At 64.6% G+C, this 52,478-nt stretch carries 69 protein-coding genes and 1 pseudogene (1 of these 70 running past the window's edge); 20 read left to right on the forward strand and 50 right to left on the reverse strand.

Going from position 1 to position 52,478, the window contains the following annotated elements:
- Positions 1-868 precede the first annotated feature (868 nt).
- Positions 869-1,735, forward strand: coding sequence for a hypothetical protein (locus QX126_RS30200; protein ID WP_315785887.1), 867 nt, complete (start codon positions 869-871; stop codon positions 1,733-1,735).
- A gap of 217 nt (positions 1,736-1,952) precedes the next feature.
- Complete coding sequence (locus tag QX126_RS30205; RefSeq protein WP_315713008.1) at positions 1,953-2,228, forward strand: hypothetical protein; 276 nt, start codon at positions 1,953-1,955, stop codon at positions 2,226-2,228.
- 95 nt (positions 2,229-2,323) lie between these two features.
- Here QX126_RS30205 and QX126_RS30210 read toward each other — a convergent pair whose 3' ends face one another.
- Positions 2,324-3,298 carry a quinone oxidoreductase gene (locus QX126_RS30210; protein ID WP_315785888.1) on the reverse strand — a complete coding sequence of 325 codons (975 nt, stop codon included), beginning with the start codon at positions 3,296-3,298 and terminating at the stop codon, positions 2,324-2,326.
- Between the two features lie 213 nt (positions 3,299-3,511).
- Here QX126_RS30210 and QX126_RS30215 point away from each other — a divergent pair, with 213 nt between their 5' ends.
- The 3 genes from QX126_RS30215 (at position 3,512) to QX126_RS30225 (ending at position 5,801) form a co-directional block, all read left to right on the forward strand.
- Complete coding sequence (locus tag QX126_RS30215; protein ID WP_315756174.1) at positions 3,512-3,772, forward strand: hypothetical protein; 261 nt, start codon at positions 3,512-3,514, stop codon at positions 3,770-3,772.
- Between the two features lie 195 nt (positions 3,773-3,967).
- Positions 3,968-4,291 carry a multidrug efflux SMR transporter gene (locus QX126_RS30220; protein ID WP_315741019.1) on the forward strand — a complete coding sequence of 108 codons (324 nt, stop codon included), beginning with the start codon at positions 3,968-3,970 and terminating at the stop codon, positions 4,289-4,291.
- A gap of 1,288 nt (positions 4,292-5,579) precedes the next feature.
- Complete coding sequence (locus tag QX126_RS30225) at positions 5,580-5,801, forward strand: hypothetical protein (RefSeq protein WP_315741029.1); 222 nt, start codon at positions 5,580-5,582, stop codon at positions 5,799-5,801.
- Positions 5,802-5,847: 46 nt separating this feature from the next.
- Here the strand turns inward: QX126_RS30225 and QX126_RS30230 are convergent, their stop codons facing one another.
- The 9 genes from QX126_RS30230 to phnG are packed head-to-tail and all read right to left on the reverse strand — an operon-like array spanning position 5,848 to position 12,807.
- Complete coding sequence (locus tag QX126_RS30230) at positions 5,848-6,459, reverse strand: pyridoxamine 5'-phosphate oxidase family protein (protein ID WP_315785889.1); 612 nt, start codon at positions 6,457-6,459, stop codon at positions 5,848-5,850.
- Positions 6,437-7,078 carry a phosphonate metabolism protein/1,5-bisphosphokinase (PRPP-forming) PhnN gene (phnN, locus tag QX126_RS30235; protein ID WP_315785890.1) on the reverse strand — a complete coding sequence of 214 codons (642 nt, stop codon included), beginning with the start codon at positions 7,076-7,078 and terminating at the stop codon, positions 6,437-6,439. Before phnN ends, QX126_RS30230 begins: the two co-directional genes overlap by 23 nt.
- The gene (locus QX126_RS30240) at positions 7,075-8,232 is read right to left on the reverse strand and encodes an alpha-D-ribose 1-methylphosphonate 5-triphosphate diphosphatase (protein WP_315756178.1); all 1,158 of its coding nucleotides are present in this window, start codon (positions 8,230-8,232) and stop codon (positions 7,075-7,077) included. Before QX126_RS30240 ends, phnN begins: the two co-directional genes overlap by 4 nt.
- 15 nt (positions 8,233-8,247) lie before the next feature.
- On the reverse strand, positions 8,248-8,946 hold the full coding sequence (gene phnL, locus QX126_RS30245; protein WP_315785892.1) for a phosphonate C-P lyase system protein PhnL: 699 nt from the start codon (positions 8,944-8,946) through the stop codon (positions 8,248-8,250).
- Between the two features lie 19 nt (positions 8,947-8,965).
- Positions 8,966-9,760 (reverse strand): phosphonate C-P lyase system protein PhnK, encoded by a 795-nt coding sequence (gene phnK, locus QX126_RS30250; RefSeq protein ID WP_315756180.1) that lies wholly within the window; start codon positions 9,758-9,760, stop codon positions 8,966-8,968.
- A complete protein-coding gene (locus tag QX126_RS30255; RefSeq protein WP_315785894.1) occupies positions 9,753-10,637 on the reverse strand; it encodes an alpha-D-ribose 1-methylphosphonate 5-phosphate C-P-lyase PhnJ in 885 nt (294 codons plus the stop codon). The genes phnK and QX126_RS30255 overlap by 8 nt, the downstream gene beginning before the upstream one ends.
- Positions 10,634-11,737 carry a carbon-phosphorus lyase complex subunit PhnI gene (locus tag QX126_RS30260; RefSeq protein ID WP_315785898.1) on the reverse strand — a complete coding sequence of 368 codons (1,104 nt, stop codon included), beginning with the start codon at positions 11,735-11,737 and terminating at the stop codon, positions 10,634-10,636. The genes QX126_RS30255 and QX126_RS30260 overlap by 4 nt, the downstream gene beginning before the upstream one ends.
- Before the next feature lie 3 nt (positions 11,738-11,740).
- Positions 11,741-12,352, reverse strand: coding sequence for a phosphonate C-P lyase system protein PhnH (gene phnH / locus QX126_RS30265; protein WP_315785900.1), 612 nt, complete (start codon positions 12,350-12,352; stop codon positions 11,741-11,743).
- Positions 12,352-12,807, reverse strand: a complete 456-nt coding sequence (gene phnG / locus QX126_RS30270) for a phosphonate C-P lyase system protein PhnG (RefSeq protein WP_315785980.1) — start codon at positions 12,805-12,807, stop codon at positions 12,352-12,354. Before phnG ends, phnH begins: the two co-directional genes overlap by 1 nt.
- A gap of 118 nt (positions 12,808-12,925) precedes the next feature.
- On the opposite strand from phnG, the gene phnF reads away from it, so the two are divergent.
- Complete coding sequence (gene phnF / locus QX126_RS30275) at positions 12,926-13,651, forward strand: phosphonate metabolism transcriptional regulator PhnF (RefSeq protein WP_315785902.1); 726 nt, start codon at positions 12,926-12,928, stop codon at positions 13,649-13,651.
- A gap of 36 nt (positions 13,652-13,687) precedes the next feature.
- On the opposite strand, the gene QX126_RS30280 is transcribed toward phnF, so the two are convergent.
- The 9 genes from QX126_RS30280 to phnC all read right to left on the reverse strand — a co-directional run bounded on the left by QX126_RS30280 (position 13,688) and on the right by phnC (position 22,064).
- Positions 13,688-14,530: a phosphodiesterase gene (locus tag QX126_RS30280; RefSeq protein ID WP_315785904.1), complete on the reverse strand. Its 843-nt coding sequence runs from the start codon at positions 14,528-14,530 to the stop codon at positions 13,688-13,690.
- Positions 14,527-15,588, reverse strand: coding sequence for an ABC transporter ATP-binding protein (locus tag QX126_RS30285; protein WP_315785983.1), 1,062 nt, complete (start codon positions 15,586-15,588; stop codon positions 14,527-14,529). The genes QX126_RS30280 and QX126_RS30285 overlap by 4 nt, the downstream gene beginning before the upstream one ends.
- A gap of 5 nt (positions 15,589-15,593) precedes the next feature.
- Positions 15,594-16,379 (reverse strand): ABC transporter permease, encoded by a 786-nt coding sequence (locus QX126_RS30290; protein WP_315785906.1) that lies wholly within the window; start codon positions 16,377-16,379, stop codon positions 15,594-15,596.
- A 4-nt stretch (positions 16,380-16,383) separates the two neighbouring features.
- Positions 16,384-17,199 carry an ABC transporter permease gene (locus QX126_RS30295; RefSeq protein ID WP_315785908.1) on the reverse strand — a complete coding sequence of 272 codons (816 nt, stop codon included), beginning with the start codon at positions 17,197-17,199 and terminating at the stop codon, positions 16,384-16,386.
- A gap of 52 nt (positions 17,200-17,251) precedes the next feature.
- Positions 17,252-18,259, reverse strand: coding sequence for an ABC transporter substrate-binding protein (locus tag QX126_RS30300; RefSeq protein ID WP_315785910.1), 1,008 nt, complete (start codon positions 18,257-18,259; stop codon positions 17,252-17,254).
- Between the two features lie 158 nt (positions 18,260-18,417).
- Positions 18,418-19,266: a phosphonate ABC transporter, permease protein PhnE gene (phnE, locus tag QX126_RS30305; RefSeq protein ID WP_315756190.1), complete on the reverse strand. Its 849-nt coding sequence runs from the start codon at positions 19,264-19,266 to the stop codon at positions 18,418-18,420.
- Positions 19,263-20,147, reverse strand: coding sequence for a phosphonate ABC transporter, permease protein PhnE (phnE, locus tag QX126_RS30310; RefSeq protein ID WP_315785912.1), 885 nt, complete (start codon positions 20,145-20,147; stop codon positions 19,263-19,265). Before phnE (QX126_RS30310) ends, phnE (QX126_RS30305) begins: the two co-directional genes overlap by 4 nt.
- Positions 20,148-20,242: 95 nt before the next feature.
- A complete protein-coding gene (gene phnD / locus QX126_RS30315; RefSeq protein ID WP_315741002.1) occupies positions 20,243-21,175 on the reverse strand; it encodes a phosphonate ABC transporter substrate-binding protein in 933 nt (310 codons plus the stop codon).
- A gap of 79 nt (positions 21,176-21,254) precedes the next feature.
- Entirely contained in the window at positions 21,255-22,064 is an 810-nt protein-coding gene (gene phnC / locus QX126_RS30320) for a phosphonate ABC transporter ATP-binding protein (RefSeq protein ID WP_315741001.1), read from the reverse strand.
- 181 nt (positions 22,065-22,245) lie between these two features.
- Here phnC and QX126_RS30325 point away from each other — a divergent pair, with 181 nt between their 5' ends.
- The 3 genes from QX126_RS30325 to QX126_RS30335 are packed head-to-tail and all read left to right on the forward strand — an operon-like array spanning position 22,246 to position 24,806.
- Entirely contained in the window at positions 22,246-22,908 is a 663-nt protein-coding gene (locus QX126_RS30325) for a chloramphenicol acetyltransferase (RefSeq protein WP_315741000.1), read from the forward strand.
- On the forward strand, positions 22,905-24,089 hold the full coding sequence (locus tag QX126_RS30330; RefSeq protein WP_315785914.1) for an alpha-D-ribose 1-methylphosphonate 5-triphosphate diphosphatase: 1,185 nt from the start codon (positions 22,905-22,907) through the stop codon (positions 24,087-24,089). The genes QX126_RS30325 and QX126_RS30330 overlap by 4 nt, the downstream gene beginning before the upstream one ends.
- Positions 24,090-24,095: 6 nt before the next feature.
- The gene (locus tag QX126_RS30335) at positions 24,096-24,806 is read left to right on the forward strand and encodes a DUF1045 domain-containing protein (RefSeq protein WP_315785916.1); all 711 of its coding nucleotides are present in this window, start codon (positions 24,096-24,098) and stop codon (positions 24,804-24,806) included.
- A 5-nt stretch (positions 24,807-24,811) separates the two neighbouring features.
- Here QX126_RS30335 and QX126_RS30340 read toward each other — a convergent pair.
- Positions 24,812-24,979, reverse strand: a pseudogene (locus QX126_RS30340) (mechanosensitive ion channel family protein); the annotation flags it as partial.
- Between the two features lie 795 nt (positions 24,980-25,774).
- Here QX126_RS30340 and QX126_RS30345 point away from each other — a divergent pair.
- The 4 genes from QX126_RS30345 (at position 25,775) to QX126_RS30360 (ending at position 30,747) form a co-directional block, all read left to right on the forward strand.
- On the forward strand, positions 25,775-26,329 hold the full coding sequence (locus QX126_RS30345) for a peroxiredoxin (RefSeq protein ID WP_315713058.1): 555 nt from the start codon (positions 25,775-25,777) through the stop codon (positions 26,327-26,329).
- A gap of 2 nt (positions 26,330-26,331) precedes the next feature.
- Positions 26,332-26,877: a carboxymuconolactone decarboxylase family protein gene (locus QX126_RS30350; RefSeq protein WP_315740997.1), complete on the forward strand. Its 546-nt coding sequence runs from the start codon at positions 26,332-26,334 to the stop codon at positions 26,875-26,877.
- A 503-nt stretch (positions 26,878-27,380) separates the two neighbouring features.
- A complete protein-coding gene (locus QX126_RS30355; RefSeq protein WP_315740996.1) occupies positions 27,381-28,298 on the forward strand; it encodes a sel1 repeat family protein in 918 nt (305 codons plus the stop codon).
- Positions 28,299-28,401: 103 nt separating this feature from the next.
- Entirely contained in the window at positions 28,402-30,747 is a 2,346-nt protein-coding gene (locus tag QX126_RS30360) for an ABC transporter substrate-binding protein (protein WP_315785917.1), read from the forward strand.
- A gap of 13 nt (positions 30,748-30,760) precedes the next feature.
- On the opposite strand, the gene modD is transcribed toward QX126_RS30360, so the two are convergent.
- On the reverse strand, positions 30,761-31,636 hold the full coding sequence (gene modD / locus QX126_RS30365) for a ModD protein (RefSeq protein WP_315785919.1): 876 nt from the start codon (positions 31,634-31,636) through the stop codon (positions 30,761-30,763).
- A 73-nt stretch (positions 31,637-31,709) separates the two neighbouring features.
- Here modD and QX126_RS30370 point away from each other — a divergent pair, with 73 nt between their 5' ends.
- On the forward strand, positions 31,710-32,273 hold the full coding sequence (locus tag QX126_RS30370) for a DUF2478 domain-containing protein (RefSeq protein ID WP_315756197.1): 564 nt from the start codon (positions 31,710-31,712) through the stop codon (positions 32,271-32,273).
- A 27-nt stretch (positions 32,274-32,300) separates the two neighbouring features.
- Here QX126_RS30370 and QX126_RS30375 read toward each other — a convergent pair whose 3' ends face one another.
- The 11 genes from QX126_RS30375 to nifH all read right to left on the reverse strand — a co-directional run bounded on the left by QX126_RS30375 (position 32,301) and on the right by nifH (position 41,398).
- Complete coding sequence (locus tag QX126_RS30375) at positions 32,301-32,507, reverse strand: molybdopterin-binding protein (RefSeq protein WP_315741026.1); 207 nt, start codon at positions 32,505-32,507, stop codon at positions 32,301-32,303.
- A 169-nt stretch (positions 32,508-32,676) separates the two neighbouring features.
- The gene (locus QX126_RS30380; protein ID WP_172112536.1) at positions 32,677-32,973 is read right to left on the reverse strand and encodes a ferredoxin family protein; all 297 of its coding nucleotides are present in this window, start codon (positions 32,971-32,973) and stop codon (positions 32,677-32,679) included.
- Positions 32,974-33,014: 41 nt separating this feature from the next.
- A complete protein-coding gene (locus tag QX126_RS30385) occupies positions 33,015-34,322 on the reverse strand; it encodes an FAD-dependent monooxygenase (protein ID WP_315740993.1) in 1,308 nt (435 codons plus the stop codon).
- Positions 34,323-34,344: 22 nt separating this feature from the next.
- Positions 34,345-35,451 (reverse strand): electron transfer flavoprotein subunit alpha/FixB family protein, encoded by a 1,107-nt coding sequence (locus tag QX126_RS30390; protein WP_315740992.1) that lies wholly within the window; start codon positions 35,449-35,451, stop codon positions 34,345-34,347.
- Between the two features lie 36 nt (positions 35,452-35,487).
- Positions 35,488-36,333: an electron transfer flavoprotein subunit beta/FixA family protein gene (locus QX126_RS30395; protein ID WP_315740991.1), complete on the reverse strand. Its 846-nt coding sequence runs from the start codon at positions 36,331-36,333 to the stop codon at positions 35,488-35,490.
- A 262-nt stretch (positions 36,334-36,595) separates the two neighbouring features.
- A complete protein-coding gene (gene nifW, locus QX126_RS30400) occupies positions 36,596-36,934 on the reverse strand; it encodes a nitrogenase stabilizing/protective protein NifW (RefSeq protein ID WP_315740990.1) in 339 nt (112 codons plus the stop codon).
- Entirely contained in the window at positions 36,931-37,722 is a 792-nt protein-coding gene (gene cysE, locus QX126_RS30405) for a serine O-acetyltransferase (protein ID WP_315740989.1), read from the reverse strand. Before cysE ends, nifW begins: the two co-directional genes overlap by 4 nt.
- 2 nt (positions 37,723-37,724) lie before the next feature.
- The gene (gene nifV / locus QX126_RS30410; protein ID WP_315785920.1) at positions 37,725-38,864 is read right to left on the reverse strand and encodes a homocitrate synthase; all 1,140 of its coding nucleotides are present in this window, start codon (positions 38,862-38,864) and stop codon (positions 37,725-37,727) included.
- A 316-nt stretch (positions 38,865-39,180) separates the two neighbouring features.
- Positions 39,181-39,675, reverse strand: a complete 495-nt coding sequence (gene irrA / locus QX126_RS30415) for an iron response transcriptional regulator IrrA (protein WP_315785922.1) — start codon at positions 39,673-39,675, stop codon at positions 39,181-39,183.
- Positions 39,676-39,692: 17 nt separating this feature from the next.
- Positions 39,693-40,427: a nitrogen fixation protein NifQ gene (locus tag QX126_RS30420; protein WP_315785924.1), complete on the reverse strand. Its 735-nt coding sequence runs from the start codon at positions 40,425-40,427 to the stop codon at positions 39,693-39,695.
- An 83-nt stretch (positions 40,428-40,510) separates the two neighbouring features.
- The gene (gene nifH / locus QX126_RS30425; protein ID WP_315740985.1) at positions 40,511-41,398 is read right to left on the reverse strand and encodes a nitrogenase iron protein; all 888 of its coding nucleotides are present in this window, start codon (positions 41,396-41,398) and stop codon (positions 40,511-40,513) included.
- A gap of 418 nt (positions 41,399-41,816) precedes the next feature.
- Here nifH and QX126_RS30430 point away from each other — a divergent pair, with 418 nt between their 5' ends.
- Together QX126_RS30430 and QX126_RS30435 are read left to right on the forward strand one after the other, a co-directional pair.
- The gene (locus QX126_RS30430; protein ID WP_315741025.1) at positions 41,817-42,248 is read left to right on the forward strand and encodes a response regulator transcription factor; all 432 of its coding nucleotides are present in this window, start codon (positions 41,817-41,819) and stop codon (positions 42,246-42,248) included.
- 1 nt (position 42,249) lies between these two features.
- The gene (locus tag QX126_RS30435; protein WP_315740984.1) at positions 42,250-42,669 is read left to right on the forward strand and encodes an ArsC/Spx/MgsR family protein; all 420 of its coding nucleotides are present in this window, start codon (positions 42,250-42,252) and stop codon (positions 42,667-42,669) included.
- 19 nt (positions 42,670-42,688) lie between these two features.
- Here the strand turns inward: QX126_RS30435 and QX126_RS30440 are convergent, their stop codons facing one another.
- The 3 genes from QX126_RS30440 to QX126_RS30450 are packed head-to-tail and all read right to left on the reverse strand — an operon-like array spanning position 42,689 to position 43,659.
- Positions 42,689-43,051: a (2Fe-2S) ferredoxin domain-containing protein gene (locus QX126_RS30440; RefSeq protein ID WP_315785926.1), complete on the reverse strand. Its 363-nt coding sequence runs from the start codon at positions 43,049-43,051 to the stop codon at positions 42,689-42,691.
- Positions 43,048-43,377 (reverse strand): Grx4 family monothiol glutaredoxin, encoded by a 330-nt coding sequence (grxD, locus tag QX126_RS30445; RefSeq protein ID WP_315785929.1) that lies wholly within the window; start codon positions 43,375-43,377, stop codon positions 43,048-43,050. The genes QX126_RS30440 and grxD overlap by 4 nt, the downstream gene beginning before the upstream one ends.
- A gap of 48 nt (positions 43,378-43,425) precedes the next feature.
- The gene (locus QX126_RS30450) at positions 43,426-43,659 is read right to left on the reverse strand and encodes a BolA family transcriptional regulator (protein WP_315768831.1); all 234 of its coding nucleotides are present in this window, start codon (positions 43,657-43,659) and stop codon (positions 43,426-43,428) included.
- A gap of 271 nt (positions 43,660-43,930) precedes the next feature.
- Between QX126_RS30450 and QX126_RS30455 the strand changes: the two genes are divergently transcribed.
- From QX126_RS30455 to QX126_RS30470, 4 genes are all read left to right on the forward strand, one after another.
- Positions 43,931-44,422 (forward strand): hypothetical protein, encoded by a 492-nt coding sequence (locus QX126_RS30455; RefSeq protein ID WP_315740980.1) that lies wholly within the window; start codon positions 43,931-43,933, stop codon positions 44,420-44,422.
- 92 nt (positions 44,423-44,514) lie between these two features.
- Positions 44,515-44,877, forward strand: coding sequence for an iron-sulfur cluster assembly protein (locus QX126_RS30460; RefSeq protein ID WP_315741024.1), 363 nt, complete (start codon positions 44,515-44,517; stop codon positions 44,875-44,877).
- A 37-nt stretch (positions 44,878-44,914) separates the two neighbouring features.
- Positions 44,915-45,673, forward strand: coding sequence for a dienelactone hydrolase family protein (locus QX126_RS30465; RefSeq protein ID WP_315785932.1), 759 nt, complete (start codon positions 44,915-44,917; stop codon positions 45,671-45,673).
- Between the two features lie 26 nt (positions 45,674-45,699).
- Positions 45,700-45,942: a hypothetical protein gene (locus QX126_RS30470; protein ID WP_315740978.1), complete on the forward strand. Its 243-nt coding sequence runs from the start codon at positions 45,700-45,702 to the stop codon at positions 45,940-45,942.
- Positions 45,943-46,195: 253 nt separating this feature from the next.
- Here the strand turns inward: QX126_RS30470 and QX126_RS30475 are convergent, their stop codons facing one another.
- The 15 genes in view from QX126_RS30475 to nifB are tightly spaced (at most 55 nt apart) and all read right to left on the reverse strand, a layout consistent with a single transcriptional unit that may run on beyond the window.
- Positions 46,196-46,654: a group II truncated hemoglobin gene (locus QX126_RS30475; protein ID WP_315785935.1), complete on the reverse strand. Its 459-nt coding sequence runs from the start codon at positions 46,652-46,654 to the stop codon at positions 46,196-46,198.
- A 16-nt stretch (positions 46,655-46,670) separates the two neighbouring features.
- Complete coding sequence (locus QX126_RS30480; protein WP_315740976.1) at positions 46,671-46,838, reverse strand: hypothetical protein; 168 nt, start codon at positions 46,836-46,838, stop codon at positions 46,671-46,673.
- A 12-nt stretch (positions 46,839-46,850) separates the two neighbouring features.
- The gene (locus tag QX126_RS30485; RefSeq protein WP_315740975.1) at positions 46,851-47,165 is read right to left on the reverse strand and encodes a DUF6156 family protein; all 315 of its coding nucleotides are present in this window, start codon (positions 47,163-47,165) and stop codon (positions 46,851-46,853) included.
- Between the two features lie 38 nt (positions 47,166-47,203).
- Positions 47,204-47,416, reverse strand: coding sequence for a hypothetical protein (locus tag QX126_RS30490; RefSeq protein ID WP_284423618.1), 213 nt, complete (start codon positions 47,414-47,416; stop codon positions 47,204-47,206).
- A 12-nt stretch (positions 47,417-47,428) separates the two neighbouring features.
- Positions 47,429-47,737, reverse strand: a complete 309-nt coding sequence (locus QX126_RS30495; RefSeq protein WP_315740974.1) for a 2Fe-2S iron-sulfur cluster-binding protein — start codon at positions 47,735-47,737, stop codon at positions 47,429-47,431.
- 36 nt (positions 47,738-47,773) lie between these two features.
- Positions 47,774-48,988, reverse strand: a complete 1,215-nt coding sequence (locus QX126_RS30500) for a DegT/DnrJ/EryC1/StrS family aminotransferase (RefSeq protein WP_315785938.1) — start codon at positions 48,986-48,988, stop codon at positions 47,774-47,776.
- Positions 48,989-48,990: 2 nt separating this feature from the next.
- Positions 48,991-49,251 (reverse strand): hypothetical protein, encoded by a 261-nt coding sequence (locus QX126_RS30505; RefSeq protein ID WP_315740972.1) that lies wholly within the window; start codon positions 49,249-49,251, stop codon positions 48,991-48,993.
- Positions 49,252-49,270: 19 nt separating this feature from the next.
- Positions 49,271-49,627 carry a DUF3024 domain-containing protein gene (locus QX126_RS30510; protein WP_315785942.1) on the reverse strand — a complete coding sequence of 119 codons (357 nt, stop codon included), beginning with the start codon at positions 49,625-49,627 and terminating at the stop codon, positions 49,271-49,273.
- A 15-nt stretch (positions 49,628-49,642) separates the two neighbouring features.
- Positions 49,643-49,882 (reverse strand): nitrogen fixation protein NifZ, encoded by a 240-nt coding sequence (locus tag QX126_RS30515; protein ID WP_315740970.1) that lies wholly within the window; start codon positions 49,880-49,882, stop codon positions 49,643-49,645.
- A complete protein-coding gene (locus QX126_RS30520; protein WP_315785943.1) occupies positions 49,879-50,202 on the reverse strand; it encodes a nitrogen fixation protein NifZ in 324 nt (107 codons plus the stop codon). The genes QX126_RS30515 and QX126_RS30520 overlap by 4 nt, the downstream gene beginning before the upstream one ends.
- Positions 50,199-50,972 (reverse strand): 4Fe4S-binding leucine-rich repeat protein, encoded by a 774-nt coding sequence (locus tag QX126_RS30525; protein ID WP_315740968.1) that lies wholly within the window; start codon positions 50,970-50,972, stop codon positions 50,199-50,201. Before QX126_RS30525 ends, QX126_RS30520 begins: the two co-directional genes overlap by 4 nt.
- Positions 50,965-51,498 (reverse strand): hypothetical protein, encoded by a 534-nt coding sequence (locus tag QX126_RS30530; RefSeq protein ID WP_315771545.1) that lies wholly within the window; start codon positions 51,496-51,498, stop codon positions 50,965-50,967. The genes QX126_RS30525 and QX126_RS30530 overlap by 8 nt, the downstream gene beginning before the upstream one ends.
- Positions 51,499-51,509: 11 nt before the next feature.
- Positions 51,510-51,839: an iron-sulfur cluster assembly accessory protein gene (locus QX126_RS30535; RefSeq protein ID WP_315740966.1), complete on the reverse strand. Its 330-nt coding sequence runs from the start codon at positions 51,837-51,839 to the stop codon at positions 51,510-51,512.
- 11 nt (positions 51,840-51,850) lie between these two features.
- Positions 51,851-52,075: a YfhL family 4Fe-4S dicluster ferredoxin gene (locus tag QX126_RS30540; protein WP_006609676.1), complete on the reverse strand. Its 225-nt coding sequence runs from the start codon at positions 52,073-52,075 to the stop codon at positions 51,851-51,853.
- Between the two features lie 55 nt (positions 52,076-52,130).
- Positions 52,131-52,478, reverse strand: partial view of a nitrogenase cofactor biosynthesis protein NifB gene (gene nifB, locus QX126_RS30545; protein WP_315756221.1) — the 3' portion only. Its footprint extends 1,215 nt past the window's final position; the window shows 348 of its 1,563 coding nt (coding positions 1,216-1,563); the start codon falls outside the window, past its right edge; its stop codon occupies positions 52,131-52,133.

Raw genomic sequence — 52,478 nt, forward strand, 5'->3', positions numbered from 1 at the left:
AACTCCAGCAGAGGCGCTTGACGAGCTGCTGTCACGAATGAAAACACTGGGTGTTGCGACCACCGCTTGAGCCCGCCATCCGGCCCTCCCTGCGCGATGGTTTTCACGGCTGCTTCGCGTTCTCCCCGGTGCGCCGGGCTTGTTGGTCACCGTCACCCACGCGGCGCTGTCAGCGCCGGCGCAGGCTTGATACCGGCATCGGAGTATCAGGACCACGCGACTTGACCGTACGAGCCGGTGTTGTTCGTCGGCGCGAATGACCACGCTGCAAACCGGCTCGCCCATCACTCCCCGCCTCCACGTGTCGTGACGACCGCGATACGCCCCTGTCCATGAGGCGGGATGCGCGTAGACAATCACGAATTCTGAAAAATAGAAAGAAGAATTTTTCGGCCCGGCGGGCCGGACCGGGGCAATGCGTTGAAGCCTCGCCCAAAACAAGCGTTTTCCGCACACGTCGTCTGCAGGCGATCGAAGGCCATGAAACGGACCATCGTGCGGGCGCATCGACCCTGATTTGCCCGACGGGCGTGACGCCTTGCCGCTAGCCGCGCCTGGCGCCCGGATCAGTCCTCGACCCGCAGCTCATCGCTATGGACGTAGCAGTCGGCATTCGGAGGCGGCGGTGGGACAGGCTGGTCTTCCGCTATCTCGGCTCCAAACGGTGACCCGCCCCGACGATACACGCGCCCGCCAGCGAGCCGGACCTGCTGCGCCGTCGCGTCATCGCCGACGTCCGGCCGACGTTGAGGACGTCGCGCAAGCGGATTGATCCCGATCAAGGACCAGGCGCCGCGCCGGAGCAAACTCATCGTCAACCTGTGGCTGCACAGGCGGGACATGGGGAAACGCCATCATGGGAAACGCCATGCGGAGATATCTTCTTGCCTTTACCTTGGTGATCGCCGCATTCGGCTTCACGTCGTCGGCGCGTGCGGGATGCTGGCCGAACGAAAACTTCCACCTCGTGTGCTGGCTGGATACCTATGGGACGGCGTGCGAAGCGCACCACGCGCTGACCAGCGTCAGAGCCGTGCTGTATCCGGAACCGCGCTACTCGTACTATGAATTCGAGGTTTCGCACTGGTGGACGGCCCACAAGACAGTGGCCTGTCCGCCGAATCAAAAGACAACGTTCAGCGGTGTCTGGGACCGGGAAACCGGAAAGGCGGAGGAAACGGCGACCACCGGCATTTCGTCGGTGACGAGGCGAGTCTATTGCAGCAACAATCCCTGGACGGGCCAGGGGCCGCCGACGGTGCCGATCTGCTCATATCCGGCCTATGATCCGAACGTGGGACTGCCCGTCACCTCGGCGATGCTCACGCAAAGCCAGCGAGACGATCTGCTTCGCGTTCAGGAGCCGTTGCATACCCGTTGCCAGCAGATCAAGCCACTCGAGGACGAGGTGTCGTGGCTGAACGGCCGCCCCATCGTCGAGGTGGTCGCGTCCCATCATGAATATCAGAAGCTCGAATGGCATCTGTGGTTCATGGACTTCGGCGAGTTCGGACCGTGGCATGAGGTCGCGGCACCGAAGCCGAAGGGCCCTTTGATCTGGAAGGGCACGACCTATACCGAGCGCCGCATTGCGACATCGAGGCACAGATATTGGCTGAACAAGCCCGGCCGCTGGAAGGTGGTTGCGAAGCCGAAGCCGACAGCGGCGGCGGCGCAGGGGATCCCGATCAGCGTGACCACCGAATGTCCCGGCGCGACGTTCAACGTGCAGTGATGGGCGATGACGCGGTCCTCATGGCGTGCAGGAACATGCTTCCGCACACCATGTCACATCGCCTGGACTATCTCTGTGCTGATGCCGGTGTGGTCACGGCCGCGCAGGCGGAGGATGGAGTCGGCTGAGGCGAGGGTGGACCGAATCAGCCTTGACAAAATTCTGATTTAAAGAAATAATGGAGCATCACAGTCAGCCGAAGGCGAACTGGCGCTCCATGCAGTATTTCGTCGTGATGATCGACTACGGCCGACGCGGACGCGAGGCCGTGGTCGATCCTGAAATGACCCGGCGCGACGTCGTTGCGCGTATCGCGTCGGGGGAATACTCGAACGTCAGCTTCATCCACGAGATCGTCGACCGGTCGGTTGCGGACGTCACGGCCGATATCATGTCCGAAGCCGCCCTGCCCGAGATCGATGGGCGGGACGCCGACCTGCAGGCCGCCCGGTCCGATCACCTCCGCGACCTGCGCAAGCACGAGCGGGTTTGACCGGACTGCGCCGGCCCGTGTCGCACGCCGCGCCGACGAAACGGGTGAGCCTGCGTCTGCAACAGGCTCACCTCGGACGGATGCCTCAAACCAAGTCAAACCAGAAAGACGGTCGAGCCGGTCGTTTTGCGCGCCGCGAGATCGGCGTGTGCCCGAGCCGCGTCCTTGAGCGGATAGGTCTGATTGACCTCGATCTTCACCGCGCCCGACTTGACCACGTCGAACAATTCGTTGGCCATCGCGACCAGGCTTTCACGCTTGGCCGCGTAGGTGAACAGCGTCGGCCGGGTCACGAACAGCGAGCCCTTTTGCGCGAGCAGCCCGAGATTGAGCGGATCGACGGCGCCCGAGGACTGGCCGAACAGCACGGCGTAGCCGAGGGGCGCGAGGCAATCGAGCGACTTCAGGAACGTGTCCTTGCCGACGGAGTCATAGACGACAGGCACCTTCTTGCCGCCGGTGATCTCGCCGACGCGCGCGACGAAGTCCTCGCGCGTATAGATGATGGTATGCTCGCAGCCATGCGCCCTGGCCAGTTGCGCCTTGTCGTCGCTGGATACCGTGCCGATGACGGTGGCACCGAGGTGCTTGGCCCACTGGCTGAGGATGAGGCCGACGCCGCCGGCAGCGGCATGCAGCAGGATGGTCTCGCCCGCCTTGACGCGGTAGGTCTGCCGGATCAGGTACTGGGCGGTCAGGCCCTTGAGCATCATCGCCGCGGCGGTCTTGTCATCGATGTCATCGGGCAGCTTCAGCAGCAGCGCGGCCGGCATCAGCCGCGCCTCTGAATAGGCGCCGAGCGGCGACGAGCCGTAGGCGACGCGGTCGCCCACCTTCAGGTCCGTCACCCCTTCGCCCAGCTCCTCGATCACACCGGCGCCCTCGCTGCCCAGTCCGCTCGGAAGCTGGACCGGATAGAGCCCGGAGCGATTGTAGATGTCGATGAAGTTGAGCCCGACCGCCGTATGGCGGATGCGCGCCTCGCCGGGGCCGGGCTTGCCGACCTCGATCTGCTCCCAAGCGAGGACCTCGGGACCGCCGGTCTTGTGGAAACGAATGGCGTTCGTCATGGGTTGTCATCCTCCCTGTCGGATTGCGCGACGCCGCGCCGCCCGGCCGCGCCGGCACCCTTGCGGGCCGTTCGAGCCCTTGTTCTTCCGCGGCCGAACCTCGGTCATCCGTAGCCGCTGTCGGCTCGGTTTGGCAATCGGCTTTGCCAGCCGGCACAGGAACAACGTTCGCCGTTCCAGCGTTCATGGGCCATAGCGTGGAGTCCGAGCCCCATGCCGCCCAAACGACGCAGCGCAGCGATCTATCTGGCCATCCTGATCGAGTTGGCCTGCCACACCTTCATGGGCATCGCCATGGGGCTCGGCTTCGCCTTCGCGCTGACCCAACTGGATGCGTTCGGCATCTCGACCCTGATCGCCCATAGTCTCGATCCGCACGTGACGTTCGTGATCTTCGTCGGTGTGTTGACGCTGTCCTTTGCTGTCGGCGCGACGCTGACGGGATTCGTATTCACGATGATGGAGGAGAGATAGACCCGACGCACGCCGATGACTGCGTGGCGCTCGCAGCTGTCATATGCGCGTCGCGCAAACCATGCAGATGGACGGCAGGTTCGACCGGCGCGGAGATGACGAAATGGCCGGACTGCTGGATGCAGGCGATCCACGGCTTCGCGACGCCGGCCTCGGATCGGTGGACGATGTTACGCCGTTGGGCGCGCGGCCCTCATGAACGGCTGGCTTGCTCTGTTCGCGGCTGGAGCTCTCGAGATCATCTGGGCGCTCGGCCTGAAGCATTCAGACGGCTTGACGCGCTTCTGGCCCAGCGTCGCCACCGTGATCGCCATTCTGCTCAGCTTCGCGATGATGTCGCTCGCGCTGCGCTCACTGCCGTTTGGCACCGCCTATGCCGTATGGACCGGGATCGGCGCGGCCGGGAGCATCCTCGCCGGCATGATCCTCTACAGCGAGCCGGCGGATCCGACGCGGCTGTTCTGCCTCACGCTGATCATCACCGGCATGATCGGGCTGAAGCTGAACTCGCCGGTCTGACACGGGCGACGACCTCCGGCAGGATCGCGACAGCTCCACGCTGCCGAACACGGCGAGGGCGAGCACGAACGGCAGCAGGTGATAGAGCGCACGGAAGATCAGCAGCGCCGCGAGCAGCCGCTCCTGATCGCCGCCCAGGCCCAGCAGGATCGTTGCATCGAACAGGCCGATGCCGGCCGGGGCATGGCTGGCAAATCCAAGCAAGGTCGCGGCAATGAAGACCGCCATCAACCGCGCGAGATCGATGCCGAGTTCCGCCGGCATGAGGACGTACATTGCCAGCGCCGCGGCGCCGAGCTCAAACAGCCCGACCACGATCTGCAGCAGCACAGCGGGCCCGGATGGCAGTCGAACGGGCCAGCGCGCACTTCGCCGCCCGGGCCAGCTCCACACGACGAACGCGGCAACGGCGCAAAGCAGTGCCGCGGCAACGAGACCGTTGAGCGCCGGCGGCCAATACTCCACCCATCCGAAGGCGTCCGGATCAATCATCAAGCTCAGGCCGAGCGCGGTGAGATTTCCGAGCCAGAAGGTCAGTCCGGTGAGGAAGCTGATATTGGCGATGTCGATCGCACCGAGCCGGTACGGTGCGTAGATCCGATATCGAACCAGCGGTGAGATCAACGCGACCGCGCCGATGCCGTGCGCAATCGGGTAGCTCGTGAAGCTGCCGAGCGCGGCCGCGCGATAGGGAATGTCCCGCCGGCCAATCGTCCGCAACGCGAACAGGTCGTAGAGCGTGAGGCTGGCGTAGGAGAGGACGATGAACGCCAGCGCCATCGCGATCAGATGAAGGTCCGTGGCCTCGACGATCGACAGAACATGAGCGAAGTCGAGCTTCTTGACGGCGCGTGCCAGGACATACACGGCCACAGCCGCAATCGAGAGGCTCAGGGCCAGTCCGCCCAGGCTGCGCAACCAGATTCTGCGGTTCGACTGCAGCGGCGAAACGTCGGTCAGGTCAGCCATTCAACGTGTTTCGTTTCAAACATGCGCCGGCCGATTCGAGCAGGACGATGGCGCCGTTTGACACACCGATGTGACAGCGGCGTTACCGTTGTGCGCCGCCCACACACCTTAATTATCTGTTAACGCCGGACGATCGTTCACCGCTACCAACACGGCGAGCTGCAATGCAGCACCACATTCGCGATCATTCAAATTTGAATTAATCGCCGGCGGGTTCGAGCGTAATGACGTGAACCGTATCAGTACGGATGCATGAAGGTCGCATCTTCGTCACGCGGACTTTCTAAGACGAGTGCGGGACGTCAACATTCGAGGCAGCATGAACGCGGAAATCGAACACGAGCTCACGCCGGACCAATGGGAGACGCTGAAGGCGCTTCGCATTCCCGCGCGTGAACGCCGCAGGCTGAACGGCGTGATTGTCGACGAGCTCACTGCATTTGGACTCGTCGCAATCGACAATGGCGCCGCGACGCTCACCGTCGCCGGGCGCAAGGTTCTCATCAGAGGATCCTCACGCCTGCTCGACGTCGCAGCCTGATCTTTCGGAGCCCGGCCTTCCCTTTTTGAAGAGCCGCGCGCCGAATTCACCACAAGGATTTCCGCGCGCGCTCGGGCCACTCGCGATCGTACGCCGCGCCGTCGATATCGTTGGCCGTCATCGCCGCAAGAATCTGTCCCGGCGTCGGCAGTTGCTGCGGGTCGACGCGCTTGTCCGGGTTCCAGAGATCGGCACGAACGATCGCGCGGGCGCATTGGAAGTAGATCTCTTCCACCGTCATGACCAGGACGGAGCGCGGCAGCTTGCCTTCCATCCGGAACGACTCCAACAGATCGGGAGCGGTCGACAGGTGACCATGCCCGTTCACACGCAGCGTATTGCCCGATCCCGGAATCAGGAACAGCAGCGCGATCCGCGGATCGCGCACGACGTTGCGCAAGGAATCCACGCGATTATTGCCGCGGCGATCCGGCATCATCAGCGTCTTGTCGTCATGGATGCGGATGAAGCCGGGAAGATCGCCGCGCGGCGAACAGTCGAGACCTTCGGGACCACACGTCGCCAGCGCCACGAACGGCGACTTCTCGATCATGATCCGGTAGTGCGGCGTCACGCGATCAGCCACCTTCGCCGTCGATGCCAGCCCCGTCTCGCCATAGATCGCCTCGAGCTGCTCAATCGTGGTGATGATCGACATGGCCGCCTCCTCCCTCGGATCCGATCGGTTCTGCGTCGATCGGTCGCTTGATGATTTCCGCAAGCCTGCGACCGTGCGGCTCGGGATCGCCAACATTGACGATCGTTATGTCCGCCACGGCGTCTTCGCTCACCGCCCGGTGAAGACGCTCACCGATATCGCCGTCACTCGGACGGTGCCGCTTGCCGAGCCGTTCGGCGAGAACATCCGCAGGCGCGGTGATGGCAACGACGATGACGTCGGCATAGTCCCGGCGCGCGGCGGGAATGATCGTTCGCGAGACGTTCACGACCACGGTGCGGCCGGCCAGGATGTCATCCTTGATCGCGCGCGGCACGCCGTAGTCATGTCCGTGGGCCTCCCAATGCAGCGCGAACTCACCGGCGCTGAGCGCCTCACGAAAAGCGGACGCGCTCATCTCGAGATTGTCCTCGAAGGCCGAGGCCTCGCGCGTGACGATCCGCCGCGGAAAAACGACCTGGTCATCGTCGGCGCATTCGCGGCGCGCCACGTTGAGCAAGGTGTCCTTGCCCGCGCCGCTCGGCCCGACCACCAGGATCAGGCGGCCGGGACCGAGCTTCTCGGATGTCTTCGCCGATGCAACCTCGGTTCCGCTCATGCCACCCGCTGCCCTTCCCGCCAGACGCTGCGCACGACCGACAACTGTCCCGCGACATGAACACGGATCAAGTCCGCACGCTTGCCTGCGGCGATCTCACCGCGATCATGCAGGCCGACGGCATCGGCGGGCGCCTTGGTGACGGTGCGGACGGCTGCGGCAAGATCGATGGAGGGCACCCGCTGCGGCAATTGCAGCGCGCCCATCAGCAGGCTCGACGGTACGTAGTCCGACGACAGAATGTCGAGCAGGCCCTCGCGCGCGAGGTCCACGGCGGCGATGTTGCCGGAGTGAGACCCGCCGCGCACGACGTTGGGAGCGCCCATCAGAATGCTGATGCCCGCCTGGTGAAGGCCCCGCGCGGCTTCCATCGTGGTTGGAAACTCCGCGACTGCGATGCCGTCCTTGATCGCGTCCGCGACGTTCTCCTCAGTGGTGTCGTCATGACTGGCCAGGGGTACGTCATGGGTCTTCGCCAGCGCAACGATGTCGCGCATGTTCGGCGCCGCATAGGCCTGCTGATAGGCGAATCGCCGCGCGAACATCACGTCGAGCTCTGCATCGGTCTTGCCGCCGCTCTTGCCGCGATAGTAGTCGCGCAGCTTGCCTTCGTCGCGAAACTGGCGCTGCCCGGGCGTATGATCCATCAGCGACATCAGCCGCACATCCGGGCGCCCGGCCAGCTGCCGCGCCTCCTCGACCACGGTCGGCATCGGCACCTCGCAGCGCAGATGCAGAAAGTGATCGGACCGCAGCAACCCGCCGTCGCGCGCCGTCGCGATCGCATCCGCGAGCACATTGGCCTGGCCGTCGACGCCCTCGGCGCCCTCTTCGCTCCACACCCGCAGCGAATCCAGCACCGTCGTGATGCCCGCGGTCGCAAGCTGCCCGTCATAGGAAATGACGGCAGCAACGGGATCCCAGTAGACCTTCGGGCGCGGCACGAAATGCGCTTCGAGGTGATCAGTGTGCAGTTCGACCAGGCCGGGCATCAACAGGTCGCCGCCGGCATCCAGGCTGCCAACCGGCGCTGCCCCCTCGCCCAGTTCGGCGATCCGGCCTCCCGCGATCGCCACCCAGCCCTGCTCGACGACGCGGTCGGCGAGGACCAGCCTGGCATTTCCTATCACGAGATCGGACATGTTCGCGCTCATCTGCAATTTGTCCCTTTACGCCGCCGCGGCGAATGTCATGACGTCGACCATGCGATCCGCAATCTGGGCGCGGATCTCGTCGTCATGCACGATCGCGAGCATCGCCACTCCGTCCTTCTTCTTCGCTGCGATCAGGTCGACCACGACCGCGCGGTTCGCCGCATCGAGCGACGCGGTCGGCTCGTCGAGCAACAGCACCGGAACTTCGGAGATGAAGCCGCGCGCGATGTTGACCCGCTGCTGCTCGCCGCCCGAGAAGGTCGATGGCGGCAGCGACCACAGCCGCTCGGGAATGTTCAGCCGTCGCAGCAGCCCACCTGCCCGCACCCGCGCATCGTCGCGCGGCAGGCCGGCCGCGAACAGCGGTTCGGCAACGACATCGAGTGCAGGGACGCGCGGCACCGCGCGCAGGAATTGGCTGACATAGCCGATGGTCTGCCGCCTCGCATTCAGGACCAGGCGCGGCTCGGCGCCGGCGAGATTGGTCATCTCGCCGAGGTGCCGGACGCCGATGCGGCCGCCATCGCAACGGTAATTGCCGAAGATCATCTTCAGGATCGACGACTTGCCCGCGCCCGACGGTCCCGACAACACGACGCATTCGCCGGCCTTGACCTGGAACGACACGCCGCGCACCACGGGCAGCGATATGCCGCCCTGCAGATGCATGGTGAAGGTCTTCTCTGCATTCTCGACATCGATCATCACGGTCATCGCATTGGGCCCAATTGCATCATGGCGGCAGGATCGAGGACACGAGGAGCTGTGTGTAAGGCTCGCGCGGATCATCGAGCACCTGGTCGGTGAGACCGGTCTCGATCACCCGCCCCTCCTTCATGACCATCACACGATGAGACAGCAACCGCGCCACGGCCAGATCGTGGGTCACGACGATGGCAGCGAGCCCAAGCTCGTTGACGAGGCTGCGCATCAGATCGAGCAGGCGCGCCTGCACGGATACGTCGAGTCCTCCGGTCGGCTCATCCATGAACACGAGCCTGGGCTCGGTCACGAGATTGCGCGCGATCTGCAGCCGCTGCCGCATGCCACCGGAATAGGTCCGCGGCGCATCGTCGATGCGGGCGACGTCGATCTCCACGCGCGCGAGCCATGACGAGGCGGTCTGCCTGATCCGGCCATAGTTATTCCAGCCGACCGCCATCAGCCGCTCGCCGACATTGGCGCCCGCCGAAACCGCCATGCGCAGGCCTTGCGCCGGGTCCTGATGGACATAGCCCCAATCGGTGCGGAACAGAAAACGGCGTTCGGCCTCGCCGAGCCCGGCAAGATCGCGCAGCACCCCGTCACGCATCCGATAGGACACGCGGCCAGCCGTCGGCGCCAGTTGCGCCGACAACATCTGCAGAAGCGTCGATTTGCCCGAGCCGGACTCGCCGACAATGGCGAGCACCTCGCCGGGATAGAGCACGAACGAGACATCGCGGCATGCCGCCAACCGGCCATAGCTCTTTGCAAGCCCTTCGGCGACGAGCAGCGGCTGATCGGAGGCTCTGATCATCTCAGCCATGGGCGCTCTCCCTGTGCGGGGCGGCGCTCTGCGCGCCACGATGTCCGGACGCCTGGCGGCCCTCGCAGTAGTCGGTGTCGGAGCAGACGAACATGCGGCTGCCCTTGTCGTCGGTCACGATCTCGTCCAGATAGGAATCCTCCGCGCCGCACAGCGCGCAGGGCGCGTCGAACTTGTAGCGCGTAAACGGATGGTCCTCGAAGTCCAGCGAGACGACCGGCGTATAGGGCGGAATGGCGTAGATTCGCTTCTCGCGTCCCGCGCCGAACAATTGCAGCGCCGGGCAATTGTCCATCTTGGGATTGTCGAACTTCGGCGTCGGCGACGGATCCATCACGTAGCGCGCATTGACCTTGACCGGATAGGCGTAGGACGTCGCGATGTGACCGAAGCGTGCGATGTCCTCATAGAGCTTCACGTGCATCAGGCCATATTCGGCCAGCGCATGCATGCGGCGGGTCTCGGTCTCGCGCGGCTCGAGAAAGCGCAGCGGCTCCGGGATCGGCACCTGATAGACCAGCACCTGCCCCTCGTGAAGCGGCGCCTCGGGAATTCGGTGACGGGTCTGGATCACGCTCGCCTCTTCCGTCGACGTCGTGGTCGCGACGCCCGCGGTCTTGGCGAAGAACTTGCGAATCGAGATCGCATTTGTCGTATCGTCCGATCCCTGATCGATGACCTTGAGCACGTCGTCGGGACCGAGAATGGCGGCGGTGACCTGCACGCCGCCGGTGCCCCAGCCATAGGGCATCGGCATCTCGCGGCTCGCGAACGGCACCTGATAGCCGGGAATCGCGATCGCCTTCAGGATTGCGCGGCGGATCATCCGCTTGGTCTGCTCGTCGAGATAAGCAAAGTTGTACGTCGGCGCGCTCATTCCGCAGCTTCCTTCAATTCAGGAGCGGCATTGGCCTCGGCGAACTCCTGGCGCAGCTTGCGCAGCAGGCCGAGCTCGGACTGGAAGTCGACATAGTGCGGCAGCTTCAGATGCTCGACGAACCCGGTCGCCTGCACATTGTCGGAGTGCGACATCACGAACTCCTCATCCTGCGCCGGCGCAATCACATCCTCACCCAGCTCACGCGCGCGCAGGGCGCGGTCGACCAACGCCATCGACATCGTCTTGCGCTCGCTCTGCCCGAAGGCGAGACCGTAACCGCGCGTAAAGCACGGCGGCTCGGTGGCCGACCCCTTGAACTGGTTCACCATCTGGCATTCGGTCAGCTCGACCGATCCGAGCGGCACCGCAAAGCCGATCTCCTCGGCCAAGAACTCGACCTCGACTTCGCCGAAGCGGATCTCGCCGGCGAAGGGATGGTTGCGGCCATAGCCGCGCTGGGTCGAGTAGCCGAGCGCGAGCAGAAATCCCTCATCACCGCGTGCGAGATTCTGCAACCGCAGATCACGATCGGCGGGAAAGCTCAGAGGATCGCGGGTGAGATCGCCGACCGGCGCGCCAACCTCGGCTTGCGGCGACGGCTCGATCAAGCCGTCCTGGCCGAGAATGTCGGTGACACGTGGCGTCGGCGCATTCGGCGCCTCGGCACGGGCCGGCGGCTCCGGCTCGGCGCCTGCCGCCAACTGCGGATCGAGCAGCCGATGCGTATAGTCGAAGGTCGGCCCGAGCACCTGGCCGCCAGGAATGTCCTTGAAGGTCGACGAGACGCGCCGCTGCACCCGCATCGCGCCGGTGTCGACCGGCCCGGTCGCACCGAAGCGCGGCAGGGTCGCGCGGAAGGCACGCACCAGGAAGATCGCCTCGATCAGATCACCCCGTGCCTGCTTGATTGCGAGCGCCGCGAGCTCGCGGTCGTACAGCGAGCCTTCGCTCATCACGCGATCGACGGCAAGCCCCAACTGCTCGGAGATCTGCGCCAGCGACAGCTCGGGCACATCGCGATCACCCCGGCGTTCATGCGCCAGCAGCCGGTGCGCGTTCTCGATGGCGCGTTCGCCACCCTTGACGGCAACATACATGCCTCACTCTCCTGCGGAAACGAGTCGGGTCGTTCGCGGGATGGCGACGATGGACGAGCCATCGACCAGCACCACATCGACACCACGCGGAAACAGCTTCTCATTGATCGACAGCCGCTCGAACAGGTCGGCGGGTGCCACCGTTGCGCGGAACGATGTCGTCCCGTCGATGCCTGGACCGCGCAGCTTGAACACCGGCCCTCCGGACAAGCTCGGCACCTGCAGGATCAGCGTCGTCGAGCGATCAGGGTATTCAGCACTGCCGAGCGCGAATGAATTCAGATCAGGCAGCGCTTGCGGCTCCGCGACCAGCGCAAAACTGGCGAGCGCGGCATCGGCGACGATCGGCGCCCCGGTGTGAAACTTGAGCCAGGCGCCGACCTCAGGCGTGCCGGCGAGCGGCGCATCGAGCCAGATCGGCGTATCGTGATCGAACAGAGTCAACGCGATCGCGGCGGCACCAGGCATCAAGGACGAGGGCTGGCCGACATTGACCTCGACCTCTCGCACATTTCCCGGACGCGCCATGGCCTCCATGACGGTACGGAAGGTCGATTGCGCGGACAGGACATTGTCGGCGAAACCAGGCTGCAGATCGGAAGCGGCGGCAGCCATCAGCCTTCTCCTCGCACCATCGTATAGAAATCGACACGCGTGGCCGCAGCCTCCTCTGCGCGGTGCTCGCGCGAAGTGCGCATCTGCGCCTGCAGCGGCGCAACCACCTGCGTTTCGATCGATCGCGTGTGGCTTGATGACTGGATCATCGCGTCACACAGCGCCATCAAACGCGCCTTGGCGGCGTCGCGTCCCAGCACATAGCCGAACCCGACCTCGCCGCTCTCCAGCCGTACCGCGGCGCGCGACACCGTCGCCTCGCCGACATTGAAGGGCGCACCATCACCGCCGATCCGGCCCCGCAGCATCACGAGGCCATTCTCCGCCGGGCGCAGGTCGCGATGCTTAGGCAGCGCGAGGCTATCGAGCCTGGCGCGGATGTCCACATGCGAGGCATGCGCCAATACCCGCATCGCCGCCCTGCGCCGGTCCTGCATCGCCATCTCGCCGCCCATCTTCATCCCGATCTTGCCGTTACGAAGTTGTCTATGTTAATAGACAACTTCGTAACGAAGCGCCATGACTGTTTGATGACATGGACGTGATTTCGAGGCCGGACAGCGGGGAGCCGCGATGAGCATGCTGGGCGCCGATTCGGGCGTGGCGCTGTGGCGGCGGGTGGCCGACGGCATCGAGCGCGACATCGCCGACGGCCGCTTCGCCGCCGGCACGCGCCTGCCCGGCGAGACCGAGATCGCCGAAACCTACCGCGTCAACCGTCATACGGTGCGTCGCGCGCTCGCGACCTTGGCGGAGCGCGGCCTCGTGCGCGCCGAGCGCGGCAGCGGCACCTATGTCGAAGCGCCTCGTCTGTCATATCCCCTGAGATCGCGAACCAGGTTCTCCGAGATCGTGGGCGCCGGCGGGCGTGAGCCTCGTGGGCAGTTGATCGCAGCGTCCGAAGAGCCCGCAACGCGCGAACTCGCGCGCGAGCTGCGATTGAAGACGGGTGCTCCGCTGGTCCGAATCGATGCACTGCGTCTTGCCGACAAGACCCCCATCTGCGTCAGCACGTCCTGGCTGTCGTCCGAGCGATTTCCCGAGGCCGGTCACATCTTCGCGTCGGTCCGCTCGATGACGGCGCTGCTCGCGCATTACGGCATTCGCGACTATCGCCGCGGCACGACCAGGATCACGGCAGCCATCGCCGACGCGAGCGACGCCGCACGGCTCGACCTCGCGATTGGGCGCCCGGTGCTGGTGGTCGACAGCACCGACATCGATGCCGATGCGACGCCGCTCGTCAGCAAGCGCTCGCGCTTCGCCGCGGAGCGCGTGACCTTCGAGGTCGAGAGCTAGACCAGACGTCCATGGCTTTGTCGCGTCCTTGCGCGCTCAGTCGATGAGCGTGCCGTCTTGATTGAAGAACGGATGCGGCCCGTCGAAATCCCCGATGGGCACCTGATGCGTGACGACCGTTCCGAATCCCGGTCCTGGAAACCAGGCATGAAGGTGAAAGGCCGGTGGCTCGATCTGGAAGGATGGCGGGCGAAGCTCGGCCAGGTCGAGCGCGACGGCATGGTTCGGTGCCGGGCAGATCGTGCAGGGGATGCCCGCAAACCGGGTCAGCGTCGCGCGATGAACGTGACCGCACCCGATCAGTTGCACCCGCGGATGGCGCGTGAGGACGGCCGCGAGATCGTCGGCGTTGCGCAGGTTCTGCCGGTCCATGTGCCAGATGCCAGTGGCGAACGGCGGGTGGTGCAGAAACAACAGGGCCGGCCTTTCGCTGGATCCGGACAGCGCGGCGTCGAGCCATTGCAGACTCGCTTCATCGAGCTCGCCATGCGGATGGCCGGGCACGCTGGAATCGAGCAGAAGCAGATCGAGATCGGTCAACGCCACGCACCGGTTCAGCGGACTGGTGGGTTGACCATGCAGAGCGTCCGGAAACGCCGCGCGCATCAGCTCGCGTGAATCGTGATTGCCGGGCACGGCGACGAATGGAGTTTCGAGCTCGGCGAGAAGATCCTTGAGATGATCGTATTCGGCCGACGACGGCGTATCGACGAGATCGCCCGAGATCACCACCAGATCGAGCTTCGGCTCGAACCGGTTGAGCTCCGTGATGCAACGGGCCAGCGCGCGCGCCGTATCGACGCGGCGGTAGGCGAGCCGGCCGGGCGCCTTGATGTGCAGGTCGGATATCTGGGCGATGGTGACAGGACGCGTGCTCATGCTGATCCACCTTGCTCCGGCAGCAGACGAATGGCGCTCGGCTCAATCGACAGGCCGATCCGCTCACCCGCGCTGACCCTGATCGTATTCGGTGCGTCCACCGTCAGTGGAACGGCGGCGGCGTCGCGGACGACGATCCGCTGGCGATCACCGGCGAAGCGAACACTGTCGACGAGGCCGGTCAGGCACGATGCCGCCGCGTCGACGATCCCGATCGTTTCCGGCCGAACCATCGCCATCGCCCTGCTGCCCGAGCCAGCCTCTGCGATCCGCTGTCTCCCTCCGGGCAAGACGAGGTGAGCGCCGTCGATCGGCGCCTCGATTATGTTGGCCGCGCCGACGAACTCCGCGACGAAGCGGTCGGCTGGCGTGAAATAGATCTCGCGCGGCGTCCCGACCTGGGCGATGGCGCCCTTGCGCATGACCACGATGCGGTCCCCGAGCTCCATGGCTTCGGCCTGGTCATGCGTGACGTAGATTGCCGTGATTCCGAGCGTACGCAACAGGCCGTTGAGCTCGTCGCGCAACCGTTCGCGGAGCGCTGCGTCCAAGGCTGTGAGCGGCTCGTCGAGCAGCAGCACGCTCGGCCGGATGGCGACCGCGCGCGCGAGCGCGACGCGCTGGCGCTGACCGCCCGAGAGCTGATCGATGCGCCGATCTTCGAGGCCGGCGAGGTTGGTCAGCGCGACCAGCTCGGCGACCCGCGCGGCGCGCTCCGGCTTGGGCACGCCGTGGATCTTGAGCCCGTAGCCGATATTGTCAGCGACGGTCATGTTGGGGAACAGCGCGTAGGACTGAAACACCATGCCGACATTGCGTTTCTCGATCGGCTGCCTCGTCAGATCCTTGCCGTCGAAAAGCACGCGCCCGCCCGCATCGGGTGTTTCGAGCCCGGCCACGATCCGCAGCAGCGTGGTCTTGCCGCAGCCGGACGGCCCAAGCAGCACCAGCGTCTCGCTCTGCGCGATGTCGAGCGTGGCGCGCGCGAGCGCGCAGGTCCCGTCGGCAAAGGTCTTGCCGCAATTCTCCACCTTCAGGGCGGCTCCATGCCGGGTCATCGTGCTCACCGCAACCTTCCTCTCTCGCCGATCCACTGCATCGCCACGAGCAGCGGAATGATCATCACGAAGAAGATCAGCGTGTAGGCGGATGCGACCTCCAGCCGCATCGATGCGTAGCTGTCGGCGAGGCCGACCGGCAGCGTCTTGGTCAGCGGCGTATGCAACATCCAAGTCAAGTTGAATTCTCCGAGGGATAGCGTCACCACCATGAGGCTGCCGGCCAGGATCCCCGGCGCGGCATTGGGAACGATGACATCGATGAAGCGGCGCCATGGCGCCGCCCCGACCGACGCGGCGCCCTCATCGAGCGACTTGACGTCGATGGTCGCGAACACAGCCATGACGGAGCGCACCATGAAAGGCATCGTGAAGATCACATGGCCGGCGAGGATGAACAGCCATGAGCGGCGGAAGCTGCCGAAGCCACCATAGGTGAGCAGCAGCGCCAGCGCGATGGCGAGCCCGGGAATCGCGAGCGGCAAGGTGATGATCTCCTCGACCAGCCGCGCCAGCCGTCCGCCGCGAACGTAGAGCGCGTAGGCAGCGGGAACACCGACCACGAGCGTGACCGCCAGCGTGCCCAGCGCGATCAGGATCGATGCCATGATCGTGCCCGCGTAGAGCTCCCAGACCTGGGCCACCCACTGCAGCGTCACGCCGGATTGAATGCCGCGGAAGTAGTTGACGGTCACGCCCGCGGCGATCGAAAGGCCGGCCGGCACGGCCAGGAAGGCGGCGACCAGAAGTGTGAACAGCAGTTGAAGGATGAAGATGACTCTGTCGCGCACGTGCCTACCCTGCCGCTGCCACCGAGCTGCCGGCGAAGGAGCGCGCCAATGCGAGCATCAGCCAGGTCATCAGGCCAAGGCCGACCGAGAGCGCCGCCGAGGTGGCCAGGTTTCCGGCCAGCGTGAACTCCGTGTAGATCAGCATCGGCAACACGTCGATGTTCGTGGCCAAGGTGAATGCCGTTCCGAACGCACCCATCGCCGTCGCGAACGCGATCGCGCCGGACGCGATCAGCGCCGGGGTCAGCGCCGGCAGGATCACGTCGCGCAGCACGGCCCAGGGGCTCGCGCCGAGCGATCGGGCCGCCTCCTCCAAACCGGGGTCCAGCTTCTGCGCGGCAGCCATGATCGTGAGGATCACCCGCGGAATCGAGAAATAGAGATAACCGAGGAACAGCCCGTAGATCGAATAGGCAAATACGAGCTTGTCGCCGGTGAGCCGGGACGAGACCTCCCCGATCATCCCCTGGCGGCCAGCCAGAAGGATGATCATGAAGCCGACCACGACGCCCGGGAACGCGAGCGGAAACGTCAGGATCGCGACCAGGATCGCGCGGCCCGGAAACCGGTGACGCTGCAGGAACAGGCCGGCGATCGTCGCAATGACCAGGGTCGCGATCGTGGTGGCCGCCGCCAGCGCCAGCGTGTTGAGAAGTGTCGTGCGGTAGCGCGGCTCGAGGATGATCGCGAGATATTCGGCCAGACCGTGCGGTCCCTCGGCGCCGGTGACGAGCAGCCTCGCCATCGGCAACAGGAAGAATGCCGAGGTGACGGCTCCCAGAGGCAGCAAACAGAGCCGGACGAAGGATTTGTGCGACATATGATCAAGTGCACCTCCACCGGATCGTCTCCGGCGGAGGCGCGGTGCTCCTTCAGCGGACTTCGGACAGATAGCGATCGACGAAGCCCTTTTGCGCAGCTTCCATATCGCCCCAGTTCACGCTCTTGGCGCGGGCGTAGTCGCTGTCCGGCAGGAACTTGTTCTTCACCGAGTCCGGCAGCTCGATCGGGCGCGCCGGACGCAGATAGGCATTGGTCCAGATCGCCTGGCCCTTGTCGGAGAGCAGATAGTCGATCACCTTCTTCGCCTTGTCCTTGTCGGGCGCGTTCTTCACAAGGCCGACGACATAGGGGAAGACCACCGAGCCTTCGCAGGGAATCACGAACTCGAAATTGCCCTTCTCGGTATATTTCGCGCGGTAGGCGTTGAAGTCGTAGTCGAACAGGATCGGGATCTCGCCCGAGACGACACGCGCATAGGACGTCTGCTTCGGCACGATCGGATCATTCTTGCGCAGATCCTTGAAGAACGTAAGGGCTGGCTCGAAATTGGCCTGCGATCCGCCGAGCGCGAGGTTGACGGCAACCGCGCCGACATAGCCGACGGCCGCAGAGCTCGGATCGAGGTAGCCCACCATGCCCTTGTAGTCTGGTTTGAGCAGGTCCTTCCAGCAGGCCGGAACGGGCTTGCCGCCGAGCGCATCCTTGTTCACGAACAGGCCGAGCGTGCCGGAGTGGATCGTGGTCCAGTAGCCGTCCGCATCCTTCAAGCCGGCGGGGACCTGATCCCAGTTTGCGGGCTTGTAGGCCTCCAGCGCGTCCTGCGTCTTCGCCTTCATGCCGAAGGTGACGCCGAAATAGCCGATGTCGCCGACCGGATTGCTCTTCTCGGCGAGGATCTGCGCCAGCGCCTGGCCGGAGTTCTTGTTGTCGTGTGGAATGTCGTAGCCGAGATCGGTCTTGATCGCCTTGAGCATCGAGGCCCAGTCGGCCCATTCCGGCGGGCAGTTGTAGCAGATGACGTCCGCGGCCTTGGCCGGCTGCCATGATGCGGCAACACATAGCGCGAGCAGCGCGAGAACGAGGCGGGTGACCTTCATGAAGACAGACTCCGTATTCCTGGCACGGCGGCCAGTTCCGGAGCTTCCCCTAACGGCGGCACATGAAGGATTTGCGACAGAAAGTGCAGTGCACACGGCCGAAGCCGCACCTTGATCGTTCGTCAACGAACGATCGCAACCTTCAGATGCCGCGACGTTCAAGCGACGGCGCGGCGACCGATGATCGCAAAGCGCAGCTTGCCCGAGATCCAGTCGATCGCAGCCACCGCCACCAGGATCATCAGGATCAGGAACGACACCTTCTGCCATTCCAGCACGCGGATCTGCTCGGCCAGTTGCAGCCCGATGCCGCCCGCGCCGACGATGCCGATGATCGTCGCCGAGCGCGTATTGGATTCGATGAAGTAGAGCACCTGGCCGGCAATGACCGGAAGAACCTGCGGCAGCAGGCCGAAGCGAATCTCGTGCAACGCGCTGCCGCCGGCCGCACGCACGCCCTCGACCTGCTTCCGGTCGGCGCTCTCCATCGCCTCCGAGAACAGCTTGCCGAGCGCACCGAAATCCGAAACCGCAATCGCCAGCACGCCGGCGAAGGGCCCGAGGCCGACGACGTTGATCCAGACCAGCGCCCAGATCAGCGTGTCGACGCCGCGAATGGTGTCGAACAGGCGACGCACCGGAAAGCGGAAGACGGCCGACGGGACGATATTCCTGGCCGCAAGCAGGCTAACCGGAAGCGCGAAGACGGCCGCCAAGGTGGTGCCGAGCACCGCGATCGAGAGCGTCTCGCCGAGCGCCTTGAGATAGATCGGAAGCGACGAGCCAGGATCTGGCGGCAGCATCATTCGCGCGATCCAGCCGAGCTGGCCGAGGCCGGACAGCATCCGCGACGGCGAGAAGTCGAGATCGACGAGACCAAAGACGAAGATGGCCAGAGCCAGCAGCAGCACGACCGGCGTTGCGAAACGTGCGGACAGGGACCGATTGAAAATATGCGGGTAGCGCTCGGCAAGCTGCTTCGCGTCCGGTGAGCCGGAGATGCTCATGTGCGGGCCTCCGAGCCGAACAGGCGGCCGCGTAGCCAGCCGGTGCCGATATCGATCAGGAACACCGTGACCACGATCATGACGAGAATGGCGCTGACGTCGGAATAGTAGAACTTGCGGATCGCGACCACGAGCTCCTGGCCGATGCCGCCGGCGCCGACGAAGCCCATCACGGAAGCCTCGCGCACGTTGATCTCGAAGCGCAGCAAGGTGTAGCTGGAGAAACCCGCAATAACCTGAGGGAGCACGGCAAATCGCATGCAAGACAGCCAGCTCGCGCCGGTGGCGCGCACGCCCTCGACCGGCTTCATGTCGGCATTCTCAACGACCTCGGAGAACAGCTTGCCGAGCGCACCGCTCGAATGAAGGGCGATGGCGAGCACGCCCGGGATCGGCCCAAGCCCGAAAGCAATGACGAAGATCAGGGCGAACACGACGCTCGGAACGGTGCGGGCGAATTCCAGGAGCCGGCGCACCGTGAAGCGGATCCACGGCGCGGGCGAGGTGTTCTCGGCGGCGAGGAAGTTGAGACCGAATGCGACGAGCATTCCGGCCATCGTGCCGACGTAGCTGATCAGCAGCGTCTCTGCCAGCAGCTTGATCCACTTCTTGAAGCCCCAGAACCATTCGGGCAGATTGGTCCAGACCCGCTGCCCGTCGTCGAGCGCGAAGATGCGATCGAAGTAGCTGATGAAGTTGCCGAAGTAAGTATAGAACGTCCGCAGATTGACCTCGGCACCGATGGCCGCGGCGAAGAGCACCGCCAGGAATACCATGGCGGACAGGGCAAGACGCAATCGACGGCGCGAAACGGCCCGCCGATAGGTCTCGTTCAGAGCCGCAAGCTGCTGGCTCGGAAGGATCGAAACGGCAACAGCCATCGGCTTCGTGCTGCTCTTGGTTCGGACGTGTGAGGGATTCTTCAACGGACGAGCCGGGCCCCACGGGACCCGGCTCACCATCGATGGATCGTCGATCAGGACGCCTTCTTGCGCAGGCTGTCGACGAATTTGATCAGGTCGATCGTGCCGTCCCAGTCCTTCGTCGTGGCAGGGTGGAAGCCCTTCTTCTGGCCGTCGGAGAGACGGTCGAAGGCGGCCTTGTCCTTGATCGGCGCATCGAAGAAGGCCTTGGCGATCGCCGATTTCAGATCGTCCGGCAGGTCCGTGTTGTAGGCGTAGGGGCCGTTGATGATCGGCGCCGACTTGTGAATGATGCGGAAGTCGTCCTTCTTCATCGGCGAACCGTCAGCGTTCTTCAGCATGCCCTTGGTCAGCATCTGGGCCAACGTCGAATCGTTGTCGCTCGTCCATTGGTTGGCCGCGATGTCGACAGTCCCCTGGGACAGGGCCAGCACCGCGTTCTCGTGGCTGCCGGTGAAGACAACCTTGCCAAAATACGTCTCGGCGTCGGTCACGCCCATTTTGTTGAGCTCGAAGCGGGGCACGTTGTTGCCCGACGTTGAGTTCGGATCGACGAGGCCGAGATTCTTGCCCTTGAGGTCTTCGACCTTCCGGTACGGGCTGCTCGCCTTGACGAAGAACACCGAATAATAGCCGGTGCTGCCGTCGGAGTTGATGTCGTTGGCGAAGGCATCGGTCTTGACGCCGGTGAGCCGGGCGCGGGCAAACGACGCCGAGCCATAGCTCGCGATGTGGATGTTGCCGGCGCGCTGGCCTTCGATCACGGCCGCGTAATCGTTGGCGATACGCAGCGTCACCTTCACGCCCAGCTCTTTCGAGAGATAGTTCACGAAAGGCGTCCAGCGCTCGGTGACACCCGAGGCGTTCTCTGCCGGGACCACGGCGAAGGTCAGCTCAGGATACTTCGCCTTCCAGTCCTCGGCTGACGCCGAGGCCGTGAAAGCCAGCGCAGCGACGCCCGCCAGAACGATGCGACGATTGATCATAACATGCCCTCTTGTTGCAGTAAGTAACAGGTCTCGCCCCCGCGCCATGCGGAAGCTCGAGCTTGCAGAAATCCGCGTCTCAGGCCACGGCGGCTTCGCCGAGTGCCGGCACCGTTGCCGCCGGTGCCGGATGGATCGAACCCATCACCTCGTCCGCCTCGAGATCGTAGAGCTCACGTGCGATCTGCGCCGTCAGCGCCGACGGCACGTCGTCGAACACGATCCGTCCGGTCGCCATGCCGATCAGGCGATCGCAATAGCTGCGCGCCAGATCGAGCGAATGCAGATTGCAGACGACGGTGATGCCGAAATGCTTGTTGATGCGCAGCAGCGCGTCCATCACGATCTTGGTGTTACGGGGATCGAGCGAGGCGATCGGCTCGTCTGCGAGAATGATCTCGGGGTTCTGCACCATCGCGCGCGCGATCGCGACGCGCTGCTGCTGCCCGCCCGAGAGCTGATCGGCGCGCTGCGCTGCGAGGGAGGCCATGTCGAACTGCTCGAGCGCGGACAGCGCCATGGCGACATCCTCCGCCGGCCAGAGCTGCGCCAGCGAGCGCCACGACGGGATTTCGGCGAGTCGCCCCATCAGCACGTTCGTCAGCACGTCCAATCGGCCGACCAGATTGAACTGCTGGAAGATCATCGCCGAGCGCGCACGCCACTGCCGCAGATCGCGGCCGCGCAGCGCCGTCACATCGAGATCCTTGAAGAGGATGCGGCCGCCGCTCACCGGGCTCAGACGATTGATGGACCGCAGCAGGGTCGACTTGCCGGCTCCGGAACGCCCGATCACGCCGACGAAGCTGCCGGGTGCAACTGAGAAGGATGCATTGTCGACTGCGGCTTTCATGCCAAAACGGCACGTCAGGCCATCCACCACCAGCATTGAATTCTCCAGACGCCTCGCTCTGGCCTATCGCTAGCGTCTGGATTCTACAGTTATGTGACAGCGACACCGCAGCGCCGCACTCGTCCACACGCCGGTCGCAGTCATGCAGATGTCACGCGCCTGTCATAGGGGAGATCCGACACCTTCACAGATGTAGAGAGTAGAGTCAGGACGTGAGATGGCCGGCAAGTCGCTTTCAATTGAACCAACCGTTGACCCTTCGGCCAAGCTCCAGGACGTGACGCTTGGCGCCTATTGTGAGGTCGGCGCCCGCACCATCCTGCAGGAGGTGACGATGGGCGACTACTCCTATGTGGTCAACGATTCCCAGATCACCTACACGACGATCGGGAAGTTCTGTTCGATCGCGGCGATGACCCGGATCAATCCGGGCAACCACCCGATGCAGCGGGCGACGCAGGCCCATTTCACCTATCGCGCCAGCGCCTATTTTCCAGGAGAGCCCGACGATGTGGAGTTCTTCGCCTGGCGGAGAGAGCATCATGTCCAGATCGGACACGATGTCTGGATCGGCCATGGCGCGATCGTGCTGCCGGGCCGCAACATCGGCACCGGCGCGGTCGTGGCGGCCGGAGCCATCGTCACCAAGGACGTTCCGGCCTATACCATCGTCGCCGGCAATCCGGCGCGGCCGATCAAGCGCCGGTTTCCGCGCGAGGTCGAGCAGCGGCTGCTGGATCTGGCGTGGTGGGATTGGAATCACGAGGCGCTGCGCGCGGCGCTGCCGGATTTCCGCAAGCTCGCGATCACTGCGTTTCTCGACAAATACGAGGCTGCCCTCGACGCGCGCGTCGCGGTGCGGCAGAGTGCCGCCCCATGACCGATATCTCCATCTCGCGGGGCCGCTGCCTCGTCGATACCGACCTCGTAGACACTTCCTTGATCATATCCGGCGGCGTGATCGCTGGCATCGGGACACCGGGACGCCGGTCGGGTCTCGAACTCGATGCGGAGGGGCTCACCGTGCTCCCCGGCATCGTCGACATCCACGGCGATGCGTTCGAGCGCCAGATGATGCCGCGCGCCGGGGTCGACTTCCCGACCGACGTCGCGCTGATCGACAGCGACCGCCAGGCCATCAGCAATGGCATCACCACGGTCTTTCACGCGACGACCTGGTCATGGGAGCCGGGCCTGCGCAGCGCCGACAATGCGCGGCGCCTGCTCGAATCGATCGAAGCGCTTCGCCCGCGGCTCGCAGCCGACACGCGCTTCCATCTGCGCCACGAGACCTTCAATCTCGACGACGAGGAGGAGATCTGGCAATGGCTCGCCGACCGGCGCGTCGACCTGTTCGCCTTCAACGATCACATGGACTCGACGGTGGCGAGTCTGGACAAGCCGCACAAGCGCCAGCGCATGGTCGACCGCACCGGCCTGCCCGGCGCGGAGTTCGACCGGTTGGTCGCGCGCATCGCCGCTCGCGCCGATGCCGTTCCGGCCTCGATCGCGCGGCTGGCCGAGATCGCACGCAAGGCTGGTGTCCGCATGCTGTCGCACGACGACGACAGCCCGGCCATGCGCAAGGCCTTTCGCAGCCAGGGAGTGACCATTGCAGAATTTCCGGTCAACGAGGAGACTGCACGCGAGGCCGCTCAAGGGGGCGACGCGATCGTATTCGGCGCGCCCAACGTCGTCCGTGGCGGCAGCCATACCGGGTGGACGAAGGCCAGCGACATGATCGCCAAGGGCCTCTGCTCGGTGCTGGCCTCCGACTACTACTATCCCGCGCCGCTGCTGGCAGCGTACCGGCTTGCTGCCGACGGCGTTCTTTCGCTGGCGCGCGCCTGGGATCTGATCTCGGGCGGCCCTGCACGCGCAGCCGGGCTGGCGGACCGCGGCATGCTCGCCGAGGGCCGCCGCGCCGATATCATTCTGGTCGACGACCGCGTACCGTTGCGCCCCCGCGTCGTCGCTGTGATCGCGTCCGGCCGGCTGGTCTATCTCACCGAGACGGACCGGCTGAACGCCCGGCCGGCGCATGCCATGGCGGCGGAGTAGCAAATCATGGCCAATTTTCCGCGCTATGCGATCTACTATGCTCCACCAGCAACAGCCGACCTGGCGGAATTCGGCGCGCGCCTGCTCGGTTACGACGCGTGGAGCGGCGATGACCGCAGCTTTCCGAGCGAGATCGTCCGCACGGTTCCAGACTGGGCTGAGCTGACCGCAGACCCGCGCAAATACGGCTTTCACGCGACCTTGAAGGCTCCGTTCGAGCTGGCGGATGCGGAGAGCGAAGCCGCGCTCTGCGCCGCTTGTGCTGAGTTCGCGGCCACGCCGCGAGCCGTCCCGGCCATCCGTCCGATCGTGGACGCGATCAGCGGATTCATCGCGATGATCCCTGGCGAGCCGTCCCCCATCCTGCAGCAGTTCGCGGCCGATTGTGTCCAGGCCTTCGAGCCGTTTCGCGCACCGATGACCGCCGACGACCGTGCTCGGCGCAAGCCGGATCTGCTGACACCACGGCAGCGCGATCATCTCGATCGTTGGGGTTATCCCTATGTCATGGAGGATTTCCGCTTCCACATGACGCTGACCTGCCGGCTGTCCGACGAACGGCGCCGGCCGATCCTGACGATGCTGCAGGAGAGATTCGCTGCACTGTCACTGACAGAGCTCCGGATCGACAGGATTGTGTTGTTCCGCCAGCCCAGTGCCCACCAGCGTTTCCACATCATCGGAGACTGGCCGCTCACGGCCGTCCAAGGCAGCTAGCGGCGTCAGTTCGGCATGGCTGCATGGTGCGGCGGCGCCTCGCGGCCGAACACCGAGAGCGGCGGGGAGATGTCGGCGCGCTCGCGCGGCAAGGCTTCGCGCATCTCCCGCTGCAGGAACGCAACCAGCTTCTCGCGCACCTCGCAGCGCAGATCCCAGGCCTGCGGCGCGTCCAGACCGTTCTCCTTGAAGATGCCGGCGTGCATGCCGACGTAGAGATTGATGTAGCCGAGATTGTGCACGGCCTCGCTGAAGCGGACCGTCTTCAGTCCTGCCGCCGTCGCGCTCGTGGTTCCGAGCAGCGAAGGCGCTCCCATCCTGCCGCGAGCGCGGCTGAGGTCGCGAGAAATCATTGTCGATCGATCGACAGGCTCGCGCTTGATTTTGATGCCGAGACAGTTTCGCTCATGGTGATGAAAATCTGCGAGGAGACTATGGTCAGATCATCGCGCAGCAAGGCGAAATAACAGACGCGATCTGCTGAAAAGCTGACAACACTGTGCGCTGCGCGACACCTTGCGCCGTGCCGCGCCGCGATCTGCCGACGGCTTGTCGCCTTGCTGCCGCTTCAGGAGTCGCCGTGGTCAAACGTGCATCGCTACTAAGGCGATAATGTCAATTTTGCCACTTCGGCCGCACAAAGAAATTGCACGTCGGTCGCCGTCGAGACCGTCAACACGAGGTCGCATGGCACTCCGACCCAGCGGGACATCAACCTCCTTTTGCCGTGGCGACGACGCGCACGCTCCGGCTGTCGTCGCTCGATGCCCGATCGCAATGTCACGAAGCCGACGCTCTAAGCCAGCTCCATCCACAAGCTCCCCATCGCCACGACCTCGCACTTGCTGCATGTTGCCGCCAAGTGTCGGGTTTTCGACAATCCACTGATATTAAAAACGAATGGCATATCGCTTGCAATGCACAATGAGCCTCGCTATTGCAGCGCAATAATTTCTTGGAGTGCCCCAATGCTCGGAATCGGAAGCAAGCTGCCATCGTTTGAAATCGTCGGCGTGAAACCCGGCTTTCATCTTCAGGAGGAGAAGGGCGAGAGCGCCTTCGAGACCCTGACCGAGACCAGCTTCCCCGGAAAATGGAAGATCATCTTCTTCTATCCGAAGGACTTCACCTTCGTCTGCCCGACCGAGATCGCCGAGTTCGCGCGCCTTGCGAAGGATTTCGCGGATCGTGACGCCGTCGTGCTCGGCGGCTCGACCGACAACGAGTTCTGCAAGCTGGCTTGGCGGCGCGACCACAAGGATCTGCACAAGCTGCCGATCTGGCAATTCGCCGACACCAAGGGCGCATTGGTCGACGGCCTCGGCGTCCGCTCGCCCGACGGCGTCGCCTACCGCTACACCTTCATCGTCGATCCCGACAACACGATCCAGCACGTCTATGCGACCAACCTGAATGTCGGCCGCGCTCCGAAGGACACGCTGCGCGTGCTCGACGCGCTGCAGACCGACGAGCTCTGCCCGTGCAACCGCGAAGTCGGCGGCGAGACCCTGAAGGTCGCCTGATCATGTCGATCGAGCAACTGAAGGACCAGATCCCGGACTTCGCCAAGGACATCAGGCTCAACCTGTCGTCCATGGCCTCCGACGAGACGCTGTCGCCGCAGGCCAAATATGGCCTGTTCGTCGCGTGCGCGATTGCGACTCGCAATCCGAGCGTCGTGGCGGCGTTGGAATCGGTTGCGGCCGCGCAGCTGTCGCCCGCCGCTTTGGCGGCGGCGAAATCGGCCGCCGCGATCATGGCCATGAACAACGTCTACTACCGCTTCGTGCACCTTGCCTCGAACAAGGAGTACGCGACGATGCCGGCCCGGCTGCGGATGAATGTCATCGCCAACCCCGGCATCGACAAGGCCGATTTCGAGCTGTGGTCGCTCGCGGTGTCCGCCATCAACGGCTGCGGCACCTGCATCGATTCGCACGAGAAGGTCCTGCAGGACGCGGGCGTGCCCGCGGCCACGATCCAGACCGCCGTACGCTTTGCCGCCATCATCCAGTCGGTTGCCGTTGCGATCGAAGCCGCTTGTGTGTCCGTCGCGTTGGCGGCGGAATAAAAATCGATCGGATATGTGAATGCGGCCGGCATTGTCCGGCCGCATTTGTTTTTCGCCCTTTCTCGCCTGAGTTGCAGAGTTTCGCGGCGCGCCTGCAACTCCTCGGTCCGCTAAGCCCCTGACCTCGCGGCAAAGTCGAGATGACTGCGGCATCCTGATACTCCAGCCGATCTTTCCGCAAAGCGCAGAACTCGGCCTCGGTCTCGCGCATCGCGAGCAATCACCGATGCGGCGCGCCGGGAAATTTCCATCAAATAGCCTTACCTACTCACCCTTCCCGACAAGAACATTGATCAGCTTAGGGACCAAGCAACATCGATTGTGACCAGGGCGCGCGAAAACGATGGCGTGCATGTCGGAAGGAAACCGGACCTGTCGGTCTCGACGGAAGCGTTGATGCAATGTCCCCGATGTCGCATCATGCGCGCTTCGGTTGGACCGCGCGCGCCCGACGTCCTGAAGCTATCTCCCACGACACGTTCGTCGGAGACAGGAGGCTAGTGATGAGTGCTCCAGATCAGAACGATCCGGCGAAACCAGCGCCGCCCTGGGCGAACGAAGAACTCCGCAGATATGCGCCGCGCCGCCGCCAGACGGAGGCCGGCCCGACGGCATTCGATCCGCCCGCCGACGGCGTCCCCCTGCCGCATCATCTGGTGTCCCGGCCAAGCTTCCTGCCGGCGCGGCCAGCGGCCCTTGACCTCGACGATGAGGAGGTGCACCGCGCCTGGAGCGCGAAGCTCGATCCCGTGGTGATGCCCCTGCCGCCGGAGGATCCGGACAAATCGTTGCGGCTGGGCAGCATCATCAAGATCGGCGCCGCCGTCGGCATCGCGGCCTCCATTGCCCTGATGGTGGTCAACATGGTCTCCTTCGAGAACGGCGGGCCGACGCCGGGCGGCAAGAGCCCGATCATGCCGACCGCCGTGCTGGAAAGCCTGGCCCAGATCGATCCCGCGGAAGCCAAGGTCGCCCAGGAAGACCCGCCGCAGACGGTCGCCGCGCTCGCGGCTCCCAGCAGTACAGAACTGACGATGCGGCCATGGCCCTCGGCGCCCACGTCGCCTGCGCCGGCCGCGGCAGCACCGACGGTCTCGCCCCCCTCCCCTGCGCTCCCGATGGCCTCGCCTCGCCCGACCGTTCCGTTGCCGCGAGACGAGGTCGATGCCCTGATGAAGCGCGGACGCGACCTGCTCGCCGCGGGCGACGTCGCCAGCGCGCGCCTGATCCTGACGCGGCTTTCCGACGCCGGGATTGCGGACGCCTCCCTCCTGCTCGCACGCACCTATGACCCGGCCGAACTGACGAAATCGCGGTTGCTCGGTGCCGTTCCCGACGCAGCCAAGGCGCGCGCCTGGTATCTCAGGGCTGCGGAGCAAGGATCGCCGGAAGCCAGCCGACGCATCTCGGCTGCGCGCTAACGCATAAATCTCGGAGCGCTCGAGACGCGACCCGGACCGCTCCCTGCGAGACGGTCGGCCGCGATCTGCTGCGCCCGAGAACCAAATATCGATGGGAGGACTGATGATGCACGGCATCCATGCTGCAGTTCGCGCCTGCTTGGCCGCCAGATGGAGCCGACGTCGCAAACCACGGGATGCAAAGAACAGCCACCCTCGAGCAGCCGCATGCCTCGCGCTGGCTCTGTCCGCTCCGCTGGCGCTGACCGGACATCAAGCGGTCGCCGCGGACAACGAGATCCGCATCGGCAACACTATGCCCTACAGCGGCCCGGCTCTCGCCTATGGCGTCATCGGCAAGACGATCGCGGCCTACTTCAACAAGATCAATGCCGAGGGCGGCATCAACGGCCGGCGCGTCAACTTCATTTCCTACGACGACGGCTATGCGCCGCAGAAGACGGTCGAGATGACCCGCAAGCTCGTCGAGGAGGACAATGTCCTCCTGATGTTCGCCAGCCTGGGTACGGCTCCCAACCTGGCGGTCCGCCCTTATCTCAACGCCAACAAAGTCCCGCAATTGTTCGTGGCATCCGGCTCGTCGCAATGGGACCAGCCCCACGACTTTCCATGGACCATGGGCTTTCAGCCGAGCTACCAGGCCGAGGCGCACGTCTATGCCCAGTACCTGCTGGAGACCCACAGCCGCGGCAAGATCGCGCTTCTCTATCAGGACGATGATTTCGGCAAGGATTACGTCAAGGGATTGAAGGACGGCCTGGGTGGCAAGCTTCCGATCGTCGCAGAAGCCACCTACAAGGTGACGGACGCCAACGTCAATCAGCAGATCGCCACGTTGAAGGCATCCGGCGCCGACATCTTCTTCGACGTGACCACGCCCAAGTTCGCCGTGATGGCGATCCGCCGCGCGGCCGAGCTCGGCTGGCGTCCGGACCACATCATCTCGACGGTCTCGGAATCGGTCTCCGCCGTGATGCAGCCGGCCGGCCTGCAGAATGCCGAAGGCATCTTGTCCGCGGGCTATTACTACGAGGGCGAGGAGGCCGCGGCTGCAGGCGATCCATCCTACCGCGAATGGTCCACCTTCATGGACCGCTATTTGCCCGACGTACCGAGAAGCAATGGTCTTGCGACCTTCGGCTACCTCGCGGCAAACGCGATGGTCGCAGTGCTGCGGAGTTGCGGCGACGACCTGTCGCGCGACAATATCATGAAGCAGGCGGCATCCCTGAAGAGCCTCAAGTTGCCGATGCTGACGCCCGGCATCACCGTCAACACCAGCACCCATGATCACGCGCCGCTGGAGCAGATGCAGATGATGCAGTTCACCGGCGGCAAGTGGCAGCGCTTCGGTCCGGTCCGGAGCGGTATCGATCCCGGCAGCGTCAGCGATTCCTTCAAGACCATCTTCCGTTACGGCACGGCGAAGCGCGATCTGGCCAACCAGCTGAATGCCAATACCGTCACGCTGATGACCGGCTCGTTCGGCAGCACCTACGCCAACATGGGCGCGGACCTCGCATCCGCGCTCGACAAGGGGACGGAGCTGCGCATCCTTCCCGTGATCGGCCGCGGCTCGGTGCAATCGGTCGCCGACATCCTGCTGCTGCGCGGCGTCGACGCCGGCATCATCCGCAAGGACACCCTGGCCTTTCTCGAGCGCAAGGACTTCGCCAACAACATCCGCGAACAACTGGTCTATGTCACCAAGCTGTTCAACGAGGAGATGCACGTGCTGGCGCCGAGATCGATCACCAGCCTGAACGAGCTCGACGGCAAGACCATCGCCGTCGACCTGCCCGACGGCGGCACCTTCGTCACCTCGATCAACGTGTTCGAGCGCCTCGGGATCAGGCCGCATCTGCTCTATATCGAGCCGCGGCTGGCGCTGGACATGCTGCGCAAGGGCGACATCGACGCGATCATCACGGTCGAGGGCAAGCCAGTGCAATGGCTGAGCCAGGTCAGCGATCCCAATCTGCATCTCGTGCCCGTCGACTACGACAAGGCTCTGCACGACGACTATCTGCCGGCGCAATTGTCCGCCGAGGACTATCCGAACCTCGTCGGCGCCTCGGCGCCGGTGAACACGATCGCGGCCGAGGCCGTGCTGGCGTCGTTCAACTGGCCGGCAGGCAGCGACCGTCACCGCCGGCTGTCTCTGCTCGTCGAGGCCTTCTTCAGCAATATGCAGGCGCTGCAACGGCCGCCATACCACCCGAAATGGCAGGAGGTGGCGCCGCTGGCTCCGATCGCGGGCTGGACAAGATTCAAGACGGCACAGGACTGGCTCGATCGCAATACACCGCCCGCCCAGATGCTGGGGGCGAATGCACAGGCCAACGATCTGCAGGCGAGCGGCGTTTCGGCCGATCCCCGGCTGTTCCGTGAATTCATGGAATGGCGAGCCAACCGCCAGAAGCGCGCCGCTCCGCGGCACCCACAGTAGCCGGGTCGCGCGGTCAAGCCGTGGCCGAGGCAGGGCTGATCCGCACCTGCACGTCGCAGGGACGCGCGAGGTAGGGCGCCGAGGTGACCAGCACGTCTGCCCCCGCCGCAGCATAGGCAGCGGCGTTCTGCGCATTCACGCCACCCGCGGCCGCAATGATCGGCCGCCGCGGCAGCGCCGCGCTGATGGCGATACGCTCCGTCAGCGCAGCGATGTCGGCAGGCGAAAATTTCTCGGCCTGGATGACGTCGAAGCCGGCCACGGCGGCGGCGACGGCCTGCTCGACCGTGGTGATCTCGATCACGAGCCGCTTCTCCGGCGCACTCCTCCGCAACCGCTCAGCGACATCGGCAAGCGGCGCATCGCCGAGAAACGCCCGGTGTTCCGGAAACACCAGCACCGTCTCCGACAGGCCAAGCCGATGCATCACCGCGCCACCCGCCTTCACCGCGGCAACGGCGAACGGCTTGGTTCCGGGGACGCTCTTGCGCGTGCAGGCGACCGCGATACCAGGCCTGATCGCGCGCGCCGCGCCGACGATCGCAGCCGCCCCGGTGGCGACGCCGGACCAGATCTCGATGAGCGTCTGCGCCACCTTCCAGCTCCGCAGCAGACCTGCCGCCGCGCCCTCTGCACGGAGGATCGGGGCCCCCTCCTCCAGCACCGTTCCGCTGCCGGCGAACAGTTCGACATGGCAGCCCGTGAGCTCGATCAAGGCCGCCGCATCCTCGGCCAGGGCCAATACCATGCGGTCGCGCGCAGCGAAGTGCATCAGGCCCGGCTCGGCGCCGATCCCGAGCGTCTCCGTCGTCAGATCGCCATAGGGGACATCGTCGCGGAGCAGCGCTTCCAGATCATGGTGCGTAGCGGTGGTCGGCGCGCGCGACATCTGCTCTTTCTCCACAGGCTGCATTCTCTATATAAACCCTGGTCGCCGCCCGCCCCCGATCGCCAGGCCCCGTATGATCCCGCACGATCTTCCTGCTTCCGCTGAGCCCAATCAGCCCCGTCTCGCCGCCATTCTCTACGGACCGGGCGACGATGCCGATGCCTTGCTGGACGCCTTTGCCCAGGAGCTGCTGCAACGGGGCGTCCGCGTCGGAGGCATCGTTCAGCGCAATACGAGAGACGAAGTCGGCAAGAAAAGCGGAATGGACGTGATCGATCTCGCCAATGGCGACACGATCTCGATCTGTCAGGACCTCGGCACCGGATCGACCGCCTGCAAGCTCGACACTGCGGGCCTTGCCGAAGCCGGCATGGCCGTTCACCGCGCCATCGCGGCCCACGCCGACCTCATCGTGATCAACAAGTTCTCCAAGCAGGAGGCTTCGGGAAGCGGGTTGCGTGGCGAGCTGGCCGACGCAATCACGTCGGGGATTCCGGTGCTGACGGCCGTGCCGCAGAAATGCATCGACGACTGGCGGACCTTTGCGGGCGACTTCGGCACGCTGCTGCAGCCGTCACGTTCCGCGATGGAAACCTGGTGGCTCGACCTGCGCGCGCGTCACGCGTCGACCGGCTGATCGGCGCAGCGATTCGGCACCACGTTCCTATTTTCCGATCATCACATCCGACGACTTGATGACGGCGGAGACGCTGTCGCCGACGGCAAGCGCGAGCTCCTCCACCGCCTCGTTGGTGATCGCCGAGAAGACCGTGAGTCCAGGAGCGAGCTCCACCTTGACGTGGGCCGTGGTCGCGCCCTTCTCAACAGAGATGATTTTTCCCGGCAAGACGTTTCGTGCACTCAGCTTCACGTGCTGTTCCTCATCCATTGCAGCGTCGTTGCTGCAACGAGATGTAAACAGAAAGCTCGACCGAACTCAATGACCTATATCAGTCACGATATAGCATTGACGACCGGCGGCACGTTTGTCGCATTTGCGACAGCACGCCGCCCCGGGGGCGCTCTCAGGCGGCCGGACATCAGCCGAACTTGAACAGCACCCCGTAGCCACCGCGCGGATAGCTCCACTCGATATCGCCGCTGGCCTCGCCGATGACCCGGCAGGTGCCGCATTCGATGCAGCCGTCCACCGTGATCTCGACCTGGCCCTTGTCGTTGAGCTCGTAGCAACGTGCCGGGCAGGCCTTGAGAAGCGCCTTTAACTGCGGCGTCGGCGTCGTATGCGGACGGACCTTGATATGGGCCCGGCCGGGATCGACCTGATAGCGATTGTAGAACAGCTTGTCTTCGACCCTGACTGCGACGTCCGTGCTCATGTCTGATCTCCCTCGCCTAGGCTGTTTCGTTCATTCACCAATCATCGCCACGCCCGAGCAAATCTGAAGGCGTCGCCGAACAGGCCGGTCCATGACCTTGCATTCACGAAGGAGCGCACGGTGCTGCTCTCCTTCTCCTTCTTCGGCGTCCCGTCGACGCGCACGAAGTTCTGCATCGCCTTGGAGACGAGCTGCGGATAGGTCAGGAAGAAGTTCTGCGACTGGTTGTGCAGCAGCGCCGGCATGTCCTTGTATTTCTTCAGATCCTTGATGACGAAGGAGTCCTCCAGCATCTTCTTGTAAAGTGAGAGGTTCTCCTTGGTCATCGGATCGCGGCGCGACTTGACCTGGAAGATCGCCTCAGCCGCGATGCGTCCGGAAGTCATCGCGAGATTGGAGCCCTCGCGGTGAACAGCATTGTTGAGCTGGGCGGCATCGCCGACCACGACCCAGCCATCGCCGCAGAGCTGCGGGATCGCATTATAGCCGCCCTCGGGAATCAGGTGCGCCGAGTACTCCTTGACCTCTGACCCCTCGATCAGCGGCGCCACCGACGGATGCTGTTTGAACCGCTCGAGCAGGCCGTATGGCGTCTCGCCGGTCTTCTGGAAGTCGGAGACGAGGCAGCCGATGCCGAGCGAAATGCACTCCTTGTTGGAATAGATGAAGCCCATGCCGGTCATGCCGCGGGAAATCGTGCCGACGGCCTCGATGACGGCGCCTTCGTCGCCCTTCAGGTTGAAGCGCGCCTCGATCGTCTCGCGCGGCAGGAAGTGCATCTCCTTCACAGCCAGCGCGACGTTCTCCGGCTTCGGCCGCTCACGCAGGCCGGCGCGAGTCCCGAGCAGGCCGTTGACGCCTTCCGCTAGCACGACCACGTCGGCATGGATCTCGCCATCGCGCCGGTCAGTCTTGACGCCGATCACCTTGCCATAGGCATCCTGCGCCAGCTCGGTCACGGTGGTCTCGCACAGCACGGTGGCGCCGGCTTCCTTGACCTTGGACGAGAACCATTTGTCGAACTGGGCACGGATGATCGTGTAACGGTTCGGCTTCTCCTCGTTGAAGTCGTCCGACTTGTAGTGCAGGCCGACATGCGACTTGTCGTCGAGCATCCAGAAGCGCTGCTCGACCAGATGCCGCTCCAGCGGTGCTTCCTCGCGGAAGTCCGGAATCAGCTTCTCCAGCATGTCGGCGTAGAGGATCGCGCCCTGCACGTTCTTCGAGCCGGAATACTCGCCGCGCTCGAGTTGCAGCACCTTCATGCCGCGCTTGGCCATGGTCAGCGCAGCAGCATTGCCGGCCATGCCGGCCCCCACGACGATCGCGTCGAACCGTTCCTCGATCATTGCCCTGCTCCCTCTCTGGTGCCTAGCTCGCGATGCGGTCGCGCGAATGCGGCGACAGACGTGCGCGGAATGCCTCGGTGAGCGCCGGCAGCAGCCGGATCGCATCGGTGACGATGCCGACATGCGCGAAGTCGAAGATCGGCGCGTTCTTGTCGGTGTTGATGGCAACGATCAGGTCGGCGCCCTCGACACCGACCCGATGCTGGATCGCGCCGGAGATGCCTGCGGCGATGTAGAGCTTGGGCCGGATGGTCTTGCCGGTCTGGCCTATCTGCCGATCGGAGGTCACCCAACCCTTCTGCACCAGCGGCCGCGAGCAGCCGAATTCGGCGCCGAGCACCGAAGCGAGCCCCTTGACGAGCTGGAAGTTCTCCGGCGAGCCAAGCCCGAGCCCGCCGGCCACGACGATGTCGGCATAGGCAAGATTGGACTTGGCCGAATCGCGATCCGGAATGAAGGACAGCACCTTGGTGACGATATCCTCTTCCACGAGACCGAGCTTGTGCTCGATGATGCGGCTCGCGGGCTTCTCGACGCGGTCCGGCATCGGCATCACGCGCGGGCGGACGGTCGCCATCTGTGGCCGATAGTTCAGCGTGTAGATCGTGCAGAGCAGCGAGCCGCCGAAGGTTGGCCGCGTCGCGGCCAGGGAGCCGTCGGCATCGACGTCGAGCTCGGTGCAGTCGGCGGTCAGACCGGTGAGCAGCGTCGTCGCGACGGAGCCCGCGAGGTCGCGGCCGAGCGTGGTGGCGCCGAGCAGCAGGATCTCAGGCTTGAAGGTGTTGACGACGTCGGTCAGCGCCTTGGTGTAGGCTTCGTTGCGATAGTCGGTGAGAACGCCGTCCGCGACGATGTAGGCGAGATCGGCGCCATAGCAGAACGACTCCGCGGCAGCGTGCTGCACGGCTTCTCCGGGAGGCCCGATCACGACGGCCGCGAGATCGACCTTCAGCTTGTCGGCAAGCTTGCGTCCGGCGCCCATCAGTTCCCAGGACACCGGGTGAACCTGCCCGCGCTCCTGCTCGATGAATACCCAGACGTGCTTGTAGGCCTTGAAATGCTCCGGCAGCTCCTTCTTGGTCGCGGCGCGACCGGCTGCGGCGGGCGGTGCTTTGGTGGGTTCGCTCATGATCGTCGTCCCTTGGTCCGTCAAAAGCCGTATGGATCAGAAGCCGTGCGCTGACGTCGTCAGTTCGGCTTCGAGCTTCGGCTGCCGCTTGAACAATTCCTCGATCAGGGCGTCGGCCGGCGCGCGACTCGAGAAGTCAACCATGGTTGCCTTCTCCGCCCGGGCCGACGGCGCGAATACCCGCTTCACGATGGTCGGCGAGCCCTTCAGGCCGCACTTCGAGATGTCCTCGACGCCGGCGTCCTTGGCGCTCCAGGTGACGATCTGCGCGCGCGCTGCACGGAGCGCATCGGCCATGGCGCCGCGGCGGATCTCGTTGGTCGCCTCCAGCATCGTCACCAGGCACGGCAGCTTGGTCTTCAGCACCTGAACACCACCCTCGGAGCGACGCTCGGCTTCGATCGTGCGCGCCACCGGATCGACCTCGCTGATCTTCGCCACATAGGTGAGTTGCAGCAGGCCCAGCCGCTTGGCGATGCCCGGGCCGACCTGCGCGGTGTCGCCGTCGATCGTCTGCTTGCCGGTGAACACGATGTCGGGCGCGCCAAAGGTCTCGCTGACCTTGCGAATGGCTGTCGCCAGCGCATAGGTGGTCGCCAGCGTATCGGCGCCGGCGAAGAAGCGATCGGTCAGCAGCACGGCGCGGTCGGCCCCGTAGGTCAGCGCTCTGCGCAGCGAGTCCTCGGCGGACGGCGGTCCCATGGTCAGCACGGTCACTTCACCGCCGAACTTGTCGCGCAGCTGCAGCGCGGCCTCGAGCGCGAACAGATCGTAGGGATTGATGATGGTCGGCACACCCTGGCGCATGATGGTGTTGGTCACCGGATGAACGCGGATCTGCGCGGAGTCCGGAACCTGCTTGATGCAGACGACGATATGCATGCGATCACTCCGGTGTGTAGGTCTGCGATCAGGACAGCAATTGTCGTACCAGTTTCGGCCGCAATGATTATCGGCACGGATTCAACACCTTGGCGCATGAACCTGATCTCTGTTGCTGAGAACTCGCCGCCAAGGCCCGACACGTCGCAAGCAACACGCGTCGGGAATGCGACAGGAGCTTGAAAGCGCACGGCTCGCCTGAAAGCGGAAGCGCCGCCAGTCGTGCTGGCGGCGCTCGTAGGAGTGATCCTCAGTTCGTCCGTTACTTGAGCGTCGTCAGTGACACGAACGGCTTTGGAGCCGGTTTCGGCGGCGCCACCGCCTCCTTGAGCACCTTGAACACCCGCTGATCGAGCGGCGTGGAGACGAGGAAGTCCTGATAGGCCTGCTCCAGGAACGACTTGCAGCGGGCTGCGACATCCTCGTTGGAAACGTCGGAGAAGTCCTCGCTGACGAGATACTGCCCCATTCGCCGGAGGATATGCAGCCGGCAGACGTTGAGCACCTTGGGATCGTAGTCGACACCGAGCAGCTTGAAGAACTCCTCGGCGGCAGAGGTCTTCTTCAGTTCGTCCAGAACGTTCGGCGATGCCGCAGTCATTGCTTTGCTCCTTGGCTCAAAATCGGATCAACCTCGCAGAAAGAGGTCGGCGCCGGAAGCGGCGGTCCCTGGCGCATCTTTTGCCTGATGTGAGCGAGCTGCGCTTCGAGGAATTCGATCCGGTCCAGCATCACGGAAAGTGCCTCACCGACCGGATCAGGCATCAAATGATGATCCAGGTCGATGCGTCCGACGGTTCGACGATGGGTGAACTCCGGCCGCACCACCTTGGCGGGGATGCCGACCACGGTGACATCGGGCGGCGTGCTCTGAATGACGACGGAGTTGGCACCGACGCGGGTGCGCGGTCCGATCGTGATTGGTCCGAGGATCTTGGCGCCGGCGCCGACGACGACGCCGCTTTCCAGCGTCGGATGCCGCTTGCCCGGCGACCACGACGTGCCACCCAGGGTGACGCCATGATAGAGCGTGACGTCGTCGCCGACCTCTGCCGTCTCGCCGATCACGACGCAGGCGCCGTGGTCGATGAAGAAGCGGCGCCCGATCTCCGCGCCCGGGTGGATATCGACATTCGACAGGAAACGTCCGAGCCACGACAACAAGCGTGCCGGAAAACGCCAGCCGCGAATCCACAGCCGATGCGCCAGGCGGTGCCAGATCAGCGCGTGAATGCCGGGATAGGTCAGCAGCGTCTCGATTTCGCTGCGCGCCGCCGGATCGCGCGAACGGACGCACGCAATGTCCTCGCGGATCAGGCGGAGCAGCGAGGGCCGGCTCAGCTCGGCGACGATCGGCTTTGCAATGGGTGTGTCGACGATGTCGCTCATGATCAGGCAAAGCTCGCCAGCGGGTGATCGCAGACTTCGCGCCAGATGGCCGCAACGGCCTCTTTCGGCACTGGCCCCTTGTGAGTGACGGCATGCCTGCGCACGCGCGTCAGGATGCGCTGGGCCTGGTCGACGCTCGCCGGCAGGCGTAGATCCGACAGCAGCGAGGTGATCGCCGACAGCCCGGAATGCTTCCCGATCACGATCCGGTTGGAGCGGCCGAACAGTCCCGGATCGAGGGCCTGATAGGTGCGCTGATCCTTCAGCAGCCCGTCGACGTGAATGCCGGATTCATGGGTGAAGACGTGCTCGCCGACAATGGCCTTGTTGAGTGGAATGGCGCGCGCCGCGGCGGCCGCCACGACATTGGCGACGTGATCGAGTTCGGCCAGCACGATGCCGGTCTCGCGCCGGTAGAGCTGCCGCAGCGCGACCGCGACCTCCTCCAGCGGAGCATTTCCGGCGCGCTCGCCGAGGCCGATCACGGTGACCGATGCATGGGTCGCGCCCGCCTTGACCGCCGCCAGCGTGTTGGCGGTGGCAAGACCGAGATCATCATGGCCGTGAAACTCGATCTCCAGGTCCGTGGTCGCTCGCAAGGCGCCGACCAGCGCTGACGTCGCGTCGGGATCGAGCACGCTCAGGGTATCGGCGACGCGGAAGCGCCGGGCGCCGAGCGACTTCGCGGTCGCGATCACCTCGGCGAGAAAGCCGACATCGGCGCGCGACGAATCCTCACCGCCGACGGCAACGGCCAGTCCGCGGCTCCGCGCATAGCCGACCACGCGCTTGACCAGCTCCAACGCGGCGCTGCGGCTGCCGCCGAGCTTGGCGGCGATCTGCACATCGGATGTCGGGACGGAGACATTCACCATCGAGACGCCCGCCGCGATCGCCGCATCGACATCCGCCTCGCGCATCCGGCACCAGCCGATGATGGTCGCGGGCAGACCGGCCTCGACGATCGCCCTGATCGCAGCGATCTCGTCGACCCCCATCGCCGGCGTGCCGGCCTCGATCTCGGGAACACCGGCGCGGGCGAGCGCACGGGCGATCACGACCTTCTCTCCGAGGGCGAAGGCGACGCCCGGCGCCTGCTCGCCGTCGCGGAGCGTGGTATCGTTCAGGATGACCCGGGGCATCGGGCTCCCCGAGACCGTGCCCCCGTGGGCAGAGCCGGCCTCTCGGGCATTCCTGGGCCCGCGCTGTCCGGAGACGTCTGGCATTCACTCGCTCCGTCGCAACCTGTGTGCGGCCGCCAGAAGCACGACGCTCCATCACGGCCAGCAATTCACTCAGCAACGGCCATGCCACCGCCGGACCCGAAGCTAATCAATTGAATTTACTTCGCTTTTTTTGCGAACACGGATTGTCGGATTCGTAACAGGGTCGGGAATCAGACGTCGAGGTGAAGTGACTCGGTCGCCCAGCGCCAAGCCGCGGCGACCTGCGCTGCCGTCAGGCCTGGCGCCTGCGGCGCAGATGGATGACGATGTCAATCCGCTCCATGCGATAGCCCGGCAGCGGCTCCGGCAGCTCCTCGAACGCGACATGCTCGGGCACATCGACGAGTTCGCCTTCGTCCTCATAGAAGAAGTGCGGATGCACGGTCGTATTGGTGTCGAAGAACGATTTCGAGCCGTCCACGCCGATCTGCCGCAGTAGCCCGAGCTCCACGAACTGATTGAGCGTGTTGTAGATGGTGGCCTGCGAGATCTTCATGCCGGTGGCGACGGCGGCGCCATAGAGCGCATCGGCGGTGATGTGGCGGTCACCGCTGCCGAACAGAATCCGGCTCAGTTGCTGACGCTGCTGGGTGGGACGCAACCCGGCCCGACGCAGCGCGTCCTCGCATCGACGCATCAGGATCTCGCCAGCTTCGCAGGTCTCTGCCTGGGGACAAGGTCCGCCGTCGGAGTTGCACGGGGATCGAAGCTGGCTGTCCATCAACATCGTCACGGTCCTCGAACTCACATCGCGGCGCCCGCCGCCTCCTGCAGCGCCACATCGCGTCGCCGCTCGGCCATCCGGCTCTCGCCGCTCTCCTCGCCGAAACAGAGCGCGAAATCGTTGCATTGGGTGCAGACCGGCGTCGTGCACATCACGAAGCCATCGTCCTCGCACAGCATGCGGTAGAAGAAGCGCTTCCAGCGCATGTTCCTGGTGTTGCGGTTCGCCAGCGGCGCGAAATGACGCGTCAGGAGCCGCGACAGCTCGGAGCGCTCGCGCAGGCCCAGGTCTTCCCAGAGATGGTTGGGCTCCATCGCGCGACGCGCCACCATGGCTGCGAGCCAGCGGCCGACCTCGCCGTCCGTGGAGCGCTGCGCGGCGAGCAGATCGCGCACCATCGCGATTTCGTCGTCGTCCGGCGCGGCCACGGCCCCGGTGATCGGCAGCCATGAGGAGTCGATCGAGGCTGCAGGAAACAGCTGCGCCAGCAGTGCGATCAGCTCGACGGTCGAAAGCCCGGCTCGCTCCGCCAGCGCGCCATGCTCCATCGCTGAAGCGGCGAGGATCGATGCGATGACGTGACGATCGAAACCGATGTCGCTGTCGATCAGCGCATCGTCGGGATCGACGCCGGTCAGCAGGCGGTAAATCTGGCGGCCGTGGTGCCGCCTGTCCTCTTCGAAGGATCCGTTGCGCGGCGACGGTTGCAGGCCAGCGGCAACGGACTCCGAGACGCCCACGATTGCGATGGTCATAGCGTGATCCCCTGCCGCCTGCCGGCGGGACATGCAATGAGGTACCGGCCTTCCGACGGGAGGAAGGCCGGTACCAAGACTGCTTAAGCCGTTGCGGCGAGATCGGCGGCAGTCTTTCCGATTTGGCTCTCGTCGACGGCCTTCATGATGCCGTGCTCCATCAGCATGTCCTCGAGCTCGTCCATCGTGATCGGCGTCGGGATGATGCCCTTGCCGCCGTTGGCGTGGATCTTCTGCGCCAGCGAGCGGTAGTGGCCGGCCTGAACCGAGTCCGGCGCATATTCCAGAACGGTCATGCGGCGCAGCTCAGCGTGCTGCACGATGTTGTCGCGCGGCACGAAGTAGATCAGCTGGGTGCCGAGCTTCTTCGCCAGCGCCTCCGCCAGCTCCAGCTCCTTGTCGGTCTGGCGCTCGTTGCAGACCAGGCCGCCCAGGCGCACGCCGCCGGAATTCGCATATTTCAGAATGCCCTTGGAGATGTTGTTGGCGGCATACATCGCCATCATCTCGCCGGACATCACGATGTAGATCTCCTGCGCCTTGTTCTCGCGGATCGGCATCGCGAAGCCGCCGCAGACCACGTCGCCGAGCACGTCGTAGGACACGTAGTCGATGTCCTCATAGGCGCCGTTCTCTTCCAGGAAGTTGATCGAGGTGATGACGCCGCGGCCGGCGCAGCCGACGCCCGGCTCCGGACCGCCGGACTCGACGCAGCGAATGTCGCGATAGCCGACCTTCATGACCTCTTCGATCTCGAGGTCCTCGACGCTGCCCGCGGCAGCGGCCAGACTCAGGATGGTGTCCTGCGCCTTGGCGTGCAGGATCAGGCGGGTCGAATCCGCCTTGGGATCGCAGCCGACGATCAGGATCCGGTGACCCATCTCGGCCAGCGCGGCCAGGGTATTTTGCGACGTCGTCGACTTGCCGATGCCGCCTTTGCCGTAGAATGCGATTTGTCGCAGTGATGACATTCTGCTCTCCATCAACCGATTGCCTATGTCGCGCCCGCTTGCAGCAGAGCGTGACCGCGTCCTCTTTGTGTCCGAACCGGCAGACGGGTTGTTGGGAAGGAGAGCATCGCTCGTCCGAAGCGTCGGCGTGCACTCAGCCCTCAACCATTGCCTGAGCGCAGTTTTGCAACCGCTGTGCCAGCACGCGCACAGCGCCAAAACGATCATGTTTCAAAGGAGATGCCGAGCAATCCGGACGCGATTGCGGGTTGTTGGAAACCCGACATCGGAATGCTTCGCAAGATGCGACGACACGCAGCCCTGTCTGAAACGACACAACGGCTGCGCCGTTTCAGCCGCGCAGGACCCGGAACGAGATTTGCTAGATCCCCCTCCGCAGCCCTGCGGCACAGACGCTGACAACGTTGAGGAGGATGCAATGCAGATCGGAGTGGAAACGGCCAAGGCGGTGGACCAGCGGCGCGTGTTCGTGATCGATGACGACGAGATCACGCGCGCGGCCCTGCAGTTCATGTTGCACGATGAAATCGAGACACATGAATTGGCGACGCCAGAGGAGGCGTATGAGAAGGGCGTCGACTGGCTGGCACCGAACGTGGTGCTGCTCGGGGTTTCCTTCTTGAAGCAACGCGGCCCCGAGCTCGTCCGCGAGATCCTGGCGAAGTTCAAAGGCGTGCGGATTCTGATCGTGACCGCCAAGGCCGACGAGGCGATCGCGATCGAAGGTCTCAAGGCCGGCGCGCATGGCGCCGTGGTCAAGCCGCTTACGATCGAGTCGGTGCGCAAGAAGGTCGACACCATTCTCGGCCGCGCCGGCGGCGCGCAGCTGGTCCAGCTCGGCGGCGCCTGACGTGACGACCGTCGTCTTCTATGAGAAGCCGGGCTGCGGCACCAACGCCCGGCAGAAGCTGATGCTGGCGCGCGCCGGCCACGATGTCGTCGCCAGGAATCTCTTGACCGAGCCCTGGACCGGCGAGCGGCTGCGGGCGTATTTCGCCGGGACGCCCGTCTGGAGCTGGTTCAATCCAGCCTCGCCGCGCGTGAAATCGGGAGCGATCGAGCCAGAGACAATCGAAGCCGTCGCAGCGATCGACCTGATGCTCGAGGATCCGCTGCTGATCCGTCGGCCATTGATCGAAGCCGGCGGCCGGTGCTGCGCCGGCTTCGATCGTGAACCCGTGATCTCGCTGCTCCGGCAGGGCGACGATCTGGACGATGTCCAGGGCTGCACGCGTCCGGAGGGGTCGACACCTTGTCCGGAGCCGCGTTGAGCGGCTCCGTTCTGCAAGCTCAGCGCTTCAACACCATGACCAGGCGATCGACGCGCTTGCCCTGCTTGAAGTGGGATTCGACGATCTCGTCGATATCCTCGGGCCTGGTCGGCCGATACCAGACGCCGTCTGGATAGACCACCATCATCGGTCCCGCGCTGCAGAAGCCGAAGCAGCCGGCCGCGGTGACGCCGATGTCCGTCAGCCGCTGCGCCTCGATGGTCTTGGTCAGCCGATCCCACAGCGGCTGTACGCCGAGCGCGCCGCAGCTGCCGCGCGGATGTCCGGGCGGACGCTGCGTCAGGCAGACGAAGGCGTGGTATTTGTAGAGCTGCGGAATCTCGAATGAATCATCCGCCTCGGCAACATCAGAATCGCTCATGACGCAGGCGCCTTGATACCCTTGTCGGCGAGCAGCGTCGCGAGCTCGCCGGCCTGGAACATCTCGCGCACGATGTCGCAGCCGCCGACGAATTCGCCCTTCACATAAAGCTGCGGAATGGTCGGCCAGCTGGAGAACTCCTTGATGCCCTCGCGAATGAAGGGATCGGCGAGCACGTTGACGCTCTCGTAAGCCACGTCCAGCTTGGCCAGGATCTGCGCCACCGCGGCGGAGAAGCCGCATTGCGGCGCGGCCGGCACGCCCTTCATGAACAGCACGACATCATTGCTGTCGATCAGCTTCTGAATGCGTTCGGATGTCGACATAGACTGGATCCTTTCCCTGAATGCGACCGATCAGCCGGATCGCAACGATCACTTCGGCAATGACGTCTCGAGCGCCAGCGCATGCAGCACGCCGCCCATCTGGCCCTTGAGAGCCGAATAGACCATCTGATGCTGTTGCACCCGGCTCTTCCCGGCGAAAGCCTGTGAGGTGACGCGCGCCGAATAATGGTCGCCATCGCCTGCCAGATCCTCGATCAGGACGACGGCATCCGGGAACGCCTCCTTGATCAGACGCTCGATATCCGTCGCTGCCATCGCCATCGCTGCCACTCCCGCTGGATTGATGAAGGCCTCATGCAAGCTCCGAACCAGTCATTTGCGGGCGGCAATCGCCGGCTCGTCGGCATCTGACGACTTGTCCAGGCCAAACAGCCCGCGTCGCGTCGTCTTTGCTACATCAGCCACGGGGCAGCGAAGAGGCCGCGTTCAAAATCCAACATCGGCCCGTTCTTCCACCCGCCTTGTACCGACTCTGGCGCCGCTGCACCCGCTCGAAAACGGTCCGCGTCTTGCAGTGATTTGATCGAGGTCAATGCAGATGCTCGAACTCGTCAGCGAACCCGACACGATCAACTTCGGCGATCTGCCGCAGGAGATCGATGCGCTGCTGCAACAGGGCGTGGCGGCGTACCGCCGCGACCACGCGCAGGCGGATCGGCTGTTTCGCCAGGCGCTGGCGACCGCTCCGCAGCAGCTGCCGACCTACTTCTGTCTGTACAAGATTCACACCTATCAAGGCCATCTCGACGAGGCAGAGGCGGTCGCCGAGCTGGGCCTTGCGGAAGCGGCGCGCCAAGCCGGCTGGCCACGTGATTGGCGGCACTGGACGCCGCATGATCCGCTGCCGGATGGCGCCGGCCGCTTCGCGCTCTACACGCTGAAGGCACTCGCCTTCATTCATCTGCGCAAGACTGATTCCGAGGGTGCTGCCGAAATGCTCGCGGCGCTGCGGCGACTGGATCCCGCCGGCGCCGTCGGATGGCCGGTCGTCGCCGCGCTGGCCGAGGGGCTCGGTTCGGATTGAGGCGACGCCAAGCATGAGCAGAGCGAACATGACACGAATTCCAACGACCATCCCCCGGTGCGAACCAGGATCATGAGAGGAACCAACGCATGATGACGATGCACGCCCCGCCCTCTCCTTCCCCGGCACAGAACGCCGTAGCGAGCGGCTCCCGGAATGCCGCCGAGAGCGTGATTGCCGCGTTGCGGACGGTCTACGACCCGGAAATTCCGGTGAACGTCTACGATCTCGGCCTGGTCTATCGAATCGCGCACGAGGGCGGCGGCGTCGTCGAGATCGACATGACCCTGACGGCGCCTGGCTGCCCGGTCGCAAGCGAGATCGTCCGCATGGTGGAGGACGCCGTACAGGCCGTCGACGGCGTCGCGTCGGTGAAAGTCACGCTCGTGTTCGAGCCACCATGGGACAAGTCGCGCATGTCCGAAGAGACCGCGCTGGAGCTGGGTTTGTTGTAACGCGCGCGAGCCGCGCCAACAGGAGCAGGAGCATCACATGCCTACGGAGAGCACGATCAAGCTGACCGCCAGCGACGGCCATACCTTCCAGGCGTTTCGTGCCGATCCAGCCGATGCGCCGAAGGGGGCGATCGTCGTCCTGCCGGATGGCACCGGCGCTGCTGGCAAGCTGCGCAAGGTCGCCGATGCCTTTGCAGCCAGCGGATATGTCGTGATTGCGCCGGAGCTGTCGCCTCCTGCGGCGATCGACGCGGCAACGGAGGGCGAGCCGGCCAAGACCGTGCCGGACCCGGCAGCGCCGCTGCTCGCCGAGATCCAGTCAACGGTCGACAGCGTCAAGGAATGCGGCAAGGTGGCGGTGGTCGGCTTCGGCGCCGGCGGCGGTCTCGCCTATGACGCGGCCAACCGCGTCTCCGGTGTGGCCTGCGCGGTGAGTTACTACGCGACCGGTGTCGTCAACGCAGCCGGCGCCAAGCGCAGGATTCCGACGCTGCTCCATTTCGGCGAGGCCGACATCGTCGTGCCGTTCGCGGAGGTGACCATGTTCCGCGCCTATCATCCCGAGGTCAGCGCGTTCTCCTATCCGAATGCCGCGCATGCGTTCGACGGTGACGGCGAGACTTATGATGAATCTGCAGCCACGCTGGCACATGACCGGACCCTGGCGTGGATCTCGCAATATATCGTCGGGCAGCCGCCGATCACGCTGAAGAACGCCGGCGCCTATGCGCTGGCCAAGACCGACAAGAAAAAGAAGAAGAAGGCCGACGACGACATGGGACCGCCGGCTGATTGACAATCCGATGGAGTGAGAGCGCCGCGATGCTGCCGACCACCATCCTCATCGACGAGCGGCCACGTTGCGTCGTGCGCCCCAACGACACCAAGGATCTCAACCGCTTCATCCGCAACGGCAAGCCTTTTCTGCTCGCCGAGGTGCCGGACGGCAGGATCACGCATCGCAATGCCAGCGAGGCCGAGATGATGCAATGGCAGAACGCCCTGGCGCTACACCGCGCCTGGGGCGGCGACGACGAGAACTTCTTCGGCGTGCCATTGTATTAGCTCGGCCGTTCCGGAGCCGTAGGGTGGGCAAAGGCGCCACCGGCGGCAATTGCTAGGCTTGCCCGAAGCTCGCCGTGCCCACCATTCCATCGGCTGTCATCGGCTGATGGAGTCGTGGTGGGCACGCTTCGCTTTGCCCACCCTACGCGCCGCGCAGTCTCCGTCATTGCGAGCGCAGCGAAGCAATCTAGCGCAACACGACGATTCTGGATTGCTTCGTCGCCTTGCTCCTCGCAATGACGCAACCGCAGGCCTATGGCCGCGCGGCGCGAGCATCGTGCGGGTTGCCGGCCTGGTTGCGCATCCAGTCGGCGAGCTTGGTCATGGCGGCGTCGACGTCGTGCCGCGCCTGGACGTCGGTCACCGTCTCCTCGAGCGCGCCGCGCATGCACAGCAGCCAGGCGTCGCGCTCGGCATTGCCGATGGCGAAGCCCATGTGACGCTGGCGCAGCCGCGGATGGCCTTTCTCGGGCGAGTACAGCTTGGGGCCGCCAAGCCATTCGGAGAGATAGCGCTTCAGGATGTACTTGATAGGCCCGAGATTGCTGCCGTGCATGGCGCGGATGCCCTTGGCATCGGGCAAAGTATCCATTCGATGGTAGAAGGATTCGACGAGACGGTCGACCACGACGGCACCGCCGATCCGCTCATAGGGGGTCGCGACCGGCCCTGCGCCCGGAGTTCCAGTCTCTGAAGTCCCAGCATCCGCCATCCGGCCGTTCCTGTCTCTACTCGTCCAAGCTCGGCTGCAGGATGACCTCAGCCGGGGCGCCGGGTCCCTGCTCGTCCACAAGCTCCAGCGTATCGACACGCGACAATCCGCCGCCGCTGTCCATCAGCACGATAGCGTCCTTGGGCATGCTGGCAAGGACCTCGATCAGCTTGGCGACGGTCACGATCCCTCCTCCTCACGCAGCGGCCTGTCCAGCGACAGGGACGCCTTTCTCGTCGAAATTGAGCGTCACCGGATCCTCGTCGAGCATCACGATCTCGGCCCGGCTCAGCGCCCCATTGGCATGGTAGCTGTAGCGATGCGTGAGCTCGATCTCACCATAGACGATCTTTTCGAATCCGGTGAGCGCACCCGCGGCATCGAAATAGCCGCGGATGAAGGTGTTGCGGTTCGACAGCTGCTCCGGCGCGATCGCCGTGACCAGCCGCAGCGGCAGCTTGATGCCCGTATACGAGACGAAGAACCGGCAATCCCGCCCTGTATCCGTCATTACGCAGCCGCTTCAAGCATGAGTCCGCAGTGCAGCCGTCACGACACGGCTGCGGTCTTCAAGGCCTCGATCTGGTCGCGCGCCACCTTAAACACGCCGCGGCCGCCGGCGAAGGTCTGATAGGCCTTCATTCCGATCGCCTCACTCAACTTGTCGAACCATTGCTGCGGCGTCAGGCCGACCGGCCGCTCGCTGATTTCAGCCACCGTGCCGTCATTGGCAAAGCGGACATGGAGCGTCACATTGTCCATCTGATCCTCCTGTTACAGACCCGAGCCAAAGCCGAGCAACTCGATCTTGACGTTCTCGGTGCCCAGGATGGTCGCCTGGCACGCGAGCCGGGATTTCGAGCCGACGCCGACGATGGTGTCGAGCTTCTCGTTCTCCAGCTTGGAGACCTTCGACACGCCCTTGCGTCCCTCCTGCAGAAAGATGTGACAGGAGCCGCACTTCGCCTGGCCCTCGCATTTGTGCTGGATGTCGACCTCGGCGCCGAGCAGCGCCGCGAGAATGGTGGTGCCCTCGCCCACCTCGATCGTCTTGCCTGATGGCATTACCGTCAATGTCGCCACTTGGATTCTCCTCTTCCAGTTTGAGATCAGAACTCGTCAGTAGATCGCCGCGCCCGCTCCGACATTGACCGATGCGTCCTTCATGGTCGCGACGATGAAGGCGATCTGGTCCGTGGTCAGGTGGACGTGGAACGGCAGGGCTACGACGCGATCGGCGACCTTCTCGGTCACGAGATAGTCGCCCCGCCGATAGCCCATGTTGAAATAGTGTCGTTGCAGATGCAGCGGATTGGAATAAGCGATCGCCTCGACCTGTTCGACCCTGAGATCCTCGACGATCGAATCGCGGCTCGACTTCGAGAACCGCGTGCCCAGATGCACCTGATACAGGAACCAGTTCACGTCGGTGACATCAGGCCCGACATAGGGATCCTTGATTCCCTCGAACGATTGCACTTGGCTATAATAGATCTGCTCGATCAGCTTGCGGCGTTCGAGGATCTCGTCGACTCGCCTCAGCTGTGCGAGGCCCAGCGCCGCCGTCACGTCGCTCATGACAGCCTGGTGGGACGGGCTGCTGCTGACCACGACCGAACCGCGCTCGTCCAGCCGGTGCAAGCGGTGGCGACGTACGGCGACCGCAATGTCGACGTCATCCGTGACGACCATGCCGCCCTCACCGCAGGTCAATGCAAAAGGCTGCGAGAAGTCGAACACCGACGCGACGCCGAAGGTGCCGACCAGCGCGCCCTGATATTTCGAGCCGATCGCCTCGGTCGAATCCTCGATCAGGGGCAGATTGTGCGCCTTGGCGATCGCCTGCAGCTCCGACCATTTGGCCGGATGCCCGTTGGTGTTGCCGGCCAGGATTGCCTTGGTCTTCTCAGTGAGGCGCGCCCCGATCTTGCTTGGCGCCAGCGTGCCCGAATAGTAGTCGATATCGACGAAGACCGGCTTAGCGCCGACGATACTGATCGCGTGCGCGACCTCGCGGAACGAATAGGACGACGCGATCACCTCGTCGCCGGGGCCGATCCCCATAGCCTTGAGGACGAGCACCAGGCCCAGCGTCCCGCTCGGCACCGCGATGGCATATTTGCGGCCGAGATAGGCCGCGAATGCCGCTTCGAATTCCTCGACGAGCGGACCGCAGGACAGCCGCGGCGACCGCAAAGTCGCCTCCACGGCGGCGATCTCCGCCGTCGTGATGTCAGGATCGGACAACGGGATGAAGTCGAAACCGACCGGCGTCAACTCAGCCTCGTCCTGCTCCTGTCGATCGGCGTCATGCACCAGATAGGGCTTGGTCATGATCAGCTCCGCCTGGCCAGGATCAGGCCGGTGGCCTTCGCGGGATCGTCGGTCACGCCGGCGCAATGGTCGCTGGCATCGAGCAGATGCAGGTCGAACGCCGCGTAGCTGCGGAACGGCTGTTCGGTTACGTCGGAGGCATCGCAACGCGTCAGGACCAGCTTGGGGAAGCGACGGCGCAATTCGCCGAACGCCGCGCTGCCGGCATCGGGTCCAGTGAGGACCTGCTCGATCTCATTCAGTTCCTGCTCGGCAAGTGCCATGTCACCCGTCCTCTTCGTCCTACTGCCAGAATATCCGCTCAGGGTCGGCGTTCAGCTCGTCGACCGCCGCGGTCAACCGCTTGTGCACGCTGTGCAGCTCCCATGTTCCCTGGCCGTGATCTCTCCAGAACAGCTTCCACATCGCATTCGCCGGATCGTGACGCAGCAAAGCGACGTCGATCACCCCGCCGTCCTTGTCGATGTTGCGTGAGCAGCACGGGCTCCTGACGTGATACCCCTCGTTGACCGGCAAGACCGTCGGCTCGACATAGCGATAGCGCTTGCGCGACTTCAGCGCGCGCTCGATCCGCCTGCGATCCAGCTCGTTGGGATGTGCGGGCAGAATGACGCTGGGCTTGAGCGCGGTTGCGGCCATGGCTGATCATCTCCCTTAGACCGGGACGATCTCCTCTTCGAGACAGCCCACCACCAGCTGCTCGCCGAACTCGACGAGATAGATCGGCATGTTCGCTTCGGTGTGGGTGCCGACCTGGACGATCTCGCCCAAGTCGCCAACGCCGACGAGCTTGGCCTCGGCCGGCGCATTCGGGAACGAACCGTCGTTGACGAGATCGATCAGCGCCTTCACGCGCTGACCCCATTGATATTTCGGCAGGCGCGGCTCGATCATGACTTGTATGCTCCCGGCAGCGGCAGCTCGTCCTCGGCCTCCCCGCGGGGAACGGTGGCCTCGAGCTCCTTGCGTTTCATGCCGACGCGGTTCCCGCTTTCGAGAAACTCGACGCCGTAGATGTAGAACTGCTGCAGGAAGGTCCCGATCGACACGACGTAACCGATCTCGCCCTTCTTCGCGAGGACCTCGCCGATCTCCTTGCCTGCATAGGTGCCGTCGTTGCGGATCGTGCGCTTCGCCTTGACCTTCTCGCCAAACGTGAAATACGGCGGCGCTGACAACTCCACGACCTCGCTGTCACGAACGATGTTGCTCATGCCGGTTTCTCCATCGCAGCTCCGAAGCGGCTCGCGAGCCGGCCGCGCGCCATCTCCTGCACCAGCGGGTCCTCGTCGCGCACCAGCTCCGCGAGCTCACTGAGCGCGATCCGGCTCGCAACTTCGTGACGCACCCGCCAGTCGGCGTCCTTGCGCATCGCGGTGAGGAGATCCGGCGCGAGGCGCTCGGCGATCTCGAGCCGCACTCGCGGATCGGGGTCGCTGATCATGCCGAGCAGCCAGTCGCTCGGGATGCGCCGCGCGACGACGCGGCGGACCTCGGCCTCCGGGTCTCCCATCATGCGGCCCAGCACGGACGGCACGATGCGGCGCGCCACGACGAGACGGACGTAATAGTCGTCGTCCATCATCATCGGCATCAGATCTTCCGGATCGAGCACCGTCGCGATCCGGATGCGGACCTCGCGATGCGGATCATGGCGCAGCCGCAGCACCAGCCGCTTCGGCAGCCGCCGCGCAGCGTTCCAGCGCACCGTCTCCTCGGGATCATCGAGCAGCGGAGGCAGAAAGAACGGGCTGGCATGCTTGGCCGCGATAGCACGCACCTCGAAATGCGGATGCTTGACGTAGCCGTTGGCGAGCGCCGGATTCCAGTTGAAGAAGCGGTCGATGCGGCGGGCGTAGCGGTCGTGCACGCAGGCGTGCCGAAGGCGACAGCCGCCGGATGCGTTGAGCTGCGCGTGTTCGCAGCCTGCACAACTGATCTCGTTACCCTGCCAGTCGATGGCCTCGTCGATGTCGTCATTCATCGTCGAGCTCCACCCGGTCGACCACCTCGAGCAGGACGCGTGCGCCGATCTTGTCGCTGGGATCGAGCTCGAGCAGCTTTTGCACCGCGAGCCGTCCCTCGACGAGATTGCCGAGGCGCATCTGCAAATAGGCGTATCCCTTCAAGGTGAACATGAAGAAGCGCGGCAGCATGTTGTCATAGCTGCCGAACTCGGCATGACTGGCGCGAACGTCGCGCCAATGCGGCGGCAAGCGGTTCTCGACGGCCGCCTTGGCGAGGCACCGCTTGGCGATGCGCAACGCGTCAGCGAGCCGTCCCTTGTAGAAATAGAACCGGTAGAAGCCGATCAGGACCGCCGCATGCCCAGGCGCCAGCGCTTCCGCCTTTTTCAGATGCGTCTCCGCGACATCGTCGAGATGATAGCTCTGGCCCGCCTGCCACAGATGATACTCGGCCTCCTCCGGCAGGCCGCCGCCGAGCAGCGCGTCGGCAAGCAGCGCGTCCTCGATGGCGGTCTGAGAGCTGGGCCGGGCGTCGGTGGGCATGGCGAGCTGTCCTAGTGCTCCAGCGCCTTCAAGGCATGGGTCGAGCACGAGACCTGCTTCGGATCGTGAAACACGAGGCCGGTCTGCGTCGCGGTATCCGCGAAGTCGATGGTGACGCCGTCGAGCAGCAAACGGCTCTCCGCCGGCAGGAACAGCCTGACGCCATCGCGTTCAACCACCGCATCGCCGGGCTGCGGCGTCGCGAGGACGGTGATATCGGCAGCAAGTCCCGAGCAACCGCCGGGCGACACCGCGAGACGGAAACCAGAGCCCGCAGTGCCGTCAGCCCGCAGCATCATGCGCATGAACTTCTGCGCGGCTGGCGTGAGCGTGAAGTTCATCTCGGTCTCCCTCAAGCCGGCGGCTGATAGCGCGGGAACGAATTGTCGATCACGCAGGTGTTGTCGACCGGGCAGACCGCCGCGCATTGCGGCTCGTCGAAATGGCCGATGCATTCCGTGCACTTCTTCGGATCGATCACGAAGGTGCCGTTCTTCTCCGAGATCGCCACGTTCGGACATTCGGGTTCACAGGCCGAGCAGCTCGTGCACTGCGAGGCAATGATCTTCAAGGTCATTAAAGGCTCCTGTCGAAGGGGCCCGGCGACGCGACGGCGCCGCCGGGGTCTGATGTCACGCTGCCGAGATCAGGGCGCCCTGGCGAATTTCGGCGTCACCGCGCACGACGTGCTGGATCTCGCCGCTGTTCACCTTGTCGAGGTAGCTCTTGAACCAGGCGATCGCGGACTTCTCGATGAACTCATGGGCGAACTGATCCACCGGCTCGATGCCCGCGGCCTGCAGGTCGCTCTTCGGGCAGCCGCCGATCTTGGCCACGAACACCGCATGGCAGTCGTTGATGGCGCGGATGACGGTCTCCAGGCTGTCCTCGTCGCCATAGCCGCCCTGGCAGTACAGGTCGACGCGGCGGTGACCGACGAACTTGGCTCCGGCCGTGGAGAGCTCGTAGACTTGGAACTC

It is taken from the genome of Bradyrhizobium sp. SZCCHNPS1003 (assembly GCF_032381555.1).
Taxonomy (GTDB): domain Bacteria; phylum Pseudomonadota; class Alphaproteobacteria; order Rhizobiales; family Xanthobacteraceae; genus Bradyrhizobium.

Excerpts from the sequence above, each read along its gene's own strand:
- QX126_RS30200 (WP_315785887.1), top strand. The coding sequence starts at position 869 with ATGCGGAGATATCTTCTTGCCTTTACCTTGGTGATCGCCGCATTCGGC.
- QX126_RS30205 (WP_315713008.1), top strand. The coding sequence starts at position 1,953 with ATGCAGTATTTCGTCGTGATGATCGACTACGGCCGACGCGGACGCGAG.
- QX126_RS30210 (WP_315785888.1), bottom strand. The coding sequence starts at position 3,298 with ATGACGAACGCCATTCGTTTCCACAAGACCGGCGGTCCCGAGGTCCTC.
- QX126_RS30215 (WP_315756174.1), top strand. The coding sequence starts at position 3,512 with ATGCCGCCCAAACGACGCAGCGCAGCGATCTATCTGGCCATCCTGATC.
- QX126_RS30220 (WP_315741019.1), top strand. The coding sequence starts at position 3,968 with ATGAACGGCTGGCTTGCTCTGTTCGCGGCTGGAGCTCTCGAGATCATC.
- QX126_RS30225 (WP_315741029.1), top strand. The coding sequence starts at position 5,580 with ATGAACGCGGAAATCGAACACGAGCTCACGCCGGACCAATGGGAGACG.
- QX126_RS30230 (WP_315785889.1), bottom strand. The coding sequence starts at position 6,459 with ATGTCGATCATCACCACGATTGAGCAGCTCGAGGCGATCTATGGCGAG.
- phnN (WP_315785890.1), bottom strand. The coding sequence starts at position 7,078 with ATGAGCGGAACCGAGGTTGCATCGGCGAAGACATCCGAGAAGCTCGGT.
- QX126_RS30240 (WP_315756178.1), bottom strand. The coding sequence starts at position 8,232 with ATGAGCGCGAACATGTCCGATCTCGTGATAGGAAATGCCAGGCTGGTC.
- phnL (WP_315785892.1), bottom strand. The coding sequence starts at position 8,946 with ATGACCGTGATGATCGATGTCGAGAATGCAGAGAAGACCTTCACCATG.
- phnK (WP_315756180.1), bottom strand. The coding sequence starts at position 9,760 with ATGGCTGAGATGATCAGAGCCTCCGATCAGCCGCTGCTCGTCGCCGAA.
- QX126_RS30255 (WP_315785894.1), bottom strand. The coding sequence starts at position 10,637 with ATGAGCGCGCCGACGTACAACTTTGCTTATCTCGACGAGCAGACCAAG.
- QX126_RS30260 (WP_315785898.1), bottom strand. The coding sequence starts at position 11,737 with ATGTATGTTGCCGTCAAGGGTGGCGAACGCGCCATCGAGAACGCGCAC.
- phnH (WP_315785900.1), bottom strand. The coding sequence starts at position 12,352 with ATGGCTGCCGCCGCTTCCGATCTGCAGCCTGGTTTCGCCGACAATGTC.
- phnG (WP_315785980.1), bottom strand. The coding sequence starts at position 12,807 with ATGGGCGGCGAGATGGCGATGCAGGACCGGCGCAGGGCGGCGATGCGG.
- phnF (WP_315785902.1), top strand. The coding sequence starts at position 12,926 with ATGAGCATGCTGGGCGCCGATTCGGGCGTGGCGCTGTGGCGGCGGGTG.
- QX126_RS30280 (WP_315785904.1), bottom strand. The coding sequence starts at position 14,530 with ATGAGCACGCGTCCTGTCACCATCGCCCAGATATCCGACCTGCACATC.
- QX126_RS30285 (WP_315785983.1), bottom strand. The coding sequence starts at position 15,588 with ATGACCCGGCATGGAGCCGCCCTGAAGGTGGAGAATTGCGGCAAGACC.
- QX126_RS30295 (WP_315785908.1), bottom strand. The coding sequence starts at position 17,199 with ATGTCGCACAAATCCTTCGTCCGGCTCTGTTTGCTGCCTCTGGGAGCC.
- QX126_RS30300 (WP_315785910.1), bottom strand. The coding sequence starts at position 18,259 with ATGAAGGTCACCCGCCTCGTTCTCGCGCTGCTCGCGCTATGTGTTGCC.
- phnE (WP_315756190.1), bottom strand. The coding sequence starts at position 19,266 with ATGAGCATCTCCGGCTCACCGGACGCGAAGCAGCTTGCCGAGCGCTAC.
- phnE (WP_315785912.1), bottom strand. The coding sequence starts at position 20,147 with ATGGCTGTTGCCGTTTCGATCCTTCCGAGCCAGCAGCTTGCGGCTCTG.
- phnD (WP_315741002.1), bottom strand. The coding sequence starts at position 21,175 with ATGATCAATCGTCGCATCGTTCTGGCGGGCGTCGCTGCGCTGGCTTTC.
- phnC (WP_315741001.1), bottom strand. The coding sequence starts at position 22,064 with ATGCTGGTGGTGGATGGCCTGACGTGCCGTTTTGGCATGAAAGCCGCA.
- QX126_RS30325 (WP_315741000.1), top strand. The coding sequence starts at position 22,246 with ATGGCCGGCAAGTCGCTTTCAATTGAACCAACCGTTGACCCTTCGGCC.
- QX126_RS30330 (WP_315785914.1), top strand. The coding sequence starts at position 22,905 with ATGACCGATATCTCCATCTCGCGGGGCCGCTGCCTCGTCGATACCGAC.
- QX126_RS30335 (WP_315785916.1), top strand. The coding sequence starts at position 24,096 with ATGGCCAATTTTCCGCGCTATGCGATCTACTATGCTCCACCAGCAACA.
- QX126_RS30345 (WP_315713058.1), top strand. The coding sequence starts at position 25,775 with ATGCTCGGAATCGGAAGCAAGCTGCCATCGTTTGAAATCGTCGGCGTG.
- QX126_RS30350 (WP_315740997.1), top strand. The coding sequence starts at position 26,332 with ATGTCGATCGAGCAACTGAAGGACCAGATCCCGGACTTCGCCAAGGAC.
- QX126_RS30355 (WP_315740996.1), top strand. The coding sequence starts at position 27,381 with ATGAGTGCTCCAGATCAGAACGATCCGGCGAAACCAGCGCCGCCCTGG.
- QX126_RS30360 (WP_315785917.1), top strand. The coding sequence starts at position 28,402 with ATGATGCACGGCATCCATGCTGCAGTTCGCGCCTGCTTGGCCGCCAGA.
- modD (WP_315785919.1), bottom strand. The coding sequence starts at position 31,636 with ATGTCGCGCGCGCCGACCACCGCTACGCACCATGATCTGGAAGCGCTG.
- QX126_RS30370 (WP_315756197.1), top strand. The coding sequence starts at position 31,710 with ATGATCCCGCACGATCTTCCTGCTTCCGCTGAGCCCAATCAGCCCCGT.
- QX126_RS30380 (WP_172112536.1), bottom strand. The coding sequence starts at position 32,973 with ATGAGCACGGACGTCGCAGTCAGGGTCGAAGACAAGCTGTTCTACAAT.
- QX126_RS30385 (WP_315740993.1), bottom strand. The coding sequence starts at position 34,322 with ATGATCGAGGAACGGTTCGACGCGATCGTCGTGGGGGCCGGCATGGCC.
- QX126_RS30390 (WP_315740992.1), bottom strand. The coding sequence starts at position 35,451 with ATGAGCGAACCCACCAAAGCACCGCCCGCCGCAGCCGGTCGCGCCGCG.
- QX126_RS30395 (WP_315740991.1), bottom strand. The coding sequence starts at position 36,333 with ATGCATATCGTCGTCTGCATCAAGCAGGTTCCGGACTCCGCGCAGATC.
- nifW (WP_315740990.1), bottom strand. The coding sequence starts at position 36,934 with ATGACTGCGGCATCGCCGAACGTTCTGGACGAACTGAAGAAGACCTCT.
- cysE (WP_315740989.1), bottom strand. The coding sequence starts at position 37,722 with ATGAGCGACATCGTCGACACACCCATTGCAAAGCCGATCGTCGCCGAG.
- nifV (WP_315785920.1), bottom strand. The coding sequence starts at position 38,864 with ATGCCCCGGGTCATCCTGAACGATACCACGCTCCGCGACGGCGAGCAG.
- irrA (WP_315785922.1), bottom strand. The coding sequence starts at position 39,675 with ATGTTGATGGACAGCCAGCTTCGATCCCCGTGCAACTCCGACGGCGGA.
- QX126_RS30420 (WP_315785924.1), bottom strand. The coding sequence starts at position 40,427 with ATGACCATCGCAATCGTGGGCGTCTCGGAGTCCGTTGCCGCTGGCCTG.
- nifH (WP_315740985.1), bottom strand. The coding sequence starts at position 41,398 with ATGTCATCACTGCGACAAATCGCATTCTACGGCAAAGGCGGCATCGGC.
- QX126_RS30430 (WP_315741025.1), top strand. The coding sequence starts at position 41,817 with ATGCAGATCGGAGTGGAAACGGCCAAGGCGGTGGACCAGCGGCGCGTG.
- QX126_RS30440 (WP_315785926.1), bottom strand. The coding sequence starts at position 43,051 with ATGAGCGATTCTGATGTTGCCGAGGCGGATGATTCATTCGAGATTCCG.
- grxD (WP_315785929.1), bottom strand. The coding sequence starts at position 43,377 with ATGTCGACATCCGAACGCATTCAGAAGCTGATCGACAGCAATGATGTC.
- QX126_RS30450 (WP_315768831.1), bottom strand. The coding sequence starts at position 43,659 with ATGGCGATGGCAGCGACGGATATCGAGCGTCTGATCAAGGAGGCGTTC.
- QX126_RS30455 (WP_315740980.1), top strand. The coding sequence starts at position 43,931 with ATGCAGATGCTCGAACTCGTCAGCGAACCCGACACGATCAACTTCGGC.
- QX126_RS30460 (WP_315741024.1), top strand. The coding sequence starts at position 44,515 with ATGACGATGCACGCCCCGCCCTCTCCTTCCCCGGCACAGAACGCCGTA.
- QX126_RS30465 (WP_315785932.1), top strand. The coding sequence starts at position 44,915 with ATGCCTACGGAGAGCACGATCAAGCTGACCGCCAGCGACGGCCATACC.
- QX126_RS30470 (WP_315740978.1), top strand. The coding sequence starts at position 45,700 with ATGCTGCCGACCACCATCCTCATCGACGAGCGGCCACGTTGCGTCGTG.
- QX126_RS30475 (WP_315785935.1), bottom strand. The coding sequence starts at position 46,654 with ATGGCGGATGCTGGGACTTCAGAGACTGGAACTCCGGGCGCAGGGCCG.
- QX126_RS30485 (WP_315740975.1), bottom strand. The coding sequence starts at position 47,165 with ATGACGGATACAGGGCGGGATTGCCGGTTCTTCGTCTCGTATACGGGC.
- QX126_RS30490 (WP_284423618.1), bottom strand. The coding sequence starts at position 47,416 with ATGGACAATGTGACGCTCCATGTCCGCTTTGCCAATGACGGCACGGTG.
- QX126_RS30500 (WP_315785938.1), bottom strand. The coding sequence starts at position 48,988 with ATGACCAAGCCCTATCTGGTGCATGACGCCGATCGACAGGAGCAGGAC.
- QX126_RS30505 (WP_315740972.1), bottom strand. The coding sequence starts at position 49,251 with ATGGCACTTGCCGAGCAGGAACTGAATGAGATCGAGCAGGTCCTCACT.
- QX126_RS30510 (WP_315785942.1), bottom strand. The coding sequence starts at position 49,627 with ATGGCCGCAACCGCGCTCAAGCCCAGCGTCATTCTGCCCGCACATCCC.
- QX126_RS30515 (WP_315740970.1), bottom strand. The coding sequence starts at position 49,882 with ATGATCGAGCCGCGCCTGCCGAAATATCAATGGGGTCAGCGCGTGAAG.
- QX126_RS30520 (WP_315785943.1), bottom strand. The coding sequence starts at position 50,202 with ATGAGCAACATCGTTCGTGACAGCGAGGTCGTGGAGTTGTCAGCGCCG.
- QX126_RS30525 (WP_315740968.1), bottom strand. The coding sequence starts at position 50,972 with ATGAATGACGACATCGACGAGGCCATCGACTGGCAGGGTAACGAGATC.
- QX126_RS30530 (WP_315771545.1), bottom strand. The coding sequence starts at position 51,498 with ATGCCCACCGACGCCCGGCCCAGCTCTCAGACCGCCATCGAGGACGCG.
- QX126_RS30535 (WP_315740966.1), bottom strand. The coding sequence starts at position 51,839 with ATGAACTTCACGCTCACGCCAGCCGCGCAGAAGTTCATGCGCATGATG.
- QX126_RS30540 (WP_006609676.1), bottom strand. The coding sequence starts at position 52,075 with ATGACCTTGAAGATCATTGCCTCGCAGTGCACGAGCTGCTCGGCCTGT.